General features: G+C 71.7%; 53 protein-coding genes, 1 tRNA gene and 1 pseudogene (1 of these 55 running past the window's edge). 35 read left to right on the forward strand and 20 right to left on the reverse strand.

What is annotated here, in order from left to right:
• Positions 1-83 precede the first annotated feature (83 nt).
• The 17 genes from ELX43_RS12510 to ELX43_RS12590 all read left to right on the forward strand — a co-directional run bounded on the left by ELX43_RS12510 (position 84) and on the right by ELX43_RS12590 (position 17,870).
• Entirely contained in the window at positions 84-1,580 is a 1,497-nt protein-coding gene (locus ELX43_RS12510) for an amidase (RefSeq protein WP_127783719.1), read from the forward strand.
• 72 nt (positions 1,581-1,652) lie between these two features.
• The gene (gene uraD / locus ELX43_RS12515; protein WP_127783720.1) at positions 1,653-2,147 is read left to right on the forward strand and encodes a 2-oxo-4-hydroxy-4-carboxy-5-ureidoimidazoline decarboxylase; all 495 of its coding nucleotides are present in this window, start codon (positions 1,653-1,655) and stop codon (positions 2,145-2,147) included.
• Positions 2,144-2,464 (forward strand): hydroxyisourate hydrolase, encoded by a 321-nt coding sequence (gene uraH, locus ELX43_RS12520; protein ID WP_127783721.1) that lies wholly within the window; start codon positions 2,144-2,146, stop codon positions 2,462-2,464. Before uraD ends, uraH begins: the two co-directional genes overlap by 4 nt.
• Position 2,465: 1 nt before the next feature.
• Complete coding sequence (gene pucL, locus ELX43_RS12525) at positions 2,466-3,380, forward strand: factor-independent urate hydroxylase (protein ID WP_127783722.1); 915 nt, start codon at positions 2,466-2,468, stop codon at positions 3,378-3,380.
• Positions 3,353-4,723, forward strand: coding sequence for an allantoinase AllB (gene allB, locus ELX43_RS12530; RefSeq protein ID WP_241248938.1), 1,371 nt, complete (start codon positions 3,353-3,355; stop codon positions 4,721-4,723). Before pucL ends, allB begins: the two co-directional genes overlap by 28 nt.
• A complete protein-coding gene (locus ELX43_RS12535) occupies positions 4,720-5,931 on the forward strand; it encodes an alanine--glyoxylate aminotransferase family protein (RefSeq protein WP_206518013.1) in 1,212 nt (403 codons plus the stop codon). Before allB ends, ELX43_RS12535 begins: the two co-directional genes overlap by 4 nt.
• Complete coding sequence (locus tag ELX43_RS12540) at positions 5,928-7,202, forward strand: allantoate amidohydrolase (protein ID WP_127783723.1); 1,275 nt, start codon at positions 5,928-5,930, stop codon at positions 7,200-7,202. Before ELX43_RS12535 ends, ELX43_RS12540 begins: the two co-directional genes overlap by 4 nt.
• Positions 7,199-8,008 (forward strand): MurR/RpiR family transcriptional regulator, encoded by an 810-nt coding sequence (locus tag ELX43_RS12545; protein ID WP_127783724.1) that lies wholly within the window; start codon positions 7,199-7,201, stop codon positions 8,006-8,008. The genes ELX43_RS12540 and ELX43_RS12545 overlap by 4 nt, the downstream gene beginning before the upstream one ends.
• A 10-nt stretch (positions 8,009-8,018) precedes the next feature.
• On the forward strand, positions 8,019-8,846 hold the full coding sequence (locus tag ELX43_RS12550; protein WP_127783725.1) for an FAD binding domain-containing protein: 828 nt from the start codon (positions 8,019-8,021) through the stop codon (positions 8,844-8,846).
• A complete protein-coding gene (locus tag ELX43_RS12555) occupies positions 8,843-11,551 on the forward strand; it encodes a molybdopterin cofactor-binding domain-containing protein (RefSeq protein WP_127783726.1) in 2,709 nt (902 codons plus the stop codon). Before ELX43_RS12550 ends, ELX43_RS12555 begins: the two co-directional genes overlap by 4 nt.
• Positions 11,548-12,051, forward strand: coding sequence for a nucleoside deaminase (locus ELX43_RS12560; RefSeq protein WP_127783727.1), 504 nt, complete (start codon positions 11,548-11,550; stop codon positions 12,049-12,051). Before ELX43_RS12555 ends, ELX43_RS12560 begins: the two co-directional genes overlap by 4 nt.
• Positions 12,052-12,220: 169 nt before the next feature.
• The gene (locus ELX43_RS12565) at positions 12,221-13,297 is read left to right on the forward strand and encodes an ABC transporter substrate-binding protein (RefSeq protein WP_127783728.1); all 1,077 of its coding nucleotides are present in this window, start codon (positions 12,221-12,223) and stop codon (positions 13,295-13,297) included.
• A gap of 75 nt (positions 13,298-13,372) precedes the next feature.
• A complete protein-coding gene (locus tag ELX43_RS12570; protein WP_241249916.1) occupies positions 13,373-14,152 on the forward strand; it encodes an ABC transporter ATP-binding protein in 780 nt (259 codons plus the stop codon).
• 4 nt (positions 14,153-14,156) lie between these two features.
• Entirely contained in the window at positions 14,157-14,942 is a 786-nt protein-coding gene (locus tag ELX43_RS12575; protein WP_164860657.1) for an ABC transporter permease subunit, read from the forward strand.
• The gene (locus tag ELX43_RS12580; RefSeq protein ID WP_127783731.1) at positions 14,939-15,736 is read left to right on the forward strand and encodes an ABC transporter permease subunit; all 798 of its coding nucleotides are present in this window, start codon (positions 14,939-14,941) and stop codon (positions 15,734-15,736) included. The genes ELX43_RS12575 and ELX43_RS12580 overlap by 4 nt, the downstream gene beginning before the upstream one ends.
• The gene (gene add, locus ELX43_RS12585; RefSeq protein WP_127783732.1) at positions 15,733-16,824 is read left to right on the forward strand and encodes an adenosine deaminase; all 1,092 of its coding nucleotides are present in this window, start codon (positions 15,733-15,735) and stop codon (positions 16,822-16,824) included. The genes ELX43_RS12580 and add overlap by 4 nt, the downstream gene beginning before the upstream one ends.
• Entirely contained in the window at positions 16,821-17,870 is a 1,050-nt protein-coding gene (locus tag ELX43_RS12590) for a 2-oxoglutarate and iron-dependent oxygenase domain-containing protein (RefSeq protein WP_127783733.1), read from the forward strand. The genes add and ELX43_RS12590 overlap by 4 nt, the downstream gene beginning before the upstream one ends.
• Here the strand turns inward: ELX43_RS12590 and ELX43_RS12595 are convergent.
• Complete coding sequence (locus ELX43_RS12595; RefSeq protein WP_241248939.1) at positions 17,867-18,517, reverse strand: class I SAM-dependent methyltransferase; 651 nt, start codon at positions 18,515-18,517, stop codon at positions 17,867-17,869. The two genes, ELX43_RS12590 and ELX43_RS12595, sit on opposite strands and share 4 nt — an antisense overlap.
• A 129-nt stretch (positions 18,518-18,646) precedes the next feature.
• On the opposite strand from ELX43_RS12595, the gene ELX43_RS12600 reads away from it, so the two are divergent.
• Complete coding sequence (locus tag ELX43_RS12600) at positions 18,647-19,975, forward strand: lactate 2-monooxygenase (RefSeq protein WP_241248940.1); 1,329 nt, start codon at positions 18,647-18,649, stop codon at positions 19,973-19,975.
• A 58-nt stretch (positions 19,976-20,033) separates the two neighbouring features.
• Positions 20,034-20,831 (forward strand): class I SAM-dependent methyltransferase, encoded by a 798-nt coding sequence (locus ELX43_RS12605; protein ID WP_127783734.1) that lies wholly within the window; start codon positions 20,034-20,036, stop codon positions 20,829-20,831.
• Here the strand turns inward: ELX43_RS12605 and ELX43_RS12610 are convergent.
• Positions 20,828-21,658 carry an NAD(P)H-binding protein gene (locus ELX43_RS12610; RefSeq protein ID WP_127783735.1) on the reverse strand — a complete coding sequence of 277 codons (831 nt, stop codon included), beginning with the start codon at positions 21,656-21,658 and terminating at the stop codon, positions 20,828-20,830. The genes ELX43_RS12605 and ELX43_RS12610 overlap by 4 nt on opposite strands.
• Positions 21,659-21,818: 160 nt before the next feature.
• On the opposite strand from ELX43_RS12610, the gene ELX43_RS12615 reads away from it, so the two are divergent.
• The 3 genes from ELX43_RS12615 to ELX43_RS12625 all read left to right on the forward strand — a co-directional run bounded on the left by ELX43_RS12615 (position 21,819) and on the right by ELX43_RS12625 (position 24,647).
• Positions 21,819-22,706, forward strand: coding sequence for a DUF2268 domain-containing putative Zn-dependent protease (locus ELX43_RS12615; RefSeq protein ID WP_127783736.1), 888 nt, complete (start codon positions 21,819-21,821; stop codon positions 22,704-22,706).
• Positions 22,707-22,942: 236 nt separating this feature from the next.
• The gene (locus ELX43_RS12620) at positions 22,943-23,806 is read left to right on the forward strand and encodes a hypothetical protein (protein WP_127783737.1); all 864 of its coding nucleotides are present in this window, start codon (positions 22,943-22,945) and stop codon (positions 23,804-23,806) included.
• A gap of 361 nt (positions 23,807-24,167) precedes the next feature.
• On the forward strand, positions 24,168-24,647 hold the full coding sequence (locus ELX43_RS12625; protein WP_241248941.1) for a DUF898 domain-containing protein: 480 nt from the start codon (positions 24,168-24,170) through the stop codon (positions 24,645-24,647).
• 119 nt (positions 24,648-24,766) lie between these two features.
• On the opposite strand, the gene ELX43_RS12630 is transcribed toward ELX43_RS12625, so the two are convergent.
• A complete protein-coding gene (locus ELX43_RS12630) occupies positions 24,767-25,189 on the reverse strand; it encodes a DUF3224 domain-containing protein (protein ID WP_127783739.1) in 423 nt (140 codons plus the stop codon).
• A 106-nt stretch (positions 25,190-25,295) separates the two neighbouring features.
• Positions 25,296-26,045, reverse strand: coding sequence for an SDR family oxidoreductase (locus ELX43_RS12635; protein WP_127783740.1), 750 nt, complete (start codon positions 26,043-26,045; stop codon positions 25,296-25,298).
• A gap of 95 nt (positions 26,046-26,140) precedes the next feature.
• Between ELX43_RS12635 and ELX43_RS12640 the strand changes: the two genes are divergently transcribed.
• Both ELX43_RS12640 and ELX43_RS12645 read left to right on the forward strand, forming a co-directional pair.
• The gene (locus tag ELX43_RS12640) at positions 26,141-26,731 is read left to right on the forward strand and encodes a TetR/AcrR family transcriptional regulator (protein WP_127783741.1); all 591 of its coding nucleotides are present in this window, start codon (positions 26,141-26,143) and stop codon (positions 26,729-26,731) included.
• Between the two features lie 160 nt (positions 26,732-26,891).
• A complete protein-coding gene (locus tag ELX43_RS12645) occupies positions 26,892-27,491 on the forward strand; it encodes an NAD(P)-binding domain-containing protein (protein ID WP_127783742.1) in 600 nt (199 codons plus the stop codon).
• A 33-nt stretch (positions 27,492-27,524) separates the two neighbouring features.
• On the opposite strand, the gene ELX43_RS12650 is transcribed toward ELX43_RS12645, so the two are convergent.
• A complete protein-coding gene (locus tag ELX43_RS12650) occupies positions 27,525-29,312 on the reverse strand; it encodes a long-chain-fatty-acid--CoA ligase (protein ID WP_346773851.1) in 1,788 nt (595 codons plus the stop codon).
• A 17-nt stretch (positions 29,313-29,329) separates the two neighbouring features.
• Here ELX43_RS12650 and ELX43_RS12655 point away from each other — a divergent pair, with 17 nt between their 5' ends.
• Positions 29,330-30,298, forward strand: coding sequence for an LLM class flavin-dependent oxidoreductase (locus ELX43_RS12655; RefSeq protein ID WP_127783744.1), 969 nt, complete (start codon positions 29,330-29,332; stop codon positions 30,296-30,298).
• On the opposite strand, the gene ELX43_RS12660 is transcribed toward ELX43_RS12655, so the two are convergent.
• Both ELX43_RS12660 and ELX43_RS12665 read right to left on the reverse strand, forming a co-directional pair.
• Entirely contained in the window at positions 30,291-30,794 is a 504-nt protein-coding gene (locus tag ELX43_RS12660) for a hypothetical protein (protein WP_127783745.1), read from the reverse strand. The two genes, ELX43_RS12655 and ELX43_RS12660, sit on opposite strands and share 8 nt — an antisense overlap.
• Positions 30,795-30,816: 22 nt before the next feature.
• Positions 30,817-31,401, reverse strand: coding sequence for a TetR/AcrR family transcriptional regulator (locus tag ELX43_RS12665; protein WP_127783746.1), 585 nt, complete (start codon positions 31,399-31,401; stop codon positions 30,817-30,819).
• A gap of 87 nt (positions 31,402-31,488) precedes the next feature.
• Here ELX43_RS12665 and ELX43_RS12670 point away from each other — a divergent pair, with 87 nt between their 5' ends.
• Complete coding sequence (locus ELX43_RS12670; RefSeq protein ID WP_127783747.1) at positions 31,489-32,889, forward strand: MFS transporter; 1,401 nt, start codon at positions 31,489-31,491, stop codon at positions 32,887-32,889.
• Between the two features lie 56 nt (positions 32,890-32,945).
• A complete protein-coding gene (locus ELX43_RS12675) occupies positions 32,946-33,254 on the forward strand; it encodes a hypothetical protein (protein WP_127783748.1) in 309 nt (102 codons plus the stop codon).
• Between the two features lie 72 nt (positions 33,255-33,326).
• On the opposite strand, the gene ELX43_RS12680 is transcribed toward ELX43_RS12675, so the two are convergent.
• Both ELX43_RS12680 and ELX43_RS12685 read right to left on the reverse strand, forming a co-directional pair.
• Complete coding sequence (locus ELX43_RS12680; protein ID WP_206518015.1) at positions 33,327-38,426, reverse strand: hypothetical protein; 5,100 nt, start codon at positions 38,424-38,426, stop codon at positions 33,327-33,329.
• Between the two features lie 448 nt (positions 38,427-38,874).
• Positions 38,875-38,948, reverse strand: a tRNA-Pro gene (locus tag ELX43_RS12685).
• Positions 38,949-39,157: 209 nt separating this feature from the next.
• Here ELX43_RS12685 and ELX43_RS12690 point away from each other — a divergent pair.
• Positions 39,158-39,502, forward strand: a complete 345-nt coding sequence (locus tag ELX43_RS12690) for a DUF1801 domain-containing protein (RefSeq protein ID WP_127783749.1) — start codon at positions 39,158-39,160, stop codon at positions 39,500-39,502.
• A 45-nt stretch (positions 39,503-39,547) separates the two neighbouring features.
• Here the strand turns inward: ELX43_RS12690 and der are convergent, their stop codons facing one another.
• From der to xerD, 7 genes and pseudogenes are all read right to left on the reverse strand, one after another.
• A complete protein-coding gene (der, locus tag ELX43_RS12695) occupies positions 39,548-40,969 on the reverse strand; it encodes a ribosome biogenesis GTPase Der (protein WP_127783750.1) in 1,422 nt (473 codons plus the stop codon).
• Positions 40,966-41,640: a (d)CMP kinase gene (gene cmk, locus ELX43_RS12700; RefSeq protein ID WP_127784880.1), complete on the reverse strand. Its 675-nt coding sequence runs from the start codon at positions 41,638-41,640 to the stop codon at positions 40,966-40,968. The genes der and cmk overlap by 4 nt, the downstream gene beginning before the upstream one ends.
• A 17-nt stretch (positions 41,641-41,657) precedes the next feature.
• Positions 41,658-42,386, reverse strand: a pseudogene (locus ELX43_RS12705) (pseudouridine synthase); the annotation flags it as partial.
• Between the two features lie 28 nt (positions 42,387-42,414).
• Positions 42,415-43,020, reverse strand: a complete 606-nt coding sequence (gene scpB / locus ELX43_RS12710; RefSeq protein WP_127783751.1) for an SMC-Scp complex subunit ScpB — start codon at positions 43,018-43,020, stop codon at positions 42,415-42,417.
• On the reverse strand, positions 43,017-43,850 hold the full coding sequence (locus tag ELX43_RS12715) for a segregation/condensation protein A (protein WP_241249917.1): 834 nt from the start codon (positions 43,848-43,850) through the stop codon (positions 43,017-43,019). The genes scpB and ELX43_RS12715 overlap by 4 nt, the downstream gene beginning before the upstream one ends.
• Positions 43,851-43,875: 25 nt before the next feature.
• Positions 43,876-44,772 carry a ParA family protein gene (locus tag ELX43_RS12720; protein WP_127783753.1) on the reverse strand — a complete coding sequence of 299 codons (897 nt, stop codon included), beginning with the start codon at positions 44,770-44,772 and terminating at the stop codon, positions 43,876-43,878.
• 165 nt (positions 44,773-44,937) lie between these two features.
• Positions 44,938-45,891 (reverse strand): site-specific tyrosine recombinase XerD, encoded by a 954-nt coding sequence (gene xerD, locus ELX43_RS12725; RefSeq protein ID WP_127783754.1) that lies wholly within the window; start codon positions 45,889-45,891, stop codon positions 44,938-44,940.
• A 90-nt stretch (positions 45,892-45,981) separates the two neighbouring features.
• Between xerD and ELX43_RS12730 the strand changes: the two genes are divergently transcribed.
• The 7 genes from ELX43_RS12730 to ELX43_RS12760 all read left to right on the forward strand — a co-directional run bounded on the left by ELX43_RS12730 (position 45,982) and on the right by ELX43_RS12760 (position 52,593).
• Positions 45,982-46,674 carry an NINE protein gene (locus tag ELX43_RS12730; RefSeq protein ID WP_127783755.1) on the forward strand — a complete coding sequence of 231 codons (693 nt, stop codon included), beginning with the start codon at positions 45,982-45,984 and terminating at the stop codon, positions 46,672-46,674.
• A gap of 45 nt (positions 46,675-46,719) precedes the next feature.
• Positions 46,720-47,367 carry a DUF1707 domain-containing protein gene (locus ELX43_RS12735; protein WP_206518017.1) on the forward strand — a complete coding sequence of 216 codons (648 nt, stop codon included), beginning with the start codon at positions 46,720-46,722 and terminating at the stop codon, positions 47,365-47,367.
• Between the two features lie 41 nt (positions 47,368-47,408).
• Positions 47,409-48,677 carry a histidine kinase gene (locus ELX43_RS12740; protein ID WP_127783756.1) on the forward strand — a complete coding sequence of 423 codons (1,269 nt, stop codon included), beginning with the start codon at positions 47,409-47,411 and terminating at the stop codon, positions 48,675-48,677.
• On the forward strand, positions 48,674-49,339 hold the full coding sequence (locus ELX43_RS12745) for a response regulator transcription factor (RefSeq protein ID WP_127783757.1): 666 nt from the start codon (positions 48,674-48,676) through the stop codon (positions 49,337-49,339). Before ELX43_RS12740 ends, ELX43_RS12745 begins: the two co-directional genes overlap by 4 nt.
• Positions 49,340-49,451: 112 nt before the next feature.
• On the forward strand, positions 49,452-50,222 hold the full coding sequence (locus ELX43_RS12750) for an ABC transporter ATP-binding protein (protein WP_127783758.1): 771 nt from the start codon (positions 49,452-49,454) through the stop codon (positions 50,220-50,222).
• 5 nt (positions 50,223-50,227) lie between these two features.
• On the forward strand, positions 50,228-52,102 hold the full coding sequence (locus ELX43_RS12755) for an ABC transporter permease (RefSeq protein ID WP_241249918.1): 1,875 nt from the start codon (positions 50,228-50,230) through the stop codon (positions 52,100-52,102).
• Entirely contained in the window at positions 52,099-52,593 is a 495-nt protein-coding gene (locus tag ELX43_RS12760) for a nucleoside deaminase (protein ID WP_127783760.1), read from the forward strand. The genes ELX43_RS12755 and ELX43_RS12760 overlap by 4 nt, the downstream gene beginning before the upstream one ends.
• A 40-nt stretch (positions 52,594-52,633) precedes the next feature.
• On the opposite strand, the gene ELX43_RS12765 is transcribed toward ELX43_RS12760, so the two are convergent.
• The 4 genes from ELX43_RS12765 to steA form a co-directional block, all read right to left on the reverse strand.
• Entirely contained in the window at positions 52,634-53,272 is a 639-nt protein-coding gene (locus ELX43_RS12765) for an NUDIX hydrolase (RefSeq protein WP_241248943.1), read from the reverse strand.
• 1 nt (position 53,273) lies between these two features.
• The gene (locus ELX43_RS12770; protein ID WP_127783761.1) at positions 53,274-54,989 is read right to left on the reverse strand and encodes a CTP synthase; all 1,716 of its coding nucleotides are present in this window, start codon (positions 54,987-54,989) and stop codon (positions 53,274-53,276) included.
• 162 nt (positions 54,990-55,151) lie between these two features.
• Positions 55,152-56,096 carry a copper transporter gene (locus tag ELX43_RS12775; RefSeq protein ID WP_164860658.1) on the reverse strand — a complete coding sequence of 315 codons (945 nt, stop codon included), beginning with the start codon at positions 56,094-56,096 and terminating at the stop codon, positions 55,152-55,154.
• Positions 56,093-56,656, reverse strand: the 3' end of a protein-coding gene (gene steA / locus ELX43_RS12780; RefSeq protein ID WP_127783762.1) for a putative cytokinetic ring protein SteA. The gene runs 621 nt beyond the window's last position; only the last 564 of its 1,185 coding nucleotides appear in the window; its start codon lies off the right edge, out of view; its stop codon occupies positions 56,093-56,095. Before steA ends, ELX43_RS12775 begins: the two co-directional genes overlap by 4 nt.

Below are 56,656 nucleotides of genomic sequence, written 5' to 3' on the forward strand. Positions count from 1 at the left end.
ACCCTATGCGGGTCGAAAGGGGGGCACGCCTCTCTCGCACAATGGAACACGGCCGAAACAATCGTTCCGTAGCGTCCGCAGCCATGACCCACCCGCCCGCAGGGCTGATGGACGCGTTCTGGGCCTACGAGCGCGCGCTGATGGCCAACGACCTCGACGCCCTCGACCGGCTCTTCGCCCCCGGCCCCAACACCCTGCGTGGTGACGCCAACGGGCTGCTGGTCGGCCACGAGCAGATCAGCGCGTTCCGCGGCGCCCGTGGCGGCGCCCCGCGCCGGCGGATCGTGCAGGCCCACGTGCAGACCGTCGCTGACGACCACGCGCTCGTCGTCGCCGTCACCGAGCTCGCCCGGGGCGGGCGGGGCCAGCAGACACAGCTGTGGCGGCGCGCCGACGGCCGCTGGGCGGTCACCGCCGCCCACGTCTCCCTCCCGGCGCCAGCGCTGGACACTCGGGTGTGGCGCGTCGTCGGCGACCCGCTGGTCCACGCCCCCCACACCGGCCCGCTCACCGGGGAGAGCGTCGCGGTCAAGGACCTCTTCGCCGTCGCGGGCCACCGCGTCGGCGCCGGCAACCCGGCCTGGGAGGCCGCGGCGACGCCGGAGCCCGCGCACGCCACCGCCGTCGCCCGGCTGCTCGACGCCGGCGCCGACGTCCGCGGCATCGCCCGCACCGACGAGCTCGCCTACAGCCTGGCCGGGACCAACGCCCACTTCGGCACCCCGCCGAACCCGCGGGCGCCGCACCGGATCTCCGGCGGCTCCACCTCGGGCTCGGCCAGCGCGGTCTCCCTCGGCCACGCGAGCATCGGGCTGGGCACCGACACCGGCGGGTCGATCCGCGTGCCGGCGTCCTACCAGGGGCTCTTCGGGCTGCGCAGCACCCACGGTGCCGTGCCCCTCGACGGGGTGCTGCCGCTGGCCCCGTCCTTCGACACCGTCGGCTGGCTGGCCCGCGACGCCGCCCTGCTCGCCCGCGTGGGCGAGGCGCTGCTGCCCCCGGCCGCTCCCCCCAGCCGCACTGCGCTGGTCGTCGTCCCGCAGCTGGTGGCCCTCGCCCAGCCCGACGTCGCCGACGCCGTGCGCCGCTGGGTCGGAGCGCACGACGTGTCCACCGAGGACTGGGACCTCGCCCAGCTGCCCACCTGGCTCGCGGCGTTCCAGACCCTGCAGGCGCACGAGGCGTGGCGCAGCCACGGTGGCTGGGTCGGCACGCACGCCGAGGCGATGGACCCCGACGTGCGTGGGCGCTTCGAGGCCGCCTCCCGGGTGACGCTCGAGCAGGCGGAGCAGGCAGCGAGCACGGTCGCCGCGGCGCGGGCGACCATCAGAGACTTCGTGGGTGATCGGGTGCTCGTGCTGCCCGCCACCTCCTCGGTGGCGCCCCGGATCGGCGAGGGGCTGCAGGCGGTTCGTGACGCCACCATGCAGCTCACGTGCCTGGCCGGCATCGGCGGTCTGCCGGCGCTGTCGCTGCCGGTGACCACCTCCGGCGGCCTGCCGTGCGGGGTCTGCCTGGTGGCCGCCCCTGGCCGCGACCGGGACCTGCTGGCGCTGACGTGCGAGCTGGCACAACCGTAACGCCGCCGAAACGAGCGTTTCCGTCCCCTTCACAAACGCTGCCTAACGTCAACGGCAGCCGAAGGAGGCGACGTGCAGATCGAGGACTTCAACACCATGAGCGAGGCGGCGGCGAGCGCCACCGTCCGCCCGTGCGCCGCCATCGACAGCTGGGTGCAGGCGCTGGTGGCGGGGCGCCCGTACGCCAGCGTGGCCGAGCTCAGCGCCTGCGCGACCGCCCGGGCCGCCACCTGGACCGGCGCGGAGGTGCAGGCAGCGCTGGCCGACCATCCCCGCATCGGTGAGCGGCCCTCCGGCGACGGTGCCAGCGCGGCGATGTCGCGTCGCGAACAGTCCACTGTGGACGGTGACGATGCCGACCTCGCGCGTCGGCTCGCCGAGGGCAACCGCCGCTACGAGGAGACCTTCGACCGGATCTACCTCGTCCGCGCCGCCGGGCGCAGCGCCGAGGACATCCTCGCGCTGCTCGAGGAGCGGCTGACCCACGACCCGGAGACCGAGCTGGCGGTGACCGCCGGCCAGCTCGCCGAGGTCGCCGTCCTGCGCCTAGAAGGGCTGTTCACATGAGCACCTGCTCCACGCACGCCCTCGACGCCGCCCTCGGCGTCCCCGCGGCCGGACTGCCGGTGACGCTGCGGGACTCCGCGGAGGTCACCCTCGCCGAGGCGGTGACCGACGCCGACGGCCGGGTCCGCTTCCCCGCCGACCTCGGTTCAGGCCCGCATTCCCTCACCTTCGCCACCGGCCCGTGGTTCGCCGCAGCCGGGCGCGACACCTTCTTCCCCGAGGTCCGCCTCACCTTCACCGTGCCTGCGGACCAGCAGCACCACCACGTGGCCCTGCTGCTGAGCCCGTTCGCCTACACCACCTACAAAGGGAGCTGACGTGGCCAACGGCGACGTGATCTTGGGCGCGAACCAGTACGGCAAGGCGGAGTGCCGCCTCGTGCGCATCACTCGGGACACCGAGGTGCACCAGATCGAGGACCTGACCGTCACCGCCCAGCTGCGCGGGGACTTCGTGGCGTGCCACACCGACGGCGACAACAGCCAGGTGGTGGCCACCGACACCCAGAAGAACACCGTGTACGCCTTCGCCAGGGAGCACGGCATCGGCTCGCCCGAGCAGTTCCTGCTGACGCTGGGCCGCCACTTCGTGGACAGCTTCGAGTGGGTCAGCGGCGGACGGTGGGAGGCCGAGCAGCACAGCTGGAGCCGGATCGTCGCCGACGGTGCGCCCCACGACCACGCCTTCGTCCGGGCCGGCCAGGAGGTGCGCACCGCGGTGGTGCAGCGCGACGGGGACGAGACCTTCGTGGTGGCCGGCCTCAAGGACTGCACCGTCCTGAAGTCCACCGGGTCGGAGTTCCATGGCTTCCCGCGTGACCGGTTCACCACGCTCGGAGAGACCGACGACCGGATCCTCGCCACGTCGGTGACGGCGTGGTGGCGCTACACCGACCCGGCCTCGATGGACAGCGACGACTTCAACGCCTGCTACGACGCCGTCCGCGCCACGCTGCTGGAGACCTTCGCGAGCGTGCACTCCCTGGCCCTGCAGCAGACCATCTTCGCGGTGGGCAAGGCGATCCTCACCCGCTTCCCGGGCATCGCCGAGGTCAAGCTGTCCTGCCCCAACAAGCACCACTTCCTCGTCGACCTGGCGCCGTTCGACATGGACAACCCCGGCGAGGTGTTCTTCGCCGCCGACCGCCCCTACGGGCTGATCCAGGCGACGGTCCAGCGCGAGGGCGCCGCCGAGGAGCCACGGGCATGGGCGACCATCGCCGGGTTCTGCTGATGCTCGTCGACGCCGTCCGCGCACGGCACGTCCTCGTCGACGGCGCGTTCGTCCCGGCCACGGTGACCATCACCGACGGCACCATCAGCACCGTCGCCCCCTTCGACCACCAGCTGACCGGCACCGTCCTGGACGCACCCGACACCGCCTACGTGCTGCCCGGCGTGGTGGACACCCACGTGCACGTCAACGAGCCCGGCCGCACCGAGTGGGAGGGGTTCACCTCCGCCACCACCGCCGCTGCGCTCGGCGGCGTCACCACCCTCGTCGACATGCCGCTGAACTCCCTGCCGCCCACCACCACCGTGGCGCACCTGCGAGCCAAGCAGCAGGCCGCAGCCGGTCAGCTCGCGGTGGACGTGGCGTTCTGGGGCGGCGCGGTCCCCGGCAACCTGGCCCACCTCGAGCCGCTGTGGGACGCCGGGGTGCTGGGCTTCAAGTGCTTCCTGTCACCGTCGGGCGTCGAGGAGTTCCCGCCGCTGTCGCCCGCCGACTTCACCGCCGCCCTCACCGAGGTGGCCCGGATCGACGCGCTCATGGTGGTGCACGCCGAGGACGCCGCGGTGCTCGAGGCCGCCCCGGCCGTCCCCAGCCGCGCCTACGCCGACTTCCTGCTCTCCCGCCCGGACACCGCCGAGACCACCGCCATCGCCCGGGTGATCGACGGCGCCCGCCGCACCGGCGCCCGGGTGCACGTGCTGCACCTGTCCAGCGCCCGCGCCCTGGACCTGCTCGCCGACGCCCGCGCCGAGGGCCTGCCCATCACCGTGGAGACCTGCCCGCACTACCTCTGCTTCACCGCCGAGGCCATCCCCGACGCCGCACCGCAGTTCAAGTGCTGCCCGCCGATCCGCGACGCCGGCAACCGCGAGCAGCTGTGGCAAGCCCTGTGCGACGGCGTGATCGACGTCGTGGTCAGCGACCACTCCCCCGCCACCGCGCAGGAGAAGCTCCGCGGCGACGGCGAGCTGCAGCAGGCCTGGGGCGGGGTGTCCGGCCTGCAGGTGGGGTTCACCGCCGTGGCCCACGAGGCCCGCGAGCGCGGCATCGGGCTGGCCGAGGTGAGCCGCTGGATGTCGCGCAGCACCGCCGAGCTGGTCGGCCTCGGCGGGAAGGGTCGCATCGCCCCGGGCGCCGACGCCGACCTCGCGGTCTACGACACCGCCACCGAGCTGCACGTGGACGTGGACCGCCTCGCCCACCGCAACCCCCTCTCGGCCTACGACGGGCTGCGCTACGCCGGCTCCGTCGTGCACACCGTGGTCGCCGGCGCCGTGGTCGCGGCAAGCCCTGATCACTCCCGTGGCCGCCTGCTCACCCGCCCGCCAGGAAGGCCGTCATGAACCAGATCAACCCGCCGCCGCGGCTGCTGATGGGCCCCGGCCCGAGCACGGCCGATCCCCGGGTGCTGCGTGCGATGTCGGCCCAGCTCGTCGGGCAGTACGACCCCGCGATGACGGACCTGATGAACGAGACCATGGAGCTCTACCGCGAGGTGTTCAGCACGCGCAACGAGCAGACGTTCCTGGTCGACGGCACCTCCCGGGCCGGCATCGAGGCGGCACTGGTCTCCCTGCTGGAGCCGGGCGACCGGATGCTGGTGCCGGTGCTCGGCCGCTTCGGCCACCTGCTGGTGGAGATCGCGGAGCGCTGCGGCGCCGAGGTGCACACCATCACCGTGCCCTGGGGCGAGGTCTTCCGCCCGGAGCAGGTGGAGGAGGCGGTGCTCGCCGTGCGGCCCAAGCTGCTGGCCGTGGTGCAGGGCGACACCTCCACCACCATGTGCCAGCCGCTGGCCGACCTCGGCGAGATCTGCCGTCGCCACGACGTGCTGCTCTACTGCGACGCCACCGCCTCCCTGGGCGGCAACCCCTACCCCGCCGACGCCTGGGGCATCGACGTCACCACGGCCGGTCTGCAGAAGTGCCTGGGCGGTCCCTCGGGCAGCGCACCCATCACCCTCTCCCCGCGCGCGGTGGCGGTGATCGAGGCCCGCAGGCACGTGGAGGCGGGCATCCGGGACGCCGGTGACCAGCCCCGGGGCCGGCGGATCCAGTCGAACTACTTCGACCTGGCCATGGTCATGGACTACTGGGGCCCGCGGCGGCTCAACCACCACACCGAGGCCACCACCATGCTCTACGGCGCCCGCGAGTGCGCCCGGCTGCTGGTGGCGGAGGGCATCGACAATGCCGTCGAGCGCCACCGGCTGCACGGGGCGGCCATGCTCGCCGGCGTCCAGGGCCTGGGCCTGGGCGTCTTCGGCGACCTGGCGCACAAGATGAACAACGTCGTGGCGGTGGAGATCCCCGACGGCGTGGACGGCGAGGGGCTGCGGGCAGCGCTGCTGGCGGACTTCGGCATCGAGATCGGGACGTCGTTCGGGCCGCTGCACGGCCGGGTCTGGCGGATCGGAACCATGGGCTACAACGCCCGCCGCGACGCGGTGCTCACCACCCTGGCCGCCCTGGAGCAGGTGCTGCGGGCCTGCGGTGCGGCGGTCACCGCCGGCGGGGGCGTCGGCGCGGCCCGGGAGGTGTACGCCGGATGAGCGCGCGCACCAGTGCCGCCGAGGCGATCGCCCGCTGCGCCGAGCTGAACCAGTTCTCCGCCCAGAGCGGGGCGCTCGAGCGGGTCTACCTGTCGCCGGAGCACGCCGGCGCCAACGCGCTGGCCGCCCGCTGGATGCAGGAGGCCGGGCTGCGCACGTGGCAGGACGCCGCCGGCAACCAGTGCGGACGCGTCGAGGGTCGCCGGGCCGGGATGCCCGCCCTGCTGCTCGGCTCGCACCTGGACACCGTGCCCGACGCCGGCAGCTACGACGGGATGCTCGGCGTGGTGATGGCCATCGCCGTGGCCGAGCGGCTCCGCGACCGGGCGGACCAGCTGCCGTTCGCGCTCGAGGTGATCGGGTTCAGCGACGAGGAGGGCACCCGCTTCGGCACCGCGCTGCTGGGCAGCCGGGCGGTGGTCGGCGGCTGGGAGGAGTCGTTCTGGGCGCTGCGCGACCGCGACGGCACCACGCTGCACGAGGCGTTCCAGCAGTTCGGGCTGGACCCGCACCGGTTGCCCGAGGCCACCCGGCGACCGGAGGAGCTCGTCGGCTACCTGGAGGCGCACATCGAGCAGGGCCCCTACCTGGAGGAGGCGGACGCCGCGCTCGGCTACGTCACCACCATCGCCGGGGCGCGGCGCTTCACCGTCACGGTGCTCGGGCAGGCCCGGCACGCCGGCGGCACGCCGTACCCCCGCCGCCGCGACGCCCTGGCCGGGGCCAGCGAGGTGATCACCACCATCGAGCGGATCGCCCGCGCCTCGGAGTGCATCGCCACGGTCGGCCGGGTGGAGGTGCAGCCCGGGGCGGTCAACGTCATCGCCGGCCGCGCCGAGCTCAGCCTCGACCTGCGCGCCGCCACCGACGCCGAGCGCGACGCCATGTGGGCGGTGCTGCACACCGAGATCGCGGCGATCTGTCAGCGCCGCGGGCTGGGGCTGGAGGTGGTCGAGACGCACTGCGCCCCCGCCGCTCCGTGTGCGGAGTGGCTGCAGCAGGCGGTGGTCGCCGGGATCCGCTCCACCGGTGACTCGCAGCCGCTGGGCCTGTGGAGCCGGGCGGGCCACGACGCGATGGTGCTGGCCGCCACCACCGACGTGGCGATGCTGTTCCTGCGCTGCCACGACGGCATCAGCCACCACCCGGCCGAGGACGTCCGCGAGGACGACGTCGCCCACGGCATCGACGCCCTGGAGCAGGCCGTGCTCGCCGTCGCCGCCCGCCTGGACGCGCGGGTGGCCGAGACACAGCAGGGAGTGGTCCAGTGAGGATCGACGAGCGCATCGCCCAGCACCACGGCGAGCTGTCTCCCCAGGAGCGCAAGGCCGCGGCGTCCCTGCTCGAGCACCTGGACGACCTCGCCACCTACCGGGCCTCCGAGCTCGCCGCCCTGGCCGGAGTCTCCAAGGCCACCATGAGCCGGCTGTTCCGCAGCCTGGGCTACGCCGACTTCGACGAGGTGCGCGACCACCTGCGCAGCCTGCGGACCCCCGGCGAGCCGCACCGCGTGGACGGCACCCCCGACCTCGCCGCCCACGCCACCCAGGAGCACCGGGCGGTGCAGCGCACCATCGCCCAGCCCGGCGTGGACGAGGTGGTCCGGCTCCTCGCCGCCGCCCGCCGGGTGACCGTGGTGGGCTGGCGCAACAGCCACCCGGTGGCCCTGCACCTGCGCCAGCAGCTGGCCCACGCCCGCGGCGACGTGCGCCTGGCCCCGCTGCCGGGGCAGGTGATGGGCGAGGAGCTCGCCGACCTCGCCGCCGGCGACGCCGTGCTGGTGATGGGCTTTCGCCGCCGCCCGGCCGGGTTCGGCGCGTTCCTGCGCGAGGCCGCCGCCACTGGCGCCACTGTGGTGCTGATCGCCGACCCCACCGGCATCGAGCACGCCGCCGCGGCCAGCACCTGGCTGGAGTGCCCGGTGCAGGGGCTGCTCGCCTTCGACAGCTACGCCGCCGCGATGAGCCTGGTCAGCGTGCTCGCCGACGGCGTGCTCTCCGAGCTGGGCCGCCCGGGCAGCGCCCGGGTCACCGCCATCAGCCGGACCTACGACCGGCTCGTCGAGGTCGAACGGTGAGGGCCGCCTGATGGATCTGAACATCGTGACCGGCTACCGCCGCGCCACCCACCGCGACGACCTGCGGCTCAGCCCCGGCGAGGCGCTGCTCGGCGGCGGCTCCTGGCTGTTCTCCGAGCCGCAGCCCGCCACCACTGGCCTGGTGGACCTCACCACGCTGGGCTGGCCCGCCTGGGAGCTGCCTCCCGAGGAGCTGGGTCCCGAGGTGCCCAGGGTGTTGCGGATCGGCGCCACCTGCACGGTGGCCGAGCTGGCGGCGGCACCGGCGGAGGTCCTGGGCGCCGCGGCGGGCCTGGTCCGCAGCTGCGCCGAGGCGTTCCTCATGTCCTTCAAGATCCAGTCGGTGGCCACCGTGGGCGGCAACCTCTGCCTGGCCCTGCCCGCCGGGGCGATGATCTCGCTGGCCAGTGCCCTGGACGCCGAGGTGCTGGTGTGGACCCCCGACGGCGGCGCGCGGCGCGAGGCGGTGGCGTCGTTCGTCCGGGACGCCGGCCGCTCCTCCCTGCAACCGGGTGAGGTGCTGCGCGCCGTCGACGTCCCGCTGGCGCACCTGCACAGCCGCACCGCGTTCCGCCGGATCGGGCTGGCCCCGCTCGGTCGCTCCTCCGCGCTGGTGATCGGTCGGAGCGACGCCGACGGCGCCACCACGCTCACGGTCACCGCGGCCACCCGCCGACCGGTGCAGCTGCGCTTTGCCGGCGTCCCTGCCGACGGCGAGCTCGAGCGTGCGCTGGGCACCGTCGACTGCTGGTACGCCGACGCCCACGGCGCCGCGGACTGGCGCCGGGCGGTCACCACCACCCTGGCCACGGAGATCTGCGAGGAGCTGGCGTCATGACCATGTCGGTGAACGGTTCCCCGGTGGCGGCCGAGCCCCGCCCGGGCCAGTGCCTGCGCACCTTCCTGCGCGAGCAGGGCGAGCTCAGCGTCAAGAAGGGCTGCGACGCCGGCGACTGCGGGGCGTGCTCGGTGCTGGTCGACGGCACACCCGTGCACTCCTGCGTCTACCCGGCGGTCCGCGGCGAGGGCCGCGAGGTCACCACCGCGGCCGGGCTCGGCACCCCGGACCAGCTGCACCCGGTCCAGCGCTGCTTCACCGCGGCCGGTGGCTTCCAGTGCGGCTTCTGCACCGCCGGCTACGTGGTCACCGCCGCCGCGCTCGCCGACGCCGACGGGCACGTGCACGCCGACGACCAGGAGCTGGGCCGGTTGTTCAAGGGCAACCTGTGCCGCTGCACCGGGTACCGCTCCATCCGCGACGCCCTCGCCGGCCGCGGCAACACCCACGCCACCGGCCCGGCGGCGTTCGGCCGCTCCGTGCCGGCGCCGGCCGGTGCCCGCGTCGTCACCGGCACCGAGCCGTACACGCTGGACCTGCCCGACGCCGGCGTGCTGCACATGCGGCTGCTCACCAGCCCGCACGCCCACGCCCGGATCACCAGCATCGACACCTCCCGGGCCGAGGCGCTGCCCGGGGTCCACCTCGTGCTGACCCACCGCGACGCCCCCGACGTGCTCTACTCCACCGGCCGCCACCAGGACCGCCTGGACGACCCCGACGACACCCGCATGCTCGACGACGTCGTGCGCTTCCGCGGGCAGCGCATCGCCGCCGTGGTGGCGGACTCGGTGGCCCTGGCCGAGCAGGCGGTCGGGCTGATCGGCGTGGACTACCAGCTGCTGCCCGCCGTCGTCGACCCCGAGCTGGCGCGCTCGCCCGGGGCCCCGCTGCTGCACGGCGACAAGGACCCAGACGTCGCCCGCATCGCCGAGCCCGGCCGCAACGTCGTCGCCCAGACCCACGGCGAGGTCGGCGACGTCGCCGCCGGGCTGGCCGGCGCCGCCGCGACGGTGTCCGGCACCTGGCGCACCGCCCGCGTCACGCACGCCTCGCTGGAGACCCACGGCGCCCGCGGCTGGCTGGACGACGACGGCCGGCTGGTGATCCGCACCAGCACCCAGGTGCCGTTCCTGGTCCGCGACGAGCTCGCGCACGTCCTCGGCCTGCCGCCGGAGCGGGTGCGGGTGATCGCCGCCCGCGTCGGCGGGGGCTTCGGCGGCAAGCAGGAGATGCTCGTCGAGGACGTCGTGGCCCGCGCCGTGCTGGCGCTGGGGCAGCCGGTGCAGCTGGAGCTCACCCGCGAGGAGCAGTTCACCTCCGTCCCGTGCCGGCACCCCATGCGGGTGAGCGTGACGCTGGGCGCCGACGCCGACGGCGTGCTCACCGCCATGACGGTGGACGTGCTCAGCGACACCGGTGCCTACGGCAACCACGCCCCCGGCGTGATGTTCCACGGCTGCCACGAGTCGGTGGCGGTCTACCGCTGCCCCAACAAGCGGGTGGACGCCGAGGCGGTCTACACCAACAACGTGCCCTCCGGGGCGTTCCGCGGCTACGGGCTGGGCCAGGTGATCTTCGCGATCGAGTCGGCGATGGACGAGCTGGCCCGCGAGGTCGGGCTGTCCGCCACCGAGATCCGGCGGCGCAACGTGGTGGTCCCCGGTGACGCCTTCGTGGTCAACGGCCCGCCGGGCGACGACCTGGAGTACGGCAGCTACGGCGCCGACCAGTGCCTGGACCTGGTGGAGAAGGCGCTGGCCGGCGGCGACGGCGAGCCGGCACCACGAGGGTGGCGCACCGGCGAGGGCATCGCGCTGTCGATGATCGCCACCATCCCCCCACGCGGACACCACGCCGAGGCGTCGGTGACCATCGACCCCGACGGGTCGGTCACCATCGCGTGCGGCACGGCCGAGTTCGGCAACGGCACGGCCACCGTGCACGTGCAGCTCGTCGCCGAGGAGCTGTGCACCAGCACCGACCGGGTGCGGCTGCGCGCCTCCGACACCGACCACGTCGGCTACGACACCGGCGCCTACGGCTCCACCGGCTCGGTGGTGGCCGGGGTGGCGGTGGCAGCGGCGGCCGCCGCCCTGCGCGCCCGGCTGGAGGAGCTCGCCGGCGGCGGCAGCACCGAGCCGGACGGTGTCCGCCGCAGCGACGGCACGCTCGTCCCCTGGTGCGAGCTGCTCCACGCCCCGCTCACCGCCAGCGGCAGCCACGACGGCGCCCGCCGCTCGGTCGCCTTCAACGTGCACGGCTTCCGGGTGGCGGTGAACCCGGCCACCGGCGAGCTCCGCATCCTCAAGTCGGTGCAGGCCGCCGACGCCGGCACGGTGATCAACCCCGAGCAGCTGCGCGGCCAGGTGGAGGGCGGGGTGGCGCAGGGCATCGGCAGCGCGCTCTACGAGGAGATGCTGCTGGCCGAGGGCGAGGTGCTCACCCGCACCTTCCGCAGCTACCGGGTGCCGCAGATGGGCGACGTGCCCGTCACCGAGGTGCTCTTCGCCGACACCTACGACGTGCTCGGCCCACGAGGGGCGAAGTCGATGAGCGAGGCGCCGTACAACCCCGTCGCCCCGGCCCTGGCCAACGCTGTCCGCGACGCCCTCGGCGTGCGACCCCACGAGATCCCGATGAGCCGCGACCGCCTGTGGCGGCTGGCCCGCAACGACAGTTTCACCACCGAGGAGACACCATGACTATCGACTTCACCAGCCAGCCCGACACCAGCGAGCACGACCAGCGCTGGCTCGCCGAGGCCGTGGAGCTGGCGGTGGCCAACGTGGCCGCCGGCGGCGGACCCTTCGGCGCGCTCGTGGTCCGGGACGGGCAGCTGCTGGCCACCGGCCAGAACCGCGTCACCCGCGACAACGACCCCACCGCGCACGCCGAGGTGCAGGCCATCCGCGCCGCGTGCGCCGGGCTGGGCGACTTCGCGCTGACCGGCGCCGTTCTCTACACCTCCTGCGAGCCGTGCCCGCTGTGCCTGGCGGCCTCGCTCTGGGCACGCGTCGACCGGGTGGTGTACGCCGCCGACCGCGACGACGCCGCTCGTGGTGGCTTCGACGACCGTGCCTTCTACGAGCTGTTCGCCCAGGACCGCGCCACCTGGCCCACCCGCGTGGACGCGGTGCGCACCCCCACCGCCGTGGCCCCGTTCGACGCCTGGCTGAGCAACGTCGCCCGCACGCACTACTGAGCAACGGTCGTCCGGTGCTGAAACGAATGTTTTAACGCCCGCGAAACCTGCGCCGCGCAGGTTCGCAACATGGCGTTCCTACGGTCACCTCGTGCTCGGAGAACGAGCACTCTGCGCCCATTCCGTCTTGTGCCACCACATCCTGTGTCACTGATTCAAGGAGAACCACATGACCCTGTCGCTGCCCACGAGAAGCCGGCGCCACGGGCTCCGCCTCACCGCGCTCGTCGCCGCTGCCACCCTCAGCCTGGTGGCCTGCGGCTCCGACGACGAGGGGTCCGCCGGCGCCAGCAGCTCAGGGGCAGCCGACCACGGCGCCATCACCCTGCAGCTGTCCTGGGTGAAGAACGCCGAGTTCGCCGGCGAGTACTTCGCCGACACCAACGGCCACTACCGCAACGCCGGCTTCAGCTCGGTGACGCTCAACCCGGGCCCCGGTCCGATCGAGACGATGGTCGCCTCCGGCCAGGCCGACTTCGCCCTGAGCAACGCCGTGGCGGCCGCCCAGGTGATCGAGAAGGAGAAGGCGCCGCTGAAGATCGTCGGCACCAAGTTCCAGAAGAACCCCTTCACCATTCTCTCGCTGAAGAACAAGGCCAACATCGCCAAGCCCCAGGACCTGGTGGGCAAGACCATCGGCGTCCAGGCCGGCGGCAACGAGGCCCTCTTCGACGCCCTGCTCAAGATCAACAACATCAAGGCCTCCGACGTCAAGAAGGTGCCGGTGGAGTACGACCCGTCGCCCGTCATCGACGGTGAGGTGGACGGCTTCTTCGCCTACGTCACCAACGAGTCGCTCACGGTGTCGATGTCTGGCCACGAGATCACCAACCTGCCCTTCGCCGACAACGGCCTGCCCTTCGTCGCGGAGAGCGTCATCACCACCGACAAGATGATCGCCGAGGAGCCGGCCAAGGTGAAGGCGTTCCTGGAGGCGGAGATCCGCGGCTGGCAGGACGCCCTGGCCAACCCCACCGAGGGCGCCCGGCTGGCCGTGGAGAAGTACGGCAAGGACCTCAACCTGAGCATGGCCAAGGAGCTCAAGCAGTCGGAGGTGCAGAAGGACCTGATCGTCACCCCCGACGTGACCAAGAACGGGCTCTTCACCATCACCGACGCGCTGATCGGCCAGACCCTCACCACGCTCGCCGCTGCCGACATCAACGTCAAGGCCGACGAGCTCTTCGACCTCTCGCTGCTCACCGAGCTGCTCAAGGACAAGCCCGAGCTGGCCAAGCTGCCCTGAGTCATCCCCCGCACCGAAAGGGCAATCGTGTCGGAGACCCTCACCACCGCCGGTGCCTCGGGAGCAGCTCGCTCCCTGGGCACCGGCGTGCGGATCCAGAACCTGACCAAGACCTTCCGCGTCGGTCGCAAGAGCGTGACCGCCCTGGACGACGTCACCCTCTTCACCGACAAGGGCAGCTTCCTGTCGCTGCTCGGCCCGTCCGGGTGCGGCAAGTCCACCATCCTGCGCATCCTCGCCGGTCTGGAGAAGCCGACCGAGGGCACCGCGCTGGTGGAGGGCAAGTCGCCGCTGGAGCTGCGCCGTGACCACGAGCTCGGCATCGCCTTCCAGGACTCCGCGCTGCTGCCCTGGCGCTCGGTGCTCTCCAACATCCGGCTGCCCTTCGAGGTCTCCGGGCAGAAGCCGGACGACGCCCTGGTGGCCGAGCTGATCAACCTCGTCGGGCTGCAGGGCTTCGAGAAGGCCAAGCCTGCCCAGCTCTCCGGCGGCATGCGCCAGCGGGTCTCCATCGCGCGGTCGCTGGTGGTCAAGCCGTCGGTGCTGCTGCTGGACGAGCCGTTCGGGGCCCTGGACGACATGACCCGCCAGCGGCTGAACCTGGAGCTGCTGCGCATCTGGACCGAGAAGCCCGCGACCACGCTGATGGTCACCCACGGCATCTCCGAGGCCATCTTCCTCAGCGACCGGGTGGCGGTCATGAGCCCACGCCCGGGACGGATCAAGGAGATCATCGAGGTCGACCTCCCGCGCCCCCGGCTGCCCGCGATGATGCGGACCCCGGAGTTCCACGCCCTGCACGACCACGCCTCCGAGCTGCTCTTCGGTGGCGACTCCGCCGGGTCCGGGCAGTGATCCCGTGCTGAGCCGAGAACGGCTGCGCCCTGCGCTGACCGGGCTGGCCGGGCTGGTGTCGGTGCTGGCCGTGTGGTGGATCGCCACCGTCACGGTGCTGGCCGACGCCCGCATCCCCGCCCCGCACGAGGTGGTGCGCTCGGTGCGCGCCGACGGCTGGGGCTTCTACTCCCTGCACTTCGGCATCACCCTGGAGGAGGCTGCGGTCGGGTTCCTCTACGGCAACGTCGCCGCGCTGGTGCTGGCCTCGCTGGTGCTGCTGCTGCCGCTGGCGGAGCCGGTGATCATGCAGGTGGCGGTGATCAGCTACTGCGTCCCCATCGTGGCCATCGCCCCGGTGCTCTACATCGTCATCGGCGTGCCCGACCCGGGTGACCGCTCCGGCACCGCCGTGGCCCTGGCCGCCCTCTCGGTCTTCTTCACCACCGTGGTGGGCACCGTGCTCGGGCTGCGCTCGGCCGACAAGGCCAGCCTGGACGTGGTCACCGTCTACGGCGGCGGCGCCTGGCAGCGGCTGCGCCGGGTGCAGCTGATCTCCGCGCTGCCCGCGGTCCTCGCCTCCCTGCAGATCGCCGCCCCCGCCGCGTTCCTGGGCGCGATCCTGGGCGAGTACGCCGGCGGCATCGACCGCGGAGTCGGCCTGGCCCTGAAGATCTCCCAGCAGAACATCAACGTGGAGCAGGCCTGGGGACTGGGCTTCGGCTGCGCCGTCCTCGCCGGCACGGCCTACGCCGCCTTCGGCCTCGTCGCCCGCTTCGTCACCCCCTGGTCGAAGGGAGCACCCGAATGACCCACGTCCTGCGCGGGCTCGGCCGCACCGTGCTCACCCTGGTGTTCGTGCTGGCCGTGGTCCTGCTGCTCTGGGTCGCCGGGCTGCGCCTGTTCGACGTCTCCTCCTACGTCGGCAAGGGCCCCACCGACGTGTGGGCCTACCTGGTCACCGACTCCGACGCCGCCGAGGCCCGCGCCGAGATCTGGCCGCTGCTGCGCCACACGCTCACCGACTCCGCCATCGGGTTCGTCGCCGGCATGCTCGCCGCCGTCGCCCTGGCCGCGGGCATCGTGCTCTCCCGCGCCGTGGAGAGCGCGGTGATGCCGGTGGCGATGATCCTGCGCGCGGTGCCGCTGATCGCCCTGGCGCCCATCATCATCCTGCTGGTGGGACGGGGATTCACCGCCGTGGCGGTGATGAGCGGGATCGTGGTGCTCTTCCCCGCGCTGGTGAGCATCGTCCTCGGGCTGCGCTCAGTGTCCGCCCAGATGCGCGACGTCGTCATGGTCTACGGCGGCAGCTCGTGGTCGGTGCTGCGCAAGGTGGCCTTCCCGTCGGCGCTGCCGGCACTGTTCGCCTCCATCCGCATCTCCGTGCCCGGCGCCATCACCGGCGCCCTGCTGGCGGAGTGGCTGGCCACCGGGCAGGGCATCGGCTACGCCGTCGTCTCGGCCGCGGCCCGCTCGCAGATCAACCGGGTGTGGGCGCTGGTCGTGGTGATCACGCTGGCCTCGCTGCTGCTGTACCTGCTCGCCCAGCTCGTCGAGAGCCTGGTGCTGGCGCGCTTCGGCACGGAGGCGGGTCGCCGATGACGCTGGCCCCGTTCGCCTTCTCCACCCCCACCCCGCACGACCCGGCCATCGACGCGATGGTGGCGGCGCTGCCCAAGGTCAGCCTGCACTGCCACCTGATCGGCAGCGTCGCGGCGCAGACGGTCGTCGAGCTGGCGGCCAAGCACGGGGTGTCCCTGGCGGGGCGCACCGCCGAGGACCTCTACGACCACCACAGCTACGCCGACCTCGGTGAGTTCCTCCGGGTGCTCGACGTGGTGGGCTCGGTGATCCGCGACGTCGACGACTTCCACCGGGTGACCTACGAGTCGCTCACCGCTGGTGGGGCTGCGCACGGAGTGCTCTACCGGGAGATCCAGCTCAGCCCGCCCGGGCACCCCGACGTGCCCTACCCGCGGCTGCTGGCCGGGGTGGTGTCCGGCATGCGCGCGGCCCGCGCCGACACCGGCATCGACTCCCGCCTGGTGGTGGGCATCAACCGGGAGCGCAGCGGAGCCGACGCGGTGGCGCTGGTGGAGGAGGTGGTGGCCCACCGCATCGACGAGGTGGTGGGCATCGGGCTGGACTACGCCGAGGTCAACGGCCCGCCCGGCCGCTTCGTGGAGGCCTTTCAGCTGGCCGCCCGGCACGGGCTGGAGCGCACCGCGCACTCGGAGTCCGGTCCCCCGGCGCACATCCGCACCCTGCTCGACGACCTCGGCTGCAGCCGCGTCGACCACGGCTACCACGTGGTGGACGACCCCGACATCACCGCGCGCTGCGTGGCCGAGCGGGTGCCGTTCACCTGCACCCCGGTGAGCTCGGACATCGGCCGCTACTCCGGCAGCGGCGACGGCACGCACCACCGCATCCGCGAGATGGTCGACGCCGGGCTGTGCGTCACCATCGACTCCGACGACCCGCCGATGTTCGGCACCGACCCGACGCACGACTTCCGGGTGCTCTCCCACGCCCTCGGCTACGGCCGCGACCAGCTCGCCCAGCTCACGTTCAACGCCATCGACGCCTGCTGGCTCGACGAGTCCGACCGGCGCGACCTGCGCGCCCGGGCAGACACCGTCGTCGCCGGCGTCCCCGACCGCCACACCACCCTGGAGGACCCCTCATGACCACCCCCCGCTTCCACGTCCCGGTCGTCGACATCTCCGCCTACGTGGGCGACGGCACACCGCAGGAGCGCGCAGCTGCCGCCGCAGCCTTCGACGAGGCCGCGCGCACGGTCGGCTTCGTGCAGATCACCGGGCACGGGGTGCCCACCGAGGTCACCGACGCCTTCGCCGCCGCGCTGGACGGGTTCTTCGGGCTGCCGCTGGAGGTGAAGAAGAGCTACCGCACGCCGCCGGAGGTCAACCGCGGGTACGCCCCGCCCAAGACGGAGTCGCTCAGCCTCAGCCTGGGCCTGGCCCCGTCCAACCGGATGCACGACTTCTTCGAGGCGTTCAACGTCGGTGCCGCCGTCTCGGACTACCCGGGCCTGGACCTGCCCCTGGCCGACTACCCGGAGAACGTGTGGCCGGCCGAGGAGGTGACCTTCAGCGCGGCGGTGTCGGCGTACTACGACGAGGCTGCGCGCGTCGCCCGCACCCTCACCAGCCTGTTCGCCGACGCGCTCGGGCTGCCGGCCGGGTTCTTCCAGCGCTACACCGACCACAGCCTGGACGTGCTGCGGATGAACAACTACGCCCTGGACGAGGGCACCATCGAGCTCGACGGCGAGCTGACCGGGATGGGGGCGCACACCGACTACGGCATCGTCACCGTGCTCTGGGCCGACCGCGTCGCGGGGTTGCAGGTGCTGGGCCACGACGGGTCCTGGAACGACGTGATGCCGGCGGAGGGCGCGCTGCTGATCAACCTCGGTGACCTGATGGCCCGCTGGACCAACGACCGGTGGATGTCCACCGTGCACCGGGTGAAGCCGCCGATCGTGGACGGCACCATCCGGCAGCGCCGCAGTGCGGCGTTCTTCCACGACGGCAACGTGGACGCGGTGATCGACACCCTGCCCACCTGCGTCGGGGACGGCTCGGCCTACCCGCCGATCACCGTGGGCGAGCACATCCAGGCCAAGCTGGCCGGCTCGCGTGCCGGGGTGGCCAACACCGCCGCCGACCGCGAGGCGGCCCGGGTGCTGGCCGCGGGCGCCGGCTCCTAGCAGGGCCAGGGCGCGGACGCCGGCTCGGTGGAGGGGTCTCCACCGAGCCGGCGCTTCTCGGCCACGATCGCCCCGTGCGGACGAGCACCAGGATCGGTGCGGGTGTGGATCTCCCGGACCGCAAAACCCGCATCCTGCAGGTGGCCGGCCAGCCTCTCGACCGGCCAGCGGTAGGCCGTGACCACCGCGTGCGCGAAGGCCTCCACCGCCGGTCCCTCGAAGAACCCCAGCAGCAGGCTCCCGCCCGGGGCGAGGCACCGGGCAAGCTCCGCCAGCACAGCCGCGAGCTGCTCGGGTGGGGTGTGGATTGTCGAGTACCAGGCGAGCACACCGGCCAGCGACCCGTCGGGCACCCCGAGGTCGTCCGACGCCGCCTCCCGGAACCGCGCGGCCGGAAAGCGGTCCCGTGCCTGCGCCACGAACGCAGGCACCAGGTCGGTCCCCTCCACCTCCACGCCCGCGCGGGTGAGGAAGTCGGTCCAGTGCCCGGGTCCGCAGCCGGCGTCGATGATCGGGCCGGGGCGGTGCAGCGCCCAGCGCAGCACCAGGTCACGATCCTCTGGGTGCACCGCGCCCATGGCGCCCAGCCTGTCGGCGTACTCCACCGCTCGTTCCCCGTACGCCTGCAGCACCTCGTCAACCGTCACGACGCGAGGCTAGGAGCCGTGTCTGCATCGTCGCTCAGGGACCTGCTCCGCCCCGTGCGACAGGGCACCACCGCAGGGCCGCCCCAGATCTCGCCGTGCGCCGATCCGCCTGCTGCCTAGAGTGGTTCCGTGCCAGAGCAGCCATCGCCCGCAGCCTCCTCCCCGACGACGACCGAGAGCCGCGGCCGGGCCCGGCAGTCGGCGATCTACCGTGACGGTGTCCTGGGGCGACGACCCGCGGTACCGACCGACTTCGCCGAGCTGGAGCGCCGAGCGCGCAAGGCCAGCTCCGCCAAGGCGTGGGCCTACGTCGCCGGCGGGGCTGGCGAGGGTCAGACGATGCGCAACAACCGGGCTGCCTTCGACCGCTGGGCGATCGTCCCGCGGATGGCGCACGGCCAGGCGACCCGCGACCTCTCGGTCACCCTGCTGGGCTCGACGCTGCCGACGCCGCTGCTGCTGGCCCCCGTCGGGGCCGGTCAGCTGATCGACCCCGACTGCGACCTGCACGTCGCGAGGGCCGCCGCGGCCACCGGAGTGCCCTACATCTTCACCAACCAGGGCGGCACCCCGATGGAGGAGACCGCGGCCGCGATGGACGGCGCCCCGCACTGGATGCAGCTCTACTGGAGCACCGACGAGGCCCTGGTCGACAGCCTCATCGGTCGCGCGGAGGCCAGCGGCGCCGAGGCGCTGGTGGTCACCCTCGACACCACGCTGCTGGGCTGGCGCCCCCAGGACCTCAACCTGGGGTCGCTGCCGTTCGCCCAGGGCAAGGGCATCGGCCAGTACACCTCCGACCCACGGTTCCGCGAGATCGTGGCCGAGCGCATCGCCGCAGCCAAGCGCCTGGGCACCTCCGCCGACGTCCAGGTCACCCTCGGTGCCATCAAGTCGCTGCTGTCCATCACCCGCCAGCACCCCGGGTCGTTCTGGACCAACCTGCGCTCCGCCGCGCCGCGGGCGTCGGTGGAGACGTTCCTGGACATCTACTCCAACCCCGGCCTGAGCTGGAGCCACCTGGAGACCCTGCGGGAGCGCACCCGGCTGCCGATCGTGCTGAAGGGCATCCTGCATCCCGACGACGCGCGCCGTGCCGTCGAGCTGGGCGTGGACGCCATCGTGGTGTCCAACCACGGTGGGCGGCAGGTAGACCGGTCGATCGCCTCGCTGGATGCGCTCATCGCCGTGCGCGAGGCCATCGGTCCCGACCCCACCGTCCTGTTCGACAGCGGCATCCGCACCGGCGCGGACGTCTTCGTCGCACTGGCGCACGGGGCCGACGCCTGCCTGCTCGGCCGCCCCTACATGTACGGCCTCGCCGTCGGCGGGCAGCAGGGGGTCGAGGAGGTGATCGCCAACATCGTCGCCGAGCTCGACCTGACCATGGGCCTGACCGGGGCCACGCACGCCAGCGCGATCTCGCCGGACCTGGTCACGCCCAACCCTTCTCGCTAGGCCTGCCAGGGCACGGCCGCGGCCGTAGCCTGGGCACAGGTTTTTGGGAGGAATCGCGATGAGTCAGCCCGACGGTGCCAGCACGTTCCAGGTCAGCGGCGAGATCTACGACGCCTTCATGGGCCGCTACTCCGGCCCCCTGGCCGTCCAGCTCGCCGACGCGTGCGGGGTGAGCCGCGGCCAACGGGCGCTGGACGTGGGCTGCGGCCCCGGCGCGCTGACCGCCGAGCTCGTGCGCCGCCTCGGCGCCAGCTCGGTGGCCGCCTGCGACCCGTCGGTGCCGTTCGTGGCCGCCTGCCGCGACCGCAACCCCGGCGCGGACGTGCGCGAGGGCCGGGCGGAGGCGCTGCCCTTCGCCGACCACTCCGTCGACCTGGCCGTGGCCTCGCTGGTGCTGCACTTCATGTCCGACCCCGCACGGGGCATCGACGAGATGCGGCGCGTGGTGGTGCCCGGCGGCCAGGTCGCGGCGTGCGTGTGGGACTTCGACCGAGGCATGCAGCTGTTCCACGCCTTCTGGGAGGCGGCGGTGGCGGTCGACCCGCAGGCGCCCGCCGAGCTCTACGCCCGGCGGTTCGGCCGGCCCGGCGAGGTGGTGCAGCTGCTCGAGGACCGGGGCCTCGAGCAGGTCAGCGAGCAGACCATGACGGTGCAGACCACGTACGCCAGCTTCGAGGAGGTGCTGGCCGGGCTGATGGCGGGCATCGGGCCGGCCGGGTCCTACCTGGTCGCGCAGCCAGAGGGCCGTCGGCAGGCGCTGCGCAGCGAGCTGTTCTCCCGCCTGGGCTCCCCCGCCGGCTCCTTCACGCTGCAGGCGGTGGCGCGCTCAGCCAGCGGCGTCACCCCCGCTCCCTAGCTGCGGTGCTGCAGCAGCGCCCTGGAGTCGGTGAGGAACGTCTGCAGCGTCCGGGCCGGCTGCCCGGTCGCCCGCGCGACGTCGTCGGTCAGCACCGCGAAGGTGCCGGCCTGCACGCGCTGGAACGTCAGCGCCGTGAGGTCGCGCTCAAAGCCCGCCATCCCGGCCACCGCGTCCTCGATCGTCACCTCTCGGTGGGTCACCGGGCGTCCGGTCGCCGCGGAGAGCAGGTCGGCGGTGCGCGGTAACGAGACTGCCTCCGGGCCGGAGAGCTCGTAGACCTCACCGACGTGCCGCGAGTCGAGCAGCGCCTGTGCGGCCACGGCGGCGATGTCGCGGGCATCGATCCAGGCCACGCTCGCCCCGCCGCTGGCGAACGCCAGCTCGCCGGCGTCGACGACCTGGTCGAGGTAGAAGCGGGAGTCGGTGAGCACCTGCATGAACCAGCTCGGCCGCAGGATCGTCCAGGCGCGAGAGCTGGTGCGCACCGCCTGCTCGGCCCGCACCGCCCAGCCCTCCGGCGCGTCCTTCTCCGACAGCAGCACCACCCGCGTCTCGGGCGCCGTCTCCGCCAGGAACGCTCCGATCAGCTCGGGGGCGTCCGCACGGTCCGGGCGCACCAGGTACACCGCGTCGACGCCGCCGGTCGCCGCAGCCCACCCCGCCGGCTCGTCCCAGGAGAAGGCGGTCGGACGCACCCCGTGCAGGGTCACCGCGGACGGGTCGCTGCTGCCGCCGAGCACCTCGACGTCACCGCGCGCGACGAGCTGCTCCGCCAGCGCCACGCCGGTCTTGCCGCGCACCCCGGTCACCAGCACGCGCGTCATCCGGTCGAGTGGTGTTGCTGTACCCGTCATGACAACCTCCCGCTGCGTCCACCGCAGAACCGCTCTCACCTCGGGCAACAGCGGTGCGGCCTCAGGTATGCCTGCCGACCGTGCGACCTCAGTGGACAGTGCCGCGGCGGGAGGGCTTACCGTCCCCGGCATGACGATCACCGTGCTGGACACCGCGACGGCCATGGACGCGGTGCTGCGCGCTGAGGCGTCCGCGCGCCCGGAGCTCCTGCGCAGGGCGCTGGCGCCGATGGCGGGCATGTTCCGGTACTTCCCGGGTGAGGTCGACCTGGTGGCCATGCACGCCATGAGCTTCGGGTTCCCGCTGGATCGACGCGGGGACGAGGTGCGGGAGGCCCTCTCCCGGTTGCAGGCCGCGGACGCGTGGCGGCGGATCGAGCGGGCGCTGGCTGAGGCGGTCGACATCCAGACCCGCGCCACCCCACAGGTGCAGGTGCCGGACATCTCGGTGCTCCTGGTGCTCGGCGACCCTGACGACGAGTACTTCATGGGGCCGGCGCGCGGGTTCAGCGGCAACGGAAGCGCCACGGGCTACCTCTCGCTCACGCTCTGGCCGACCGAGGAGAATCTGGGTCGGCTGGAGGCGGCGGCCGTCCACGAGCTCAACCACAACCTGCGGTACGCCCCCGGCGGGGTGGTCTGGGACCCGGCGTCGGTGGTGGTGGGTGAACAGGTCGTCTCGGAAGGCCTGGCCGACGCCTTCGCCCGCCAGCTCTACGGCGACGCGCTGGGCTACACCCCCATCGGTGGCGCGCACCTGGCCGACAACGCCGTCTTCGCGAAGGTGGTGTCGGGGCTCGACGTGGGCGGGATGCAGAACTTCGCCGCGTGGGTGCACGGCGACGCCGCCGCCACCCGGTTCGGCGCCGCACCGGTCGGGGTGCCCACGGGGGCGGGCTACGCCGTCGGCAACCGGCTGGTCGACGCCTACCTCGCCGCGACCGGCACCAGCGCAGCCGAGGCGCTGCACGTGCCCAGCCGGGAGATCATCGACGTGGCCCTCGACTCGCGCAGCTGACCTAGCACTCGCCCAGCGTTCGCCCGTCCGCGACGTCGCAGAGTTTCCCGAATTCCCCACGAAATGCACTGCGCCTCAGTAACGTTCGATCGTCATAGTCAGGTGGGGATGCGAGCAGGGGTGACGTGGTGGCGTACTGGTGGGCAAGTCAGACCAGAAACTTTCCGACAGCGATCCAGCAGGGAACACTCTGGTCATGCCCGAGCCCCACAGGGCAGGAACGACAGGACCGGGTCATGCTCAAGAAGCTGAGCGTCGGCGACTACGTGTTCCACTACTCAGGGGCGAAACGCATCGAAGCGGTCAGCGTCGTCACGACGCCGTGGCAGAAAGCGCCGCGACCGGACGGCTACCCGACGATGAACCCTGATGATCCTGATGAGGGCTGGCTGGTGCTGGTCGAGCCAATCACGACAGACGTGCGCATCCCCTACCAGCGTGCGGCCGAGCTGATCCGGTCCGGCAACGGCGGTCCGTTGAGCCGCAATGGCGTCCCCGCACAGAAGTACCTGTCGCCGCTGAGCGAGGACGACGGCCAGGCGCTTCTCGCCGAGGCCGGAATCAGCCATGACGGGGGCGAGGAGAGTCTCCTCGGACTACCGCAGGCATTCTGGGGCGGAGATGTCACCGATGAGGCCGCCATCGTCAAGGTCCGGCGCGAACAAGCCGAGCTTCGCCGACACCTGCTGGGCGGAAGAGGGAGCGCTGCGTGCGCCCTGTGCGGCAAGACTCTCCCGGCAGGATTGCTGGTGGCAGCGCACATCGTCCCTCGACGACAGATCACTGACGCTGAGCGCCGCGACTTTGGGTCGATCGCGATGCTCGCCTGCGTCATTGGCTGTGATGCGCTCTTCGAATGGGGATACGTAACCATCGACAGCGATGGGCTGATCTGTCCAGGACGCCCCGCCCACACACCCGACTTGAGGTCCGCGATCACCGCACTAGTAGGCGCCTCCTGCACCGCCCACTCCCCGGCGACAGCAGCACGGTTTGCCATGCACGCCGAACAAGCATCGATCAACGCATCGATGCACGCTCCCCAGCGGCTTCGAACCAATCACCACGGACGGGCCACCAGCGCTCGGACAACGAACTGAGCAGCACGAACTTGCGGCAGACCCTTGCAGGCTCCTCCAAGCGGATACGAGGCGCCAGGAACAGCGAGCACCAGAAGTAGTCCTACACCGTCTCTGCGCGGCGATCCGACCAGGTTCAGATCAGGGTCGAGGAGGTACCACGTAAGGCTGCCGACTTGGGCTTCGCTCCGCGGAGACCAGAAGCCTCTGAGTTAGCACTCCATGATCACTCCCAACTCGGCCACCATTCGCGCCGCTACCGCCAGGCGAATTATCGCAGTTGTCACCGGCACATGATCGGGGCCCGCCACCCCGCCAGCGCAGATTTCTCCATCGCATGCCATGGCTGCCGGAGAGCCCTACCGTTCTCCTGCTGCGGGCAGTGTCCGCGCCGCCAGCCCAGTTCAGTCCCACGAAAGGCAACTCAGTGGCAAGAAACTCAGGACGCTTTCACTTCGATGGTGGCGCCGGTACATATTTCGGCACCGCCATCCTCGGGGCGATCGTCACCGTCTGCACCCTAGGCTTCTGCTACCCCTTTGCGCTCGTGCTGAGGGAGCGATGGAAGGCCAAGCACTCGTACATCGATGGCAAGCGGCTGACATTTACTGGCTCTGCTATGGGCCTCTTCGGCACCTGGGTGAAGTGGCTCCTCCTGTCGTTCCTCACCCTCGGCGTGTATCTCTTCTGGATCGCCCCACGGATCACCAAGTGGAAGTGGGAGAACACCGACTTCGATCCAACCTGGCAGCAGAACACGTTGCCAGCTCCTTCGCTGCGACCGCTAAGTCAAAGCGCCCCGGCCGACCCGATGCGACAGCTCGACGCCCCCCAGGCGCACTGGGGCACTCCAACCTCCTGACGCAGCGAAGCTCGCGAAGCGCCGGACGACCGGCCCCACCCCGCACCGGCGTCTCGGACACCACCGCGGGAAGGTGACGTCGACTCCGCCCGTTCCGGACTCGTTCTCCTGACCCCGCCTCACTCCCCCAGGGAGTAGTCCAGCTCGAGGCAGTGCGTGCCGTCGGCGTCGACGACGATTCGTCCCGCGCCGGCGATACCGCCGAGCTCACCGGTGCCGCTGTCCGGAACGATCACCAGGTGCTCGTCGTAGCGGTCCGCGCCGTGCGTCGACGCCGCGTGCACCAGGTTGAACGTGCCGGGGCGTCCACCCAGCTCGCCCTGCACCGCCTCGAGCGCGGCGTAGGAGCCGTGGCCAGTCTCGGAGTTCAGGCTGCCCAGGAACCAGGTGACCGACCGCCCCGTGAGGTCGCCCTCAAACGTCTTCACCATGTGCGCCAACCCGGCCGGCGCCGCCGTCACGGGCACGGGCAGCCCGCCCACCTGCGTCGGGGAGCCGGCCGGGGTCCAGTCGGAGACCGTGAAGGTCGAGGTTGCGTTCATGTCGGGAAACGTAGCCAGGCACCGACCGGCACGGATTGAAGAAACGCGACAGGAGCCCGGCCAGCACCGAGGTGCTGCCCCCCGGAGGTACCCCGTGGCGGTGGCGTCAGACCTGCGCCTGCCCGCCGTCGGCGAACAGCTCCGAGCCGTTGACGAAGCTCGCGTCCGCGGAGGCGAGGAAGAGCGCTGCGCCGGCGATCTCGGAGGGGTCCGCGACACGACCGAGGGGCACGTCGGCAGCGAGCGTGTCGAGGAGGCCCTGGCCCTCGCCGTCGGGGACGAGGCCGATTACCCCGGGCGTGTGCGTGGGGCCGGGGGCCAGTGCGTTGACGCGGATGCCGCGGTCCTTGAGGTCCAGCGCCCAGCTGCGAGCGAAGTTGCGGATGGCCGCCTTGGACGCGGCGTAGATGCTGAACGCGGCGCCGCCGAGCGCCGACGTCGTCGAGCTCAGGAGCACGACCGATGCCCCGTCCACGAGCAGGGGCAGCGCACCCTGCACGGTGAGCAGCGTGCCCTTGACGTTCGAGTCGAACGTGTCGTGGTACTGCTCCTCGGTGATCTCGCCGAGCGGGGCGAACGAGCCGCCGCCGGCGTTGGCCACCAGGACGTCAATCCTCCCGACCGACTCGCGGACGGCGGCGTAGAGCGCGTCGACGTCTGCCGCGCTGGAGGAGTCGGCTCGCACGCCGGTCACGTCGCCGCCGATCTGGGTCACCGCGGCGTCGAGCGCCTCCTGCCGACGGCCGGTCACGAAGAGGCGCGCGCCCTCGGCGGCGTAGCGCTGGGCGATCGCCAGGCCGATGCCACTCGTGCCACCGGTAACCACGGCGACCTTGCCGGCCAGAACCTGCGTCATGTGAACCCCTTGCTCGAATTGTGGAATGTTCGATCCATAACTGGACTTCGGCAATGTAGCGGAACATCCGGTCCAGAACCAAGTACGCTGTCGGCATGGCACGGCCCCGGTCCTTCGACGAACCGCACGTCATTCGGCAGGCCCGCGAGGCCTTTCACGACCACGGCTATGCCGCGACCTCCGTGGAACACCTGACGGCGGCGACCGGCCTGAGTCGCAGCAGCTTGTACGGTGCGTTCGGCGACAAGCACGGCGTGTTCCTGCGGTCCTTCACCCAGTACTGCGAGGACAACGCCGAGGCCGTCGAGGGCGCGCTCGCCGGTGACGAGCGCGGCGCACGTGGGCGACTCGAGCGCCACCTGCGGTCGACGATCCCTGTCCCCGGGGCGCCGCAGCGGGGGTGTCTGCTGGCGAAGGCGACCGCCGAGCTCGCCGGCGAGGACGCCGATGTCGTCCGCACCGCCACCGACTTCTACGAGCGGTACGAGCGCGCGTTGAGCGCGTGCGTCCGCAGCGCCCAGACCGCGGGCGACGTCCGCGCCGACCTCGACCCCGCCGGGGCTGGGGCGCTGCTGCTGTCGGTGCTGCGGGGCATCGAGGCGCTCGGCCGCGCCGGACATCCGCCTGCGACGCTGCAGTCGTTGGTCGACACCGCCATGGCGGTCCTGGCCACGCCGGGTCACTGAGTCCGAGGAGCTGACACCCCGGCTGGCCTCGGTCGATACCCCCGGGGTATCGGTGGCGACCCAGTCGGTCTTGGACGGCCCACCGCTCAGCGACGACGCTGGAGCGAAGCACCCCCACCGCACTCGCGGACACTCCCGCCTGCCCGAAGGAAGTACCCCCATGAAGATCGCAGTGCTTGGCACCGGCAAGGTCGGAACCGCCCTCGGGACAGGCCTGGCCGCCGCCGGTCACCAGGTGACCTACGGCTCACGGACCCCCTCGATCGAGGCGGGCACGCTCAGCCAGCAGGACGCCGTCACTGTCGCCGAGGTGGTCATCACCGCGGTCCCCGGCACGGCACTGGCCGACACCCTGCGCGACGTCGGGGCGGACGTCCTGGCCGACAAGATCGTGCTGGACCCCTCGGCCGCCTTCACCCCGGAGATGGCCATGGCCTACCCGGGCGCCAGCGTGGCCCAGCGGGCACAGGCGAGCTTCCCGCGGGCGCGCGTGGTCAAGACGCTCAACACCATGAACTTCGCTGTCATGGTCAACCCGCTGGACACCGTTCCGGACGCGACCGTCTTCGTCAGCGGCGACGACGCGGCGGCCAAAACGGTGGTCACTGGCTTGCTCGCCGACCTGGGCTGGCCCAGCCGCGCCATCCTCGACCTGGGTGGCATCGACACCGCGCTGGCCACCGAGCACGCCGCCCCGCTGTTCTTCGCGACCGTCCGGGCCCTGCAGACCGCGGCGTTCAACATCACCATCTCCCGGTGACGCCGGCGCCCGCCTGAGGTGGGCGGCGGCTGGTCAGCGCTCCTGGATCTGCACCGACACCTCGCGGCGCAGCACCTTGCCCATCGGGTTGGTCGGCAGCTCGTCGACGAAGATGATGCGCCGCGGCACCTTGTAGGGCGTCAGGCCCTGGCGGGCGTGCGCCTGCAGCTCCTCGGGCAGCACCGGGACACCGTCGACCAGGACCACCGCGGCCACCACCTCCTCGCCGCCGTTGCCCTGCGGCAGGCCCACCACCGCGACGTCCAGGACCCCGCCGTGGGTGCGGATCATCGCCTCCACCTCCGAGGGGTAGACGTTGAACCCGCCGGTGATGATGACCTCCTTGAGCCGGTCCACCACGGTGAGGAACCCGTCGGGCGCCATGGTCACCATGTCCCCGGTGCGGAACCAGCCGTCGTGGAAGGCGGCCGCGGTCTCCTCGGGTGCACCTCGGTAGCCGGAGAACACCTGGGGACCACGCACCAGCAGCTCGCCGCGCTCGCCCTGGGGCACGTCGCGGTCCAGGTTGTCCGGGTCGGCGATGCGGATCTCCGTGTCCGGGAACGGCACTCCGATGGAGCCCGGCCGGCGGGCCGAGCTCATCGGGTTGCCCACGATCACCGGGGAGGTCTCGGTGAGCCCGTAGCCCTCCACCAGCAGCCCGCCAGTGGCAGCCTCCCAGCGCTGCACCAGCGCGCTGGGCAGCGGCATCGCCCCGGACAGGGCGTAGCGGATGCCCCGGATGGAGATGTCGCGGCGCTCGGCCTCGTCCACGATGCGCTGGTAGAGCGGCGGGACGGCGGGCACGAAGCTGGGCACCTGGCGCTTGACGGCGTCCATGATCAGCCCGATCTCGGGCTTGGGCAGCAGCACCAGCTTGGCGGCGAGCGCCACCCCCAGCAGCACGCTGACGGTGACCCCGTAGGCGTGGAACAGCGGCAGCGCCACCAGCACCGACTCGCTGCCCTCTTCCAGGCCCGGCACCCAGGCCCGCCCCTGGCGGACGTTGGCGGCCAGGTTGCGGTGGCGCAGCGGCACGCCCTTGGGCACGCCGGTGGTCCCGGACGTGTAGAGCAGCAGCGCGACGTCGTCGGTGCCCGGACGCGGGTGCGCCTCGTCCAGGGCCGGCCCGGAGGCCAGCTCCGACCACGGCATCGCCCCCGGCGCCGGGGAGGTCAGCTGCGCACGAGAATTGCGGGCCTTGCTGATCGGCAGCCGCAGGGCCAGTCGCTTGGTCCACGGCAGCTCGGTGGTCATGTCCACGGCCACCACGTGCTCCAGCGCCGAGTCGGCGCGCAGGTCCTCCACCACCGGGACCGCCTTGTCCCAGACGATCGCCACCCGGGCCTCGTGGTCGGCGAAGGGGTGGCGCAGCTCGGAGGCGGTGTACAGCGGGTTGTGCTCCACCACGGTCGCGCCGAGGCGCAGCACCGCGAAGAACGCGACGATGGCCTGCGGACAGTTGGGCAGCAGGACCGCGACGTTGGCGCCGGGGCGCACACCGAGACGGTGCAGGCCCCCGGCCACCCGGTTCACCTGCTCGGCCACCTGGGCGTAGCTGGACTCGCGGCCCAGGAAGTCCAGCGCCGGCCGGTCGGGGAACTGCCGTGCGGCGTCCTCCCACAGGTCGAGCACGGTGGTGTCGCCGTAGTCCAGGTGCAGCGGCACTCCGGGTTGGTACGCATCTGCCCACAGGGGCTGCTGAGCCGGCACGGTCCTTGCCTTCCTGGCCGCGGGGACGGCGTGCCGCGGCACGATCCAACGTAGTTGCTTCGACCGGTGGTCCGATCCGCGGCGGGGGCGGGAAGCGGCGCCGGTCACCCGACGTTCAGTGGAGCGTGAGGCTCTCCCTGCTCGACCGCTCCCGCACCCGTTCCGGCCACGCCGAGGGGGATGCGTTGGCGCACACCGTGGAACGGGCGATCAACGCGGAGCGGCTGGGTTACCGCCGGTTCTGGGTGGCCGAGCACCACGGCGTTGCGGGCATCGCCTCCGGTGCACCCGCGGTGCTGCTGGCGGCGGTCGGCGCGCACACCACGACCATCCGGCTCGGCTCGGGCGGGGTGATGCTGCCGAACCACCAGCCGCTCATCGTGGCCGAGCAGTTCCTCATGCTCGACGCGCTGCACCCGGGGCGCATCGACCTGGGGGTGGGCCGCTCGCTGGGCTTCACCGCTCCGGTGCGGCAGGCGCTGCGGCGCTCGGGCACCGAGCCCGACACCTTCGCCGCCGACATCGCCGAGCTGCGCAGCTACCTCGACCGCACCGCGCCGGTCACCGCCCATCCCGTGCCGGAGCAGGGCGTGCCGCTGTTCGTGCTGGCCACCGGGCGCGGGATCTCGGTGGCGGCCGAGCTGGGACTGCCGGTGGTGCTCGGCGGCCCCGTGCTCGACCAGCCGGAGCTGGGCGAGCTGCTGGCCGCCTACCGCCGCGACTTCCGCCCGCACGCCGGCAGCCGCCCGTACATCGTGGTCTCCCTCGACGTGCTGGTGGCCGACACCGACGCCGAGGCCCGCGAGCTGGCGCTGCCCGAGGTGTGGGCGATGGTGCAGTCCCGACGCACCGGCGTCTTCGCCGCGCTGGAACCGGTCCACGTCATCCGTGACCAGCTGCGCGACGGCCAGGACACCGAGCGCGTGGAGCAGGGGCTGGACACCGTGGTGGCCGGCTCAGCGGAGACCGTGCGCCGCCGCCTGGAGGAGCTGGTCGAGCGCACCGGTGCCGACGAGCTGCTGGTCACCGGCTCCGCCTACGACCGCGCAGCGCTTGCGACCTCGGACGAACAGGTGGCTGCCCTGCTCAGGTGACTGCCGGCAGGGTCCGCAGCAGCACCCTGGCCCACCGCCACCACGCCCACCACAACCAGGCGGTCAGCGTCGCCAGCAGCGTCAAGCCGACGCCCTGCACGATCACCACACCGGTCGGACCACCGGGGTCGGCGAAGACGGCCACCTCCGGGTCATCAGAGTCGTAGTACACCCGCTGCGGTGACGTCAGATCACCGTTCTCACGGCTGCACCAGCCCTCGCCGCCGGTGTCGAGCTGGTAGCGGACACCGTCGACCACGTAGGAGGCGCGACCGGGGCAGCTGGCGCCCGGGTCGTCAAAGGTGCCGACCACGCTCGCATCCGCCCGCAGGCCGGTGACAATGCCCGCTGCGAGGGTGACGCAGAACCAGGTGCACGCCAGGTTCAGGACGATGAACAGAACGAACCGCGCTGCAACGCCGCTGCGACGCCGGACGTGTTCGCCGCGATCGGTCACGGACGGGAGGCTACTGGGCGGGTAGCCGCGACGGGCCACGCGGCGACTCCGCCCGAGGACGTCAGCGGGCGTCGAGCAGGGCGAAGACGGTCGCGGTGATGAGCTGAGGTGCGTCGGCGGGCTGGAGGCGGCCACTGGCGATCTCGGCTCCTGCGCCGTGGAGAACCTGGTGGAGCACGGCGACCTGCCACGAGGTCGGCATGTCGGTGCGAAACAACCCTGCGTCGCGGCCGCGTTCGATCAGTGACTCGACCCTGGCCGCTGGGTTGTCGTGGAGCTGGCGGATGCGTTCTGGCGGGAGCTCGCCTTCGGCCGCTGCGATGACCGAGCGCGACTGGTCCACGAGCTCCCAGCTGCTGTGGATGAGCCGGGTCAGCGCCTCGCGGGGGTCTCCGTCGAGGTCGACCGCGGCCAGCGTCTGCTCGCCACGCTCGATCACCCGAGTCACCACGGCGTCGACGAGTGCGGGACGAGAGGCGAAGTGGCCGTAGAGCGTCACCCGGCCGAGCCCCGCTTCCTTGGCGATGTCAGCCATCGTCGCGTTCTGCCGCTGCGACAGGCACACGATCGCAGCGTCGAGGATGCGCTCGACGTTGCGTACTGCGTCGGCCCGCTTGGTGCTGGGCCCCGCCGTGCTGGTCGCCATGAAATCCCCCGCTTCCCGAACACGAATGTTTGAGTTACCGTACCAGCGACTAACCCGAACATCTATGTACGACTTAGGGGGCCTGTGATGACGACCGCGAAGAAGTCGCTGGAAGCTGGCGAGGCGGTGTACCCGACGAGGTGGCTCGCGCTGGCGCTGTTGGGCACGGCGCAGTTCATGCTCATCCTGGACGTCACGGTGGTGGCGATCGCGCTGCCGCAAATGGGTGCGGACCTGCTCCTGTCGCGCGAGGCGGTGACGTGGGTGGTCGCCGCGTACACGCTGACCTTCGGTGGCTTGATGCTGCTGGGTGGGCGCAGTGCGGACCTGTTCGGCTCCAAGCCCGTCGTCTTTGCTGGCCTGTTCGTCTTCACCGCCGGCTCCCTGCTGGCCGGGGTCGCCGAGACCGGCGGGTTGTTGCTCGGTGGCCGGGTGACGCAGGGCCTTGGTGCGGCGGCGCTCTCACCGGCGGCCTTGTCGGTGGTGGTGCGAATGTTCACCGGCGACGAGCGCAACCGCGCCTTGGGTATCTGGTCCGCTCTCGGTGGCGGAGGCGCGGCGGTCGGCGTGCTCCTCGGCGGGCTGATCACCGCTGGACCGGGGTGGCCGTGGGTGTTCTTCCTCAACATCCCGGTCGGCCTGATCGTCCTGTTCGGCCTGCTGCGCGTGCTGCCACCGCTGCCCCCGGCGCCGGGGCCGCGGCCCTCGCTGGACGTGCTCGGTGCGCTGCTGGTCACGGCGGCCACGGGCTCGGCGATCTACTCGCTGACCGTCGCTGGTGAGGTCGGTTGGACCAGCCCCACCACGCTCGTCGCCGCGGGCGCTGCGCTGGTGCTCTACCTGCTGTTCGGCTGGCGACAGCAGACCGCCGCATCACCGCTGATGAATCTCAGCCTGGTGGCGCGACGCCCCGTGGGGGCTGGGGTGTTCGTGATCATGATCGCCACCGCGCTGATGGTCGCGGTGTTCTTCCTGGGCACCTTCTACTTCCAGCAGTCCGCCGGCCACGGCCCGCTGGCGACTGGCCTGCTGTTCCTGCCGATCGCCCTGGCCACCATGGCCGGCGCGAACCTGGGTGGACGCCTCGTCGGACGCGTGGGAGCGCGCGCTCTTGGTGCCACCGGAATGATCATCGCGGCCGCCGGGCTGCTGGCGCCTGCCTTGTGGGCGACCACCGTGGCGACCACGGTCGGGGTGAGCTTCGGTGCCTTCGGCGTCGGCGCGCTGTTCGTGGTGGCCTCGGCCACCGCGCTGGGCCAGATCGGCCCCGAGGAAGCCGGCATCGCCTCAGGCTTGTTGAGCACCTTTCACGAGCTCGGCGCGTCCCTTGGCGTGGCCACCGTCTCCAGCATCGCCGCGCTCAGTCTCGTCACCGGCGGGGGTGACACGGGCTTCCAGCAGGCATTCCTGTTCGGTGCCATCGCCGCCGCTGTCGCCGCCGTGATCTCCACGTTCGCCATCCCGCCACGACCGGCAGCCACACCCTGAAGGACCAGCCACGGCTGTGCCGCGACTTCAGTGGAGCACTCACGGCGGCGATCGGCTTGAGCCGCAGCAGCTTGTACGGCGCGTTCGGCGACAAGCACGGCGTGTTCCTGCGGTCCTTCACCCAGTACTGCGACGACAACGCCGAGCTGCGCAGCTACCTCGACCACACGGCGCCCGTCACCTCCCAGCCGGTGGCCGAGCAGGCAGTGCCGCTGTTCGTGCTGGCCACCGGACGCGGGATCACGGTGGCGGCCGAGCTGGGGGAAACCGGCGGTGCTGGGCGGTCCGGTGCTCGAACATTCGACGACTGGAAAGCACTGGCCGCGCGCTCACGTGGTCGTCGTGCTCGCGCTACTCCTAAGTGAGCGAACTCTCGCTGCATGATTCGGCCTAGGGAGCACCGAATGGGCTCGTAGTTGACATAAGGGCTGGACGGGTCACCGGCTGTATGGCGCCAATCCCTCGTTCCCCGCAACGACCAAGGAGTCGACGAGCCTCTGCCAATCATCCAACTTGCCATGTTCATCAGCCGCACTATATGTCTCCTTGAGCCAGGAATTTGATAGCCACGACTGATTGACCGTTACTAGTCCGTCCTCTATGCACAGGTCAGCCACCCAGCGAATCCCTTTGGTCACCTGCACTTCCGCGGGGAGCTTTCGCAGCGTGGCGACGAGCGCGTCGACGCACTTGGCCTCCCCGCGAGCGATCGACAGCCAATCGTCGACCGCCTCAATGAGATCTTCAGCGCGAACCCAGTTGATGGGTTCGTCGACGATTTCGTTATACAGGCCCTGCGTCCACGGAAGAGGGTCTGGCAGCAAGGCAGCTGCAGCCCAATCACCCCAGTGATGGTCGCGGTAAGGGCTCGGGTCGTCATTCGCGTAACCGACGGCATGGCGCAACAACGTTGGCCACACGCCACGGGCGGCTTCGGCCAAGCGTTCGTTCTCTGCGCCCACCGCGGCCAGACCGTGTAGGAAGTTCGACATCAGTCCCACGTCAGCGCGCAGGACGTCGAGCTGTTCGAGCACCGGTCCAGCGTTACCGTTCGCCGCGAACCCTTCAAGCAAGGCTCGTGCGGCGACGAGCGTGTGTGCCCCGCGATTGTCCGCAGTCCAACCCTCGCCAGCCTGCGTGACCATGGCGCGTCGCTCGATATCGAGAAAGACTGCGAGGAACTTGGCCGCGTCGTGGGAGCAACAGTGGTCAGTCGACGCGGCGGCACCGAATCCGCGAACGGCTGCGTCGAGAACAGCGATGTCGATGGAGTCACCCGGTAGTTCCTGGAGTCGTTCGGCAACGTTTCCCAGAATCCGGACGTTCGATCGCCGCTGGGCGTCCTGGTCCCATGGTCCGATTTCCGCGATTCGGGCGGTCTGGAGCAACCAGTTCAATGCGATCCGGTGAATGCACGGAGCACCAACACATGGCGCCGCCCATACGACATCGCATCCACGGGCCAGGTGCAGTCGTGACTCCAGGGGTGCCTTGCTAGCCATCGCAAGCCCAGCTTTGACAACCTCCTCGGCGGATCTGCCGGCTACCTCAAGCGGTGCAGCCAGTGCTTGTGTGAGGAACGCCGGCAGGGCTTTGGCCACGGCCCGGTCGGCGCCGATTTCGAAGTACTGATCCTCGCGGCGCTGGTCTTCGGCTTCCTCGAACGATAATGCGATGTCGATTACGAGGTTGGTCGCGAAGCTCGCCTCGTCGCCGAGCGCGTCCATGTCGCCGGCGGCGGCGCGTTCAACCGCTGCGCGGACGACATGAGCCACCGCGTCCACGGACCCACTCGGTATCGGGTCTCCGTCGGACTCGAGCAAGGCACGGCCAGCCGCCAAGTCCGCGGCGATCTCTTCCGAAGTGGGGGGCACGTACTTGGCGTCATGCTTGGCCGAGCCCCAGTAGCGGTTTTGCAGGCGCATGCTGGTCTGCACGAGCTGCTGGTAGGCCACACGTGATTCTTGTATAGCTTGCAGCTCGGGTGGCTGTTCGACCTCGATGTAGTACTCCTCGCCATGCTGGGCGATTCGATACCGGTCAGCGTCCAGGCAGACGGCCCAGTTTTTCGTGAGCTCCTCGCTAAAACCGAGTCGGTCGCCGTTCTCGACGAGCTTTTCGGCGACTTCCTTCAAAGCCTCGGTACGCTCCTCCCCTCCGTTGATGATGAGCCACGCGGCTACCTCACGTGCTGTCCAGTTCCGACGTCCAAGGTTCGCAAGCCCTGGAGTCATTGCACGCGGCCCGGAATATTCACCCGTCCTGCGGGCGAACTCGAGTTTCCATACGGCAGGTTCGGCAAGAAACGGGTCAAGCTCCGAGCCAACGTTCTCCACGTGGCGCGTGAGCAGACCGAACAGCATCCCCGGAATGGCCAGGTTCTCGCAGCCGGTGAGGAGTTCCTCTACGACTCCTCTCGGCGACGCGCCCTGGCTCAGCCATGAGTCAGCGAGGCGCTCCATTGCCTGCAGAGCGCTCATCGCCGCGTATGGGCCGATCGATGTGCCTCGGTACCAGCTCCACACGGCGCTGTCACCGACATAGAAGCGCGCGTTTCCGTCAAGGTTCAGTACCGCACCGCGTTCTTCGTCCGCCCCGTTCTCGATTTCGCCACCGGCATCATTGTCCAAGATGTCGACGGGTCCGGCGAAAAGGTCTCGCGGAACGAGCCGTGACAGCGTTGCTATCCGGGCTTGCGCACCGCTATTCAGAATGTTGTTTAATACCCGCACCGACGTCCGCACCGGCGCCGTCCGGAACAGTTGCCAGAATCCACCGAAGTCGTACCGAAAGAACGGTGCTCCGATACCGCTCCAGCGGCCTTGATGCTCTCGGACGCCCTCGTCTAGGTGCCAGCTGTGCTCGTCGTCGATGTAATAGGCCTCCATCAACGTCGCCAATAGGTCCGGGCTTTTCTGCGCCAAGGCCCGTGCGCTTAGCGGCGAGTCCACGGCCGGAGCCAGGAACGCCGGCGCGTCGACCGCGATAGCTTGGAAGCATGCTTCGACTGCATCGTCGATGTCCGGTCCGAGCAGCGCCAGCGTTTCAACGAACTTTTCCTTGGTCAGATGATAATCCAGCTCGCGTCGCCGTCGACGACGCTGGGTCGTCCATTGGGGCAGATCGTCCCCACTGGTGTCGAGTGGGGGGTGCGCCTGCCAGTAGGCAAGGAGCTGGACCCGTAGCCGAGTGCGAAGCGAGTCTTTGGCTGGAACGTCAGCAAGAGACAAGGTTTGCAACCAGTCCGCGAGCAACTCGAACGATTCCTTCGACACATCCCATGGCTTTTCGTAATCGAGAAGCACCTGAATGACGGGATTCGAGATGACAGGGTCCACGAGCCCGTTGACCTTATGCGTCTGTTGAACAACGCGCACCACGTCACCAAGGGCGAAGCCGGCCGACTCGTCCGCGAATGCTGCCTTCAGGCAGTCGTACGCGAACGGTGTTTCCAGGACGGCCTCCACGGGGACGTCACTCCACCGGGGACCGTGCGCTGTCGCGAACGGCTTGAATTGCGAGAGCAATTCGACGAATTTTGGCGCAGGTCGAGCATCCGGCGCTTTCAGCAGTCCATTGCACGCGAGAGTGGCGGCCGATAGCGCCCACCGAGGAACGCCGCCTGCCTCCAGCAACTCGGTGGGGCTCTGCCCGCGAACGAGAAGGATGGCAGTCGCGTACCGCCGGACTTCCTCATGGGCGAACTCGGGACGGTCCCGATATGGACTCGCTGGCGCGACGAGGTGGTCCCGCCGCAGCGCATCGACCGCTGCAGGGTCGACTCCTGCCGCAGGTCCTCGGTCCTTGGGTAGTCGCATCGTTGACGCGGCCATGGCAAGCAAAGTCTGTTCACGAGCCTCCGCCGAACCGACACCGGGGCGACCATCGCCCCGGACAACTCTGCTCCACACCAATTGCAGGCATTCCCACTCACCCAGTGAGCTGACGGGCTCCAATCCGGTGCGTGCAAGCAAATCCAGCACAACGGGCCGTCGCAATAGCGAGTTCGCAGGTAGATTCCGCAGGACCGCACGCAGAAGGGGGATTCGGTCCGAGACGAGGGAGATGTCCTCGTCCCCCAGTGGCCTCATCATGAACGATGAGACCGACTTCGCGAACCCCAGTTCCACTTGTTCCCGCACGAAGCTCGATGCCACGTCAGACGTCACCGCGACAAGCCCGACACCCGCCGCGGCCGCCGCGAGCACCAAGTCCCTCAACAGACCGGCAGACTGCTCCAGAGCAGCATCAGCCGCGTCGATTGCTAAGATCCGACTAGGTGCCGACAGTTCTGAGAGCACGTCCTCCATGGACATCCCGAGGGCAGCACGCAGGTCCAAGCCCGACTGAGGCAGACCACGGAAGTTCACCACCACCGCTTCGAACTCCGCGGGGTTCGAGGCTTCTAACTCTGCTATAGCCGCCAACGTCAGTGCGCTCTTACCGATGCCGGACTCACCCGATACCAACAGAGCCGACGCATGGGTACCCGCCTCGCGCACGGCATTAGCGAGCTTCTCGCGACGGTCGGCGAACGCGATCTCGGCCGACGCACCGGAGGACTCGTCACCGATGGTGGTCCGCACACCTGCGACGGCCACCTCACGGTGTTCACCAAGCATCGACCAAGCGATCCTGCTTCGAATTGCGGCCGCACCCAAGACCCCGTGGAGGTCACGGCGAAGCACCTTGAGGTCCACTACGGCGCCAGTAGCGTCGTAGCGGGTTGCCTCGATCTCGAGCCGGTTCCGAACAGCCACCCCGCTGGCGGCAGCCCAGGCCACGCTGTCCAGCAATGTCGCAGCCCTCGCGCGGTCACCCTCGTCCGGGCTCTGAACCGCGAAACAAAGCACGTGCAGCCGGCAAAGCAGCCGCCACGCCAGCCGCAGGACCTTTCCCGGCGAGGCGTCGGCTTCGACGACCTTCGCGACCATCTTCAAGAATTGTTTCTGGCGATCACGCACCGCCTTGGGCCAGCGGCCATCGACGTCAATGGACTGTTGGAACGCCTCCGGGTCGACATGAGCACGCGCGATGTCGCAGAGCGACGCAAGCTGGTCCCACTGATTGGACCTCCCGGAAGTCGCGACGGCGACCTGATGAGTGCCTGTGTCGAACTTCTCGACCTCGGCGAGCAGCGACCCGACGAGCTTTACCGTCTTTTCATCGCTTTGGACGAAGTTCGGCGTTGCTCGACACGCCACGGCAAGCGTCACCTCGGCTGTCTCGTCACCACACTCGACTAGAAGATCATCGACCGGGTGTGACGGACCCGTCTGAAATGACACCCTTCGCACCGGTAGCTCAGATCCCTCGGCGCGCCGGTCCCCGGCCAACATGCTGGCCAGGTAGACCGTCGCCACGCGATGCGCGAACGAAACTCCTCCACCGCCAGTCGCGTAGGTGCTCGAACCCCGCTCGGTCTCACCGGCGGCCACTACGCCGGCCATGCCGCCCGCATCCTGAGCAGCAACTGACGCAGGCGTCCCTTCCCCTTTGGATCCAACGGCATCGTCTGGCGCAATGGGCTCGTTCATGTGTTCCTCAGACGTCGTGCTCGCAATAGTCGGACGCCTGACCGTAGCGGTGCGCCACGGTCGGGGCGCCACGGACGGGGCGCAGCCGCGGGCTGCGTCCTAAGAGCGCTGAGCGCTGGGCATGCGCGCGCCTTCCTGGTCCGGGTAGGCGAGTCACATGTGCGCGCGCTGCGGGAACTTCCCGGCCCCCAGCCTGCCCCTGGGATGCTCTGCGCGTGCGCCTGGCAGCAGGTCAACGATCCTCCGCTAAGCAACCCTCCGGTCGTTAGCGGCGGTCAGACCTGATGCGCGGGCTATGACCACGTGCTCGATGAATTGGCTCGTACCAAAGACAATCGAGCCGCGTTCGACGCGAGTCCAGATAGAAGGAGTGCGGGATGAGGCCTTTGCGGTTCACGCAAACCGGCTCCGACGCAGCGTTTCCGCTGGTCAGAGCCGGTTATCTCGGTCGGGCTGACAGGATTTGAACCTGCGACCCCTTGACCCCCAGTCAAGTGCGCTACCAAGCTGCGCCACAGCCCGAACACGCTCTTGCGAGCGCCGTAGAGAAGGTTACCGCAGCCCTCCCCCAGACAACGAACCGGCTGGTCACAGGCCCGCGGGCGGCCCCAGCAGCCGCCCAGAAGGTAGCGCTGCGTAGTTGTTCACCACCGCGTCGTCAACCGCCTTACGATCCGTCGCACTCGTCACTGCGAGCAAAGCCATTGTGCGACAGCGGAAGAGAGGTCGGGATGAACCCCGAGGTCACCGAGTACGTCCAGCAGCGGGCGGCCTGGCAGTCCGAGATCTGCGAGCGCCTGCGCTACCTCGTGCAGGAGGTCATCCCGCAGGCGGAGGAGCGCCTCTGGCACGGCAAGCCGTACTACATCAAGAACGGCTGGGAGGCCGCCGACATCGAGGCCTTGGCCGACGCGGTGCGCTTCACCCTCTACAACGCCCAGGACGTGGAGGTCATCGAGGGGGTCACCCAGCCGCTGGGCAGCGGCGAGCGCAAGGCCGCCGAGATCCACCAGGGCGACGACGTCGACTACACCCTGCTGGGTGAGCTGCTGGCCCGCACCAGCTCCGGCCTGTAGTCAGGTCGAAGCAGCACGGGCCAGCAACAGGGTGAACCAGCGAGGTCAGCGCTTCTTGCGGTCGCGCTTCTCCCGCACGCGCACGTTCACCCGCACCGGGCTCCCCGTGAAGTCGAACGTCTCGCGCAGCTTGCGCTCCAGGAAGCGGCGGTAGCCGGCCTCCAGGAAGCCCGTGGTGAACAGCACGAACGTCGGCGGCCGGGTGGCCGCCTGCGTCGCGAACAGCACCCGGGGCAGCCGTCCCCCGCGCATCGGCGGCGGCGTCGCGGCCACCACCTCCGACAGCCAGGTGTTCAGCTGCCCGGTGGGGATGCGCTTGTCCCACGACTCCAGCGACTGCCGCAGCGCCGGCACCAGCTTGGCGATGCTGCGCCCGGTCATCGCGGAGATGTTCACCCGCTGCGCCCACGGCACCCGGGCCAGGTCGCGGTCGATCTCCCGCTCCAGCATGTGCCGGCGGTCCTCGTCCACCAGGTCCCACTTGTTGAACGCCAGCACCAGCGCGCGCCCGGCGTCGGAGACCATGCTCAGCACCCGCAGGTCCTGTTCGCTGATGGGCTCGGAGGCGTCGATCAGCAGCACCGCCACCTCAGCCGCCTCGATGGCCGAGCGGGTGCGCAGCGAGGCGTAGAACTCCGCGCCGCTGGCGTGGCTCACGCGCTTGCGCAGCCCCGCGGTGTCCACGAAGCGCCACACCTGCCCGCCCAGCTCCACCAGCGAGTCCACCGGGTCCACCGTGGTGCCGGCGACGTCGTGCACCACCGCGCGCTCGTCGCCGGAGAGCTTGTTGATCAGGCTGGACTTGCCCACGTTGGGCTTGCCCACCAGCGCCACCCGGCGCGGGCCCACCACGGGGTCGCTCTCCCGCGGGGTGTGCGGCAGCACCGCCAGGATCTCGTCCAGCAGGTCACCGGTGCCGCGGCCGTGCGTGGCGCTCACCGGGTACGGCTGGCCCAGCCCCAGCGACCACAGTGCGGCCGCCTCGCTCTCGGTGCGCTCGTCGTCCACCTTGTTGGCGGCCAGCAGCACGGGGATCTTGCCGCGCCGCAGCACCCGGGCCACGGCCTCGTCGGTAGCGGTGGCGCCGACAACGGCGTCCACCACCAGCAGCACCGCGTCGGCGGTCTTCATGGCCATCTCGGCCTGCGCGGCCACCGACTTCTGCAGCCCCTTGGCGTCGGGCTCCCAGCCGCCGGTGTCCTGCACGGTGAAGCGCCGGCCGTTCCAGCTGGCGTCGTAGGACACCCGGTCGCGGGTGACGCCGGGCACGTCCTGCACCACGGCCTCACGGCGGCCGATGATGCGGTTGACCAGCGTGGACTTGCCGACGTTCGGCCGTCCGACCACCGCCAGGGTGGGGACTGCCTCGTCTGGGCCGTGCTCGTCGCCGAAGTCCTCGGCGGCCACCTCCCAGTCGGTCTCGTCCAGCCAGATGCCGTCTCCGGAGACCAGGCCCTCCTCGCTCACTGTGTTGCTCCTTCTGTTCGGCTCGTCGATGCCACCAGGGCACGGAGCCGGGTGAGTACCTCGTCGATGCTGTGTCCACTGGTGTCCACGGTGACGGCGTCCTCGGCGGGACGCAGCGGCGACGTGGCCCGGGTGGAGTCCAGGTGGTCGCGGCGCTGGACGTCGGCCAGCACCGCCTCGTAGTCGCTGGGCCGGCCCTCGGCGGCGTCCTGCTTGGCCCGGCGCTGCGCGCGGTCCTCCGCCGAGGCGGTCAGGTACACCTTCAGGTCGGCGTCGGGCAGCACCACGGTGCCGATGTCGCGGCCCTCCACCACCATGCCGTGCGGGGCCTGGCGGACGATCTCCCGCTGCAGCGCCACCAGCCGCACGCGCAGCGCGGGCACGGCGGAGACCGCCGACACCGCCTGCGTCACCGCGGCACCGCGAATCTCCGCGGAGACGTCCTCGTCACCGAGCTGCACCGTGGGGTGGGCGGGGTCGGTGCCCGAGCGCAGCGCCAGCGTGGTGGTGGCGGCGTCGATCGCGTCCGGGTCACCCAGGTCGACGTGCGCGCGCAGCACCTGCAGGGTGGCCGTGCGGTACATCGCCCCGGTGTCCAGGTACTGCGCACCCAGGTCGGTGGCCAGGCGCCGCGCCACGGTGGACTTGCCGGTGCCGGAGGGGCCGTCCATGGCGATGACGGGACCGCTCACAGGCCGACCACCTTGTACAGGCCGGCGACCTCGCCGCGGTTGAGCACGCGCAGCGAGCCGGGGCGCTGCTCACCCAGCTTGAGCGGGCCGATGTCGGTGCGCACCAGGCGGCGCACCGGGTGGCCCACGGCCTCCAGCATGTTGCGGACGATGTGCTTGCGGCCCTCGTGCAGGACCACCTTCACCAGCGCCTTGCCCTCCCACACGTCCACCACGCCGAAGTAGTCGACCTTGGCCGGACCGTCCTCCAGCTCCACGCCCTCGCGCAGGCGCTTGCCCACGTCCTTGGCGATGGGGGCGTCGATGTCGGCCAGGTAGGTCTTGGGCACCTCGTAGGACGGGTGCATCAGCCTGTGCGCAAGGTCACCGTCGTTGGTGAGCAGCAGCAGGCCCTCGGTGTCGGCGTCCAGGCGCCCGACGTGGAACAGCCGCTGCCCGGCGGCCACCCGCTCGGCCACCAGGTCGCCCACGCAGGGGCGGCCCAGGTCGTCGCTCATGGTCGACTGCATGCCCTTGGGCTTGTTCAGCGCCAGGTGCACCAGGTCCTCGGTGACCATCACCCGCTCGCCGTCCACCTTCACGATGGCGTTGCGGGGATCGATGCGGCGGCCCTGCGTGGTCACGGTCTTGCCGTCGACCTCGACGCGCCCCTCGGCGATCATCTCCTCGGCCGCGCGTCGGGAGGCAATACCGGCCTGGGCCAGCACCTTCTGCAGCCGGATGCCGCGGGGGTCGATCTGGTCGTTCTCGTGCTCAGGCATTCTCATCCATGTCGATCAGGTCCACTTCGGGAAGCAATGGCGCCAGCGGAGGCAGCTCCGCCAGCGACGACAGCCCGAGTCGCTCCAGGAACAGCTCGGTCGTCGAGTACAGGGTCGCGTGGGTGTCCGCGTCGATGCCGGCCTCGGTCAGCAGACCGCGCGCCAGCAAGGTACGTACCACACCGTCCACGTTCACCCCCCGCACCGCAGCGATGCGGGCACGGGTCAGGGGTTGACGGTATGCCACCACTGCCAAGGTCTCCAAAGCCGCTCGAGTCAGGCGGCTGCGGGCACCGTCGAGCAGCAGCCGCTCCACGTAGGGGGCGTGCACGTCGCGGGTGAACAGTCGCCATCCATCTCCGATTCTACGGAGGTCCATCCCGCTGCCCCGGGCGGTGAGCGCCGCCGCCATCCGCTCCAGGCTCGCGCGCACCCGCTCGGCCGGCTCCTGCACCGCCGAGGCCAGCACCTGCTCCGACGCCGGGGCGTCCACCACCAGCAGCAGCGCCTCCAGCGCCGACTCCAGCTCCTGCTCGTCCAGGCCCTGCTCGTCCAGGCCCTGGTCCTCGGACAGATCGTCGTGCTCGGGGGTGCTCACCCGTAGTCCTCTCCCAGCTCGTCCACGGTCACCACGGCCTGCCCCGACCACTGCACCAGCAGCGGGCCCAGCGCCTCGTCCTGGTCGAAGATCACCGCCGCCTCCCGGTACAGCTCCAGCAGCGCCAGGAACCGGGCCACCACCTGCACCGTGGACTCGCAGTCGGCCACCAGCTCCCCGAACGCCGTCCACCGCTGCCCGCCCGCCGCGCGCAGGCGCTCCAGCAGCAGCGCCGCCTGCTCGGGCACCGACACCTGCGGGGTGTGCAGGTGCGCCAGGCTGACCTCCGGCGGCGGTGGTGCGGGGCGGAACACCGCGGCGGCCACCTCGGCGAAGCGCTGCGGGTCCACGCCCAGCAGCACCTCCGGCAGCAGCGCCGAGAAGCGGTCCTCCAGCGCCACCGAGCGGGGGTAGCGGCGCAGCGCGGCCCGCTCCAGCTCGGCGAACATCGCGGCGACCTGCTTGTAGGCGCGGTACTGCAGCAGCCGGGCGAAGATCAGGTCGCGGGCCTCCAGCAGGGCCAGGTCCTCAGCGTTCTCCACGTCACCGGCGGGCAGCAGCCGGGCGGTCTTGAGGTCCAGCAGCGTGGCGGCCACCACCAGGAACTCGGTGGTCTCCTCCAGCCCGGCCCGCTCGCCGAGCAGCCGGGTGTGGGCGATGAAGTCGTCGGTCACCTGGTGCAGCGCCACCTCGGTGACGTCCATCCGCCGCTGCGTGATCAGCTGCAGCAGCAGGTCGAACGGGCCCTCGAAGTTGGTCAGCCGCACCGTGAACGGGGCGGTGGAGCCGGGCCGAGCACCGACGCCGGGCTCGGGCGCCACGTCCCGCAGCTGCCCGAGGTCGGTGCTCACGGTCTCACCGAGCGATGACCTCGCGGGCCAGCTGGCGGTAGGCCGCCGCGCCGGGCGAGCTGGAGGCCCAGGTGAGGATGGACTCCCCCGCCACCGAGGTCTCCGGGAACTTGACCGTCCGGTTGATCACCGTGTCGTAGACGGTGTCACCGAACACCTCCACCACGCGGGACATGATCTCCCGGGCGTGCAGGGTGCGGGCGTCGAACATGGTCACCAAGATCCCGGACAGCACCAGCCGCGGGTTGAGCCGGTCGCGGACCTTCTCCATGGTGTCGTTGAGCAGCGCCAGCCCGCGCAGGCTGAAGTACGCGCACTCCATCGGGATGACCACGCCGTCGGCGCAGGCCAGCGCGTTCACGGTGAGCAGGCCCAGCGAGGGCTGGCAGTCGATGAGGATGTAGTCGTAGCGGTCGACCACCTGGCGCATCACGCGGCCCAGGGTCTGCTCGCGGCCCACCTCGTTGACCAGCTGGATCTCCGCGGCGGAGAGGTCGATGTTGCTGGGCAGCAGGTCGACGCCCTCGATCTTGGTCTGCACCAGCACGTCGTCCACGGCGGCGCGCGGCTCCACCAGCAGGTTGTGCACGGTGAGGTCGAGGTCGTGGTGGGCCAGGCCGAGGCCCGCCGACAGCGCGCCCTGCGGATCGAGGTCCACCAGCAGCACCTTGCGGCCACACTCCGCCAGCGCAGCACCCAGGTTGATGGTGGACGTGGTCTTGCCGACGCCACCCTTCTGGTTGCACATGGCCAGCACGGTGGCCGGGCCGTGGCTGCTCAGCGGCGGCGGCTCGGGGATCTCGCGGCGCGGGCGGCCGGTGGGACCGAGCGGGACGTCGGCGCCCGTCGCGTCGGACGCCTGAGGAGCTGCCCCCGGGGGGTTGGCCTGCGGTGTCGACACGGTGGGGTGCCTGCCCTTCGCTGTTGCAGTGCGGCGTTGTTGCCGGCACGAGCCTAGGAGTCGATGGTGTGCGCAAGCAACGCGCCCCGCCCACGGGACGCCGCATTCGTGCCGGTACACCGCGCTCTGGAGCCCTGGCGGAGGTTGCGGGCTGCCCTGCCGGGCCTAGCGGGCGCGGGGGTGCGCGCCGGCCCACACCTCGCGCAGCCCGTCCACCGTCACCATCGTGTAGACCTGCGTGGTGGTCACCGAGGCGTGACCCAGCAGCTCCTGCACCACCCGGACGTCGGCGCCGCCGTCGAGCAGGTGGGTGGCGAAGGAGTGCCGCAGGGTGTGCGGGGAGACGTCGGTGGTGATGCCGGCGCGCTCGGCGGCGGTCTGCAGCACCTGCCACGCGCTCTGCCGGGACAGCCGGCCGCCGCGGGCGTTGAGGAACAGCGCGGGCCCGGCCCGGGAGATCAGCGCCGGGCGCCCCCGCACCAGGTAGGACTGCAGCGCGTCCAGGGCAGGGCGGCCCACCGGCACCAGCCGCTGCTTGCCGCCCTTGCCCGCCAGCACCACGGTGCGCGACTCGGTGTCCACGTCGTCCACGTCCAGGCCCACCGCCTCGGAGATGCGGGCGCCGGTGGAGTACAGCAGCTCCAGCAGCGCCCGGTCGCGCAGCTGGCGGGGTCCGGCCGCCTCCCCCGAGCCACTCGCGGCGTCCAGCAGGGCCAGCACCTGGTCCACCGCCAGCGCCTTGGGCAGCCGCTTGGGCCCGCTGGGCGGGCGCACCTCCCGGGCCACGTCCACGGTGGTGATGCCCTCGCTGGCGGCGAAGCGGTGCAGCCCCCGGGCGGCCACCAGCGCCCGGGCGGCGGAGGAGGCGGCCAGCGGCGGCACCCCGTGCTCGGCGTCGCCGGTGCGCAGCGCGCGGACGAAGGCGGTGACGTCCTGCTCCTGCACCGCGGCGAGGTCGGTGACGTCGCGGTTGGCCAGGTGCTGGCAGTACCGGCGCAGGTCGCGGCGGTAGGACTCCAAGGTGTTGCGGGCGCTGCCGCGCTCCACCGCCAGGTGGTCCAGGTAGGTCTGCACCTGGACGGTGAGGGGAGCGGACGGTTCGGGCACGGCGCTCAGCATCCTCTCCACCTGGCTCACCTGGGGCGACCCACCCTGCGCGCGTCGGAACTGCAACCCCCTCAGTGGCTTTGACCACGATATTGTGCGCACATGACCCAGCCAGGCAACGACGGTTCGTCCCCAGTCACCAACAACCAGCGAGACGAGACGCGCGCCCTGCTGGGCCAGCACTACGCCCAGGGGCGGATGACCGCCGACCAGTACTCCGACCGGATGGGCACCGCCGCCACCGCGGCCACGGTGGACGAGCTGCGGGAGCTGTTCAACGACCTGCCGCACCCCTACCCGATCTCCCTGGGCGGCCAGCACTCCCCCGGCCAGCCGGGACCTGGTCAGCCGGGGCCTGCACAGCCCGGCCCCTACAACAAGCCCGGGCCGGCGCAACCGGGTCCTTACGGCCAGCCCGGTCCGGCCCAGCCGGGCCCTTACGGCCAGCCCGGTCCGGCCCAGCCGGGTCCCTACGGTCAGCCCGGTCCCTACGGCCAGCCCGGTCCCTACGGCCAGCCGGCACCGGCCGGCTACCCGCGACCCGCGGCGGGCGCCCCCTACGGCGTCGATCCGCTCAGCGGAGTCCCGTTCTCCGACAAGGAGAAGCTCACCGCCGGCCTGCTCCAGCTGTTCCTGGGCGGCTTCGGCGTGGGCCGCTTCTACACCGGCCACACCGGCATCGCGGTGGCCCAGCTGCTCACCTGCGGCGGCTGCGGCGTCTGGAGCCTGGTCGACGGCATCCTGATGCTCACCGGCAAGGTCACCGACCCGCAGGGACGCCCGCTGCGCGGCTGAGCCGTTTGACCGGCCTGGGCTTGTCGGCGCGCCTAGAGTGCAGGCATGAGTGCTTCGCCGGACCCCGGGCTCATGCGCACGGACGACGCCGAGCGCCACGACGCCCAGCAGGTGCTCGGCCAGCACTTCGTCGCCGGCCGGCTGGACTACGCGGAGTACCAGGACCGGCTCAACGCCGCCACCGCGGCGCGCACCCGCAAGGACCTGTGGGAGCTGTTCTCCGACCTGCCCGAGCCACACCCGCGGGTGCTCGGTGCGCTCGGCGGGCCGGACCACCTGGGCCACGGCGAGCTCGCGCCGCCCTACTGGGGCGCCCCTGCCGCCGCGCCGGCACCCCCCGCGCCACCGCGCTTCCCCGGCTTCGCGGCGCCCCCGGCGGGAAGCGGCGCCTACGGGTACCCCGTGCCGGGCCACGGCGGGCAGCCCAGCGCCCCCTACGGCGTGGACCCGCGCACCGGCCGCCCCCGCTCCGACAAGGTGCGGGTGACGGCGGGAACGCTGCAGATCGTGCTGGGCTGCCTGGGCATCGGCCGCTTCTACACCGGCCACTACGGCGTGGGCACGGCCCAGCTGCTCATCACGGTGCTGTCGCAGGGCACCCTGGCGCCGCTGGTCATCTTGTGGGGCGTCATCGACGGCATCCTCATGCTCACCGGGTTCGTCTCCGACCGCCGCGGCCGTCCGCTGCGCTAGGCAGGGCCAGGTCGGCTGGTCCTCGCGGTAGCGTGCCGCTCGTGAGTCGCCGAGGCAGTGCCACCCTCGACCGGCGGGTCGCGCTGGGCACCGGGGCGCTCGCGCTCACCGCGCTGGTCGCTGCTGCCGTCGCCACCACCGTCGCCCCCGAGGCCGGCGTGGTGCTGCCCGTTCCGTCGACGACCGTGTGGTTGCTGGGTGCGGTCACGCTGGCGCTGCAGGCCACCGCACTGCTGTGGCGTCAGGTGGCACCGCGAGCCGTCCTGCTCGTCGTCGCCCTCGGGATGTTGCTGTGCGGGCTCTGCGGCCTCGGTGACGCGGTCGGGCTGGCCCAGCTGGCCACCCTGGTCGCGGCCTACACCCTCGGGCTCGCCCAGCCGCTGTCCCGGTCCTGGCCCACCTTCGTCGCGGCGGCGCTGCTCGCCGGTGCCGGCACGCTGGCCAGCAGCCTGGGCAGCGGCGAGCCGGTGGCGCCGTCGGTGGGCCTGGGGCTGCTGCAGGGCCTCAGCACCGTGGCCCTCCCCCTGGGGGTCGCGGTGGTGGTGGCGGCGCGCCGCGAGGCTCGCCTGGCCCGGGAGAGCCGGGCGGCCGCCCTCGAGCGGGAGCACGGCGCGCTGGTGCAGGCCGCTGTCGCCCGCGAGCGCACGGCGATGGCCCGCGAGCTGCACGACATCGCCGCCCACCACCTCTCCGGCATCGCCGTCATGACCGCGGCGATCGGCACCCAGATCGACTCCGACCCCGCTGGCGCCAAGGCCGCGGTGGCGCAGGTGCGGGCGCAGAGCACCGCCGTGCTGCGGGACCTGCGCAGCCTGGTCGGCCTGCTCCGCGAGGACGACGCCCCCGCAGCCGACCCCGGCCGAGTGCGGCCCGAGTCGCTGGCGGGCATCGCCGCGCTCGTCGACGACGTCACCACCGCGGGCCGGGACGTGGGACTGACGGTGCTGGCCGGGACGCGGCCGCTGGGTGAGGGCGTCGGCCCGCTCGCCCAGCTGGGGGCCTACCGGATGGCGCAGGAGGCCCTCGCCAACGCCGCGCGGCACGCCCCCGGTGCACGCACCGAGGTCACCATCGACAACCGCGACCCCGACTCCGTGCTGGTGACGGCGCACAACGGCCCGGCAGGCCCGGCCCCGGCCCCGGCCGACGGGCGGCGTGCCGGGTTCGGCATCGTCGGGATGCGGGAGCGCGCCGAGCTCACCGGGGCGAGCCTCGACGTCGGCGCCACCGCCGACGGCGGGTGGCGGGTGAGCCTCCGGATGCCCCGGGAGCCGCACCGGGCGGATGCGCTCGCCGCGGAGGACGCATGATCCGGGTGGTGATCGCCGACGACCAGGCGCTGGTGCGCGCCGGGTTGCGGACCTTGCTGGACGCCGAGGCCGACCTCGAGGTCGTCGCCGTCGCCGCGGACGGCCACGAGGCGGTGGACGCCGCCCGCGCGCTGCGCCCGGACGTGGTCTGCATGGACATCCGGATGCCCGGCCAGGACGGCATCAGCGCCACCCGAGAGCTGTGCGGGCCCGGGGTGGCCCACCCGGTGCCGGTGCTGGTGCTCACCACCTTCGACGTGGACGAGTACCTCTTCGGGGCGCTGGAGGCCGGGGCATCGGGCTTTCTGCTCAAGGACGCCGAGCCGGAGGTGCTCGTCGCCGCGGTGCGGTCGGTCGCGCGCGGCAACGGCACCCTCGACGACAGCCTCACCAAGCGGGTGCTGCGCGAGGTGGTCACCCGCCGCGAGATCGTCCCCGTCACCGCCGGACGTGCCTCGGAGCTGCTCACCGCCCGCGAGCTGGACATCCTGTTGCTGCTCGCCCAGGGGTTGTCCAACGACGAGATCGCCGCCACCCTGGTGCTGGAGACCTCCACGGTGAAGTCCCACCTGGCCCGGATGATGCCCAAGCTCGGCGTCCGCTCCCGCCTGCAGGCCGCGGTGTGGGCCTACCAGAACAAGGTCGTGGCCGTCCCCGAGTGAGCGCTTGCATCGAAGGATGCAACGTCGCGATCTCCCTCCCACGGCGCTCGAGGCGCCGCGCAGGAATTCCTAGGTTCGACAGGTGCCCATCCTGCGACCGAGGAGACCTGCGATGACCGCCTCCACCACCGCCCGGCAACCACTGCCGGACCGCACCACCGCCGCCGCGCTGCGGCTCGTCGACGTCCACAAGCAGTACACCGGTGCCTCGGGGGCGGTGCACGCCCTGCGCGGTGTCTCGCTCACCCTGGACGCTGGCTCCTTCACCGCCGTGATGGGCCCCTCGGGGTCGGGCAAGTCCACCCTGCTTCACTGCGCCGCCGGGCTCGACGTCCCGACCAGCGGCCGGGTCACCGTCGGTGAGCGCGACATCAGCACGCTGGCACCCGATGCGCTCACCCGGTTCCGCCGCGACCACGTCGGCTTCGTCTTCCAGGCCTACAACCTCGTGCCGCACCTCAGCGTGGCCGACAACATCCAGCTGCCGGTGATGCTGGCCGGGCGCGAGCCAGACCGCGGCTGGCAGGCGGAGCTGCTGGACGCCGTCGGCCTGGCCGGGATGGCCGACCGCCGCCCGGGTGAGCTCTCCGGCGGACAGGCCCAACGGGTCGCCATCGCCCGGGCTCTGTTCTCCCGGCCGACGGTCGTCTTCGCCGACGAGCCCACCGGCGCGCTGGACGCCCGCACCGGTACCGCGGTGCTCACGCTGCTCCGCGACACCGCCCGCCAGCTCGGGCAGACCGTGGTGGTGGTGACCCACGACGCCGCAGTGGCCGCCACCGCCGAGCAGGTGCTGTTCCTCTCCGACGGGCGCCTGGTCGACCAGCTGTCGAACCCGACGGCCAAGACGGTCGCCGAGCGCATGCTCGGGCTGGAGCGGTGAGCGCGATGTGGCGCCTCGCCCGCTCCGGTGCCGCCGCGCACCTGCCGAGCCTGGTCGGACCGTTCGTGGTGCTGGCCCTGGCCGGGGTCCTGCTGTCAGGAACCGGCGTGCTGATCGAGTCCGGTCTCCGCTCCGGCGGCGACGCCGGCTTCCTCATCGCCCTGGCCAGCTCGTTCACCGGGACCGCGACCATGCTGGTGGTCTTCGTGGTCGCCGCCACCGTCTCCCTCGCCCTGCGCCAGCGCCAGCGGGACTTCGCGCTGCTGCGCGCGGTGGGGGCGACGCGGGGGCAGATCCGCAGCCTGGTCAGCCGGGAGACCGGTCTGGTCACGCTGGTGGCAGCACCGGTGGGCGCGCTGGTCGGCCTGGTCGCGGTGCGTTCGCTGACCCCGCTGCTGGCCTCGTCCCAGATGGTCACCCCGGACTTCCAGCTGGCGCTCTCCCCCCTGCCGGTGCTCGGGGCCCTCGTGTTCCTGCTGCCGGTGGCCTGGCTCGCCGCGCGGCTGGCCACCCGCGGCACCCTGCGTGCCGCACCCACGGCGGCCATCGGCGACAGCGTCGTCGAGCCGGTCGGCATCGGCCGCGTCCGTCGGACCAGCGCGATCGTCGTGGCGGCGGTGGGCCTGGCCGCAGCGCTGAGCCCGGTGGCCGTGCCCGGAGCCCTGGGCAGCGCCACGGCCGCGGTCTCGGCGTTCCTGCTCATCGGCGCAGCGGCGCTGGCGGGCCCGGCGCTGGTGGCCTGGGTGCTGCACCGCATCGGTCGCCGCGGCGGACCGGCCACGCAGCTGGCGCTGGCCAACACCCGCGGCTTCTCCCGGCGGCTGACCACGGTGGTGGTGCCGCTGGCGCTGGCCCTGGGGGTCGGCACCGTGCAGGCCACCATCGACGACACCATGGTGGTCGCGGGCGCCCAGCAGCTCGCCGACGGGCTGCACGCGGACCTGGTGGTCACCGGCACGGACCTGGAGCGACACCAGCTCACCGCCGTGCCGGGCGTGGACGTGGCCACCCCGCTGGCCTCCGTGCCCGCCCAGGTGCGCACCGACGACGAGAGCGGGTGGCTCGGCGCCCTGGGCTGGGAGCCCGTGCCGGTGCGGGCCCTGCCTGCCGGCGGCGTCGCGGCGACGCTCGACCCCGGGGTGGTGGACGGCGACCTGGCCGGCCTGGACCGCACCGACACCGTCGCCATCAGCCGCGACGCCCGCATGGACACCGGCAAGGGCCTCGGCGACACCATCGCCATCCGGTGGGCCGGTGGTGAGCTCACGGTGGCCACCGTGGTCGCGGTGTACGACCGTGGCCTGGGCTTCGGCGACTACCTCACCGGCCAGGGCACCCCCGCCTCGCACGGCGTGGACGTCCGGCCGGACACGGTGCTGCTGCGCACCAGCGACGCCGGCGTCGGGCCCGCCGTCGCCGGCCTCGGGCTGACCGTGCAGGGCGAGCAGGAGCACGTGGACGCCGTGGTGGCCGCCGGTGGCGGCCAGCGAGAGCTGTCCACGATGCTGCTGCTCCTGCTGCTGGCCTTCGTGGGCGTGGCCGCCGCCAACGCCCTGGTGCTCACCACCGCTGGGCGGCGGGCCGAGCTGGTGCTGCTGTGGCGCACCGGCGCCACCCGCCGACAGCTGGTCGCGATGGCCGGGGTGGAGGCGCTGGTCACCGGGGTGGTGGCGTGGCTGATCGGCACGGCAACCGTGCTCCCCGCGGTCCTGGGTGTCAGCGTCGGACTGCTGGGCCCGGCGGTGCCGCCGGTGGACCTGGCCACCTACGGCGCGCTGAGCGCAGCGGTGCTGCTCATCCCGCTGCTGACCGTCGTCCCGGTGGTCGCCCGCGCCGTGGGCCAGCGCCCGCAGGTGCCATCGCTAGGGTCAGCCACATGACCCAGCTCTACGACCCGTCCCCGGTCGAGCTCGTGCACCTGCAGCGCTGCGTCGAGCTGGCCACCGAGGCGCTCGCCGACGGCGACGAGCCGTTCGGGTCGGTGCTCGTCGACGGCGCGGGCCGCGTGCGCTTCGAGGAGCGCAACCGGGTGGGCGGCGGCGACGCCACCCGGCACCCGGAGATCGAGATCGCGCGGTGGGCAGCCGCGCACCTGAGCCCGCAGGAGCGCGCCGGCTGCACCGTCTACACGTCCGGCGAGCACTGCCCGATGTGTGCGGCCGCGCACGGGTGGGTGGGGCTGGGCCGAATCGTCTTCGCCGCCAGCTCCGCCCAGCTGTCGGACTGGCTCACCGAGTGGGCGGAGCCGGCCGCCCCGGTCGCCCCGCTGCCGATCACCACGGTGGTTCCGGGGCTGCCGGTGGCGGGCCCGGTCGCCTCGCTCGCCGAGCAGGTCCGGGCCCTGCACGCCCGCCAGCGGGGTCGTCGCTGACGGGCGGGCAGCACCCAGGGACCAGCTGTGCACCCAGGGACTAGCTGTGCGCGGCCTCGCCCCGGCGGAGCAGCGCGAACGACTGGTCGGTCCACTCCGCGTCCGGCGTGCGCAGCGGCGTGCCGGTGGCCCGGGCCGCCGACAGCGCCAGCAACCCGCTGACCGCTGCGCAGTTCACGATGTCGCCGGAGAGCACCCGGCGCACGGCATCGACCAGCGGCACCCGCTGCACCACCAGGTCGGCCTCCTCGTGCTCCGGGTCCGGGCGGTCCACCTCGCTGAGCCCCTCGGCCAGGTACACCCGCATGGACTCGTCGCAGAAGCCCGGCGACGGGTCGATGTCCACCAGCACCGACCAGCGCTGCGCGGCCAGGCCCACCTCCTCGGCCAGCTCGCGCTGGGCCGCGGGCAGCGGCTCCTCGTCGGCCACGTCGAGCAGGCCGGCGGGCAGCTCCCACAGCCGCCGGCCCAGCGGGTGCCGGTACTGATGGATGAGCACCACCTGGTCGGCCTCGTCGAGCGCCACCACGGCCACGCTGGCGTGGTGCTCCACCACCTCGCGGGTGGAGGTGTCCCCGCCCGGCATGCGCACCTGGTCGGCACGCAGCGCCAGGATGGCGCCGCGGTACACCACCTGGCTGTCGGCCACGCTGAAGTCGTGGGCTCCCGGCTCGCTCACCTCAGGACGCCGAGGTGGCCGACTCGCGGTGCGTCAGCTCGACCGGCAGCCGCTCGGCCGCCTCGTAGTCGATGGCCGCGCGGATGAACGCCGCGAACAGCGGGTGCGGCCGGGTGGGCCGGCTCTTCAGCTCCGGGTGCGCCTGGGTGGCCACGAAGAACGGGTGCACCTCGGCGGGCAGCTCGACGAACTCCACCAGGGTGCCCTCCGGCGAGGTGCCGCTGAAGCGCAGCCCGGCCTTGGCCAGCTGCTTGCGGTAGGCGTTGTTCACCTCGTAGCGGTGGCGGTGCCGCTCGGAGACCTCGGTGCTGCCGTACGCCGCGGCCACCACCGAGCCCTTGTCCAGCTTGGCCGGGTAGGCGCCCAGGCGCATGCTGCCGCCCATGTCCGCCTCGCCGGCCACGATCTCGGTCTGGTCGGCCATGGTGGAGATCACCGGGTGCGTGGTGTCCGGGTCGAACTCGCTGGAGTTGGCGTCGTCCAGGCCGGCCAGGTTGCGCGCAGCCTCGATCACCACGCACTGCAGGCCCAGGCACAGCCCCAGCAGCGGGATGCCCCGGGTGCGGGCGTAGCGGATGGCGCCGAGCTTGCCCTCGATGCCCCGCACTCCGAAGCCGCCGGGCACCAGCACCCCGTCTACCTGTGACAGCGCGGCGGAGGCACCGGCCTCGGTCTGGCAGTCGTCGGAGGGCACCCAGACGATCTTCACCTTCGCGCGGTGGGCGAAGCCGCCGGCGCGCAGCGCCTCGGTGACCGACAGGTAGGCGTCGGGCAGGTCGATGTACTTGCCCACCACCGCGATGCGGACGTGCTCCTCGGGCTCGTGCACCCGCTTGAGCAGGTCCGACCACACCGTCCAGTCCACGTCGCGGAAGGGCAGGCCCAGCCGGCGCACCACGTAGGCGTCCAGGCCCTCGGTGTGCAGCACCTTGGGGATGTCGTAGATGGAGGGCGCGTCGGGGCAGGAGACCACGCCGTCCTGGTCCACGTCGCACATCAGCGAGATCTTGCGCTTGAGGCCGTCCGGGATCTCCCGATCGGCGCGCAGCACCAGGGCGTCGGGCTGGATGCCGATGTTGCGCAGCGACGCCACCGAGTGCTGGGTGGGCTTGGTCTTGAGCTCGCCAGAGGGCGCCAGGTACGGGATCAGCGACACGTGCAGGAAGAACACGTTGTCCCGGCCCACCTCGTGGCGGACCTGGCGGGCGGCCTCCAGGAAGGGCAGCGACTCGATGTCGCCGACGGTGCCGCCGATCTCGGTGATCACCACGTCCGGGGTGTGACCCTGCAGGTCCGGGCCGCTCATCGCCGTGATCCGGGACTTGATCTCGTCGGTGATGTGCGGGATGACCTGGACGGTGTCGCCCAGGTACTCCCCGCGACGCTCCTTGGCGATGACGCTGGAGTACACCTGGCCGGTGGTGACGTTGGCCCAGCTGGGCAGGTCCCGGTCCAGGAAGCGCTCGTAGTGGCCGACGTCGAGGTCGGTCTCGGCGCCGTCCTCGGTGACGAAGACCTCACCGTGCTGGAACGGGTTCATGGTGCCGGGGTCGACGTTCAGGTAGGGGTCCAGCTTCTGCATCGTCACGCGCAGGCCGCGCGACGTGAGGAGCTGCCCCAGGCTGGAGGCGGTCAGACCCTTGCCCAGTGAGGAAGCAACACCGCCGGTGACGAAGATGTGCTTTGCGTGATGGGCGTTCTGACGTGACTGAGGCAAAGAGGCTCCCGTGAGATGAGGTGCGGTGTCACTCGGTGCCGGCAAGAAACGGCCGTGACTCACGGAACCCCACGCTAACACGCGCGGGCCCCCACGTGCCGCCGCCGCCCCCTCGAGATGATCACTCGAGGGGGCGGCGGCGGTGGTTCTGGGCGGGGCGGCTCAGCCCTGGGTGGGCACCGTCATGCCCTGGGCGTTGCCCGCGGTGCCGTAGCGGCCCGCGCGGCCGTCCAGCTGCTCCTGCAGCCCCAGCACGGCGGTGATCTGTCCGGCGGCGGTGTCCACGTTGTCCACGGTGGTGAGCGCGGCGGTCACGTCGACGTCGGCGCGGGCCACCCCCAGGGGGCCGTTGCCCTCGGCCGAGCCGGTGCGCCCGGCCAGCACCACGCCGGCGCTGCTGCGGTCCAGCGCGGCGGCGAAGCGGGCGATGGTGGAGGCGCGGTCCCCGGCGCCGTCGCCGGTGATCGCTCCCCCGGTGAGCACCAGGCCGAGCTGTCCGGCGGTGGGGGTGGGTCCGCCGTTGCCGACGAACCCGGCGGCCTGCAGGGCCTGCACGGCCACGGCCAGCTCGGCGGGGGTGGTGCGCGGCTTGGCGGTGGTGGCGTCCAGCAGCAGCACCGAGCCCAGCAGCGAGCCGGCCAGGCTGCCGGAGTCCACCGAGCCGGTGGGCAGCTGCACCCCGGCCGGGATGACGTTGGTGATGGTGGAGCGCACCTGGTCGGCGTTGGCCGGGTTCACGAACGCCGGGGTGAGGGCCACCTGGCCGGCCACCGAGCCGCCGGCGTCGGCGATGAGGCGCACCAGCGCGTCCCGGTCGGCGGAGCTGGCGTCGGGCGCGGTGAAGATGACCACGCTGCGCTGGGTGAGCACCGAGCGCAGCGCCAGCGGCGCCACCGCGGTGTCGAAGCCGTTGGCGGCGTTGAGCTGCTCGCGCAGGGCGTTGCGCTCGGTCTCCAGGGCCCGGACGTTCTGCTGCAGCCCGCTCTTGTCGTCGCGCAGCCCGGAGAGCAGCCCGTTGGACACCGAGGTGGAGCCCAGCACCAGGCCCAGCGCCAGGGCCAGGAACACGGCGGCGATCGAGATGATGTGGTGACGCAGGGTGATCATTCGCGCAGCCCCTTGACCCAGTCGTAGAAGCGGTCCCAGAGGTCCACCGCGTTGTCGAGGTACACCTGGCCGGCGTCGGACACCAGCAGCGCCACCACGATGGCGGCGAGCGCGGCGAGCACCAGCAGCAGCACCGTGCCGGCCGAGACCCGGCTGCGGTACAGCGTGGCCACCGCCTTGCCGTCGACCAGCTTGGAGCCGACCTTCAGGCGGGTGAGGAAGGTGGAGGGGTTGGAGTCGCGGCGGCCGCTGTCCAGGAACTCGTGCAGGGTGGCCGGCGAGCCGACGCTGACGATCAGCGAGGCGTTGTTGTGCTCGGCCAGCAGCAGCGCGAGGTCCTCGCTGGAGCCCGAGGCCGGGAAGGTCATGGCGCCGATGCCCAGGTCCTGGATGCGCTCCAGGCCGGGGGCGTGGCCGTCGGAGTGCGCGGGCAGCACCACCTGGGCGCCGCACTTGAGGGTCTCGGTGCCGATGCCGTCGGGGTCGCCCACGATGAGGTCGGGGGTGTAGCCGGCGGCCACCAGCGCGTCGGCCCCGCCGTCCACGCCCACCAGGATGGG

Origin of the sequence: Rhodococcus sp. X156 (assembly GCF_004006015.1) — a bacterium.
Lineage (GTDB): Bacteria > Actinomycetota > Actinomycetes > Mycobacteriales > Mycobacteriaceae > X156.

Coding starts and splice junctions, on each gene's coding strand:
- ELX43_RS12510 (WP_127783719.1), top strand. CDS start 84: ATGACCCACCCGCCCGCAGGGCTGATGGACGCGTTCTGGGCCTACGAG.
- uraH (WP_127783721.1), top strand. CDS start 2,144: ATGAGCACCTGCTCCACGCACGCCCTCGACGCCGCCCTCGGCGTCCCC.
- allB (WP_241248938.1), top strand. CDS start 3,353: ATGGGCGACCATCGCCGGGTTCTGCTGATGCTCGTCGACGCCGTCCGC.
- ELX43_RS12535 (WP_206518013.1), top strand. CDS start 4,720: ATGAACCAGATCAACCCGCCGCCGCGGCTGCTGATGGGCCCCGGCCCG.
- ELX43_RS12540 (WP_127783723.1), top strand. CDS start 5,928: ATGAGCGCGCGCACCAGTGCCGCCGAGGCGATCGCCCGCTGCGCCGAG.
- ELX43_RS12550 (WP_127783725.1), top strand. CDS start 8,019: ATGGATCTGAACATCGTGACCGGCTACCGCCGCGCCACCCACCGCGAC.
- ELX43_RS12555 (WP_127783726.1), top strand. CDS start 8,843: ATGACCATGTCGGTGAACGGTTCCCCGGTGGCGGCCGAGCCCCGCCCG.
- ELX43_RS12560 (WP_127783727.1), top strand. CDS start 11,548: ATGACTATCGACTTCACCAGCCAGCCCGACACCAGCGAGCACGACCAG.
- ELX43_RS12565 (WP_127783728.1), top strand. CDS start 12,221: ATGACCCTGTCGCTGCCCACGAGAAGCCGGCGCCACGGGCTCCGCCTC.
- ELX43_RS12580 (WP_127783731.1), top strand. CDS start 14,939: ATGACCCACGTCCTGCGCGGGCTCGGCCGCACCGTGCTCACCCTGGTG.
- add (WP_127783732.1), top strand. CDS start 15,733: ATGACGCTGGCCCCGTTCGCCTTCTCCACCCCCACCCCGCACGACCCG.
- ELX43_RS12590 (WP_127783733.1), top strand. CDS start 16,821: ATGACCACCCCCCGCTTCCACGTCCCGGTCGTCGACATCTCCGCCTAC.
- ELX43_RS12605 (WP_127783734.1), top strand. CDS start 20,034: ATGAGTCAGCCCGACGGTGCCAGCACGTTCCAGGTCAGCGGCGAGATC.
- ELX43_RS12610 (WP_127783735.1), bottom strand. CDS start 21,658: ATGACGCGCGTGCTGGTGACCGGGGTGCGCGGCAAGACCGGCGTGGCG.
- ELX43_RS12615 (WP_127783736.1), top strand. CDS start 21,819: ATGACGATCACCGTGCTGGACACCGCGACGGCCATGGACGCGGTGCTG.
- ELX43_RS12620 (WP_127783737.1), top strand. CDS start 22,943: ATGCTCAAGAAGCTGAGCGTCGGCGACTACGTGTTCCACTACTCAGGG.
- ELX43_RS12630 (WP_127783739.1), bottom strand. CDS start 25,189: ATGAACGCAACCTCGACCTTCACGGTCTCCGACTGGACCCCGGCCGGC.
- ELX43_RS12635 (WP_127783740.1), bottom strand. CDS start 26,045: ATGACGCAGGTTCTGGCCGGCAAGGTCGCCGTGGTTACCGGTGGCACG.
- ELX43_RS12640 (WP_127783741.1), top strand. CDS start 26,141: ATGGCACGGCCCCGGTCCTTCGACGAACCGCACGTCATTCGGCAGGCC.
- ELX43_RS12645 (WP_127783742.1), top strand. CDS start 26,892: ATGAAGATCGCAGTGCTTGGCACCGGCAAGGTCGGAACCGCCCTCGGG.
- ELX43_RS12665 (WP_127783746.1), bottom strand. CDS start 31,401: ATGGCGACCAGCACGGCGGGGCCCAGCACCAAGCGGGCCGACGCAGTA.
- ELX43_RS12670 (WP_127783747.1), top strand. CDS start 31,489: ATGACGACCGCGAAGAAGTCGCTGGAAGCTGGCGAGGCGGTGTACCCG.
- ELX43_RS12680 (WP_206518015.1), bottom strand. CDS start 38,426: ATGAACGAGCCCATTGCGCCAGACGATGCCGTTGGATCCAAAGGGGAA.
- ELX43_RS12690 (WP_127783749.1), top strand. CDS start 39,158: ATGAACCCCGAGGTCACCGAGTACGTCCAGCAGCGGGCGGCCTGGCAG.
- cmk (WP_127784880.1), bottom strand. CDS start 41,640: ATGGACGGCCCCTCCGGCACCGGCAAGTCCACCGTGGCGCGGCGCCTG.
- xerD (WP_127783754.1), bottom strand. CDS start 45,891: ATGCTGAGCGCCGTGCCCGAACCGTCCGCTCCCCTCACCGTCCAGGTG.
- ELX43_RS12730 (WP_127783755.1), top strand. CDS start 45,982: ATGACCCAGCCAGGCAACGACGGTTCGTCCCCAGTCACCAACAACCAG.
- ELX43_RS12735 (WP_206518017.1), top strand. CDS start 46,720: ATGAGTGCTTCGCCGGACCCCGGGCTCATGCGCACGGACGACGCCGAG.
- ELX43_RS12745 (WP_127783757.1), top strand. CDS start 48,674: ATGATCCGGGTGGTGATCGCCGACGACCAGGCGCTGGTGCGCGCCGGG.
- ELX43_RS12750 (WP_127783758.1), top strand. CDS start 49,452: ATGACCGCCTCCACCACCGCCCGGCAACCACTGCCGGACCGCACCACC.
- ELX43_RS12755 (WP_241249918.1), top strand. CDS start 50,228: ATGTGGCGCCTCGCCCGCTCCGGTGCCGCCGCGCACCTGCCGAGCCTG.
- ELX43_RS12760 (WP_127783760.1), top strand. CDS start 52,099: ATGACCCAGCTCTACGACCCGTCCCCGGTCGAGCTCGTGCACCTGCAG.
- ELX43_RS12775 (WP_164860658.1), bottom strand. CDS start 56,096: ATGATCACCCTGCGTCACCACATCATCTCGATCGCCGCCGTGTTCCTG.